The organism is Vibrio sp. SCP2, from assembly GCF_059295395.1.
Genome location: NZ_JCAFVV010000016.1, coordinates 1 through 55,809, shown reverse-complemented (window position 1 = coordinate 55,809; position 55,809 = coordinate 1). Strand labels below are relative to the sequence as shown.

At 45.2% G+C, this 55,809-nt stretch carries 56 protein-coding genes and 1 riboswitch; of the genes, 39 read left to right on the top strand and 17 right to left on the bottom strand.

The features are described 5' to 3' along the window. Positions 1-595: 595 nt before the first annotated feature. From AC5O63_RS21995 to hemC, 4 genes are read right to left on the bottom strand one after another with little or no spacing between them, the layout of a single operon-like run. Positions 596-1,783, bottom strand: a complete 1,188-nt coding sequence (locus AC5O63_RS21995; RefSeq protein WP_494506253.1) for a heme biosynthesis protein HemY — start codon at positions 1,781-1,783, stop codon at positions 596-598. Beyond that, complete coding sequence (locus AC5O63_RS21990; RefSeq protein WP_494506252.1) at positions 1,783-2,997, bottom strand: uroporphyrinogen-III C-methyltransferase; 1,215 nt, start codon at positions 2,995-2,997, stop codon at positions 1,783-1,785. The genes AC5O63_RS21995 and AC5O63_RS21990 overlap by 1 nt, the downstream gene beginning before the upstream one ends. A 3-nt stretch (positions 2,998-3,000) precedes the next feature. After that, on the bottom strand, positions 3,001-3,744 hold the full coding sequence (locus AC5O63_RS21985; RefSeq protein WP_494506251.1) for a uroporphyrinogen-III synthase: 744 nt from the start codon (positions 3,742-3,744) through the stop codon (positions 3,001-3,003). Positions 3,745-3,750: 6 nt separating this feature from the next. Beyond that, entirely contained in the window at positions 3,751-4,689 is a 939-nt protein-coding gene (gene hemC, locus AC5O63_RS21980) for a hydroxymethylbilane synthase (protein WP_494506250.1), read from the bottom strand. A 335-nt stretch (positions 4,690-5,024) separates the two neighbouring features. On the opposite strand from hemC, the gene AC5O63_RS21975 reads away from it, so the two are divergent. Next, positions 5,025-7,553, top strand: coding sequence for a class I adenylate cyclase (locus AC5O63_RS21975; protein ID WP_494506249.1), 2,529 nt, complete (start codon positions 5,025-5,027; stop codon positions 7,551-7,553). 54 nt (positions 7,554-7,607) lie between these two features. Here the strand turns inward: AC5O63_RS21975 and cyaY are convergent, their stop codons facing one another. Further along, positions 7,608-7,922, bottom strand: a complete 315-nt coding sequence (cyaY, locus tag AC5O63_RS21970) for an iron donor protein CyaY (protein WP_494506248.1) — start codon at positions 7,920-7,922, stop codon at positions 7,608-7,610. 75 nt (positions 7,923-7,997) lie between these two features. On the opposite strand from cyaY, the gene lptM reads away from it, so the two are divergent. The 7 genes from lptM (at position 7,998) to AC5O63_RS21935 (ending at position 15,189) form a co-directional block, all read left to right on the top strand. Then, the gene (gene lptM, locus AC5O63_RS21965) at positions 7,998-8,117 is read left to right on the top strand and encodes an LPS translocon maturation chaperone LptM (RefSeq protein WP_494506247.1); all 120 of its coding nucleotides are present in this window, start codon (positions 7,998-8,000) and stop codon (positions 8,115-8,117) included. Between the two features lie 30 nt (positions 8,118-8,147). Further along, positions 8,148-9,401, top strand: coding sequence for a diaminopimelate decarboxylase (gene lysA / locus AC5O63_RS21960; RefSeq protein WP_494506246.1), 1,254 nt, complete (start codon positions 8,148-8,150; stop codon positions 9,399-9,401). 10 nt (positions 9,402-9,411) lie between these two features. Beyond that, positions 9,412-10,242, top strand: a complete 831-nt coding sequence (gene dapF, locus AC5O63_RS21955; protein WP_494506245.1) for a diaminopimelate epimerase — start codon at positions 9,412-9,414, stop codon at positions 10,240-10,242. 48 nt (positions 10,243-10,290) lie between these two features. Continuing rightward, positions 10,291-10,995 carry a DUF484 family protein gene (locus AC5O63_RS21950; protein WP_494506244.1) on the top strand — a complete coding sequence of 235 codons (705 nt, stop codon included), beginning with the start codon at positions 10,291-10,293 and terminating at the stop codon, positions 10,993-10,995. After that, positions 10,967-11,896, top strand: a complete 930-nt coding sequence (gene xerC, locus AC5O63_RS21945; protein ID WP_494506243.1) for a tyrosine recombinase XerC — start codon at positions 10,967-10,969, stop codon at positions 11,894-11,896. The genes AC5O63_RS21950 and xerC overlap by 29 nt, the downstream gene beginning before the upstream one ends. After that, entirely contained in the window at positions 11,896-12,618 is a 723-nt protein-coding gene (gene yigB, locus AC5O63_RS21940) for a 5-amino-6-(5-phospho-D-ribitylamino)uracil phosphatase YigB (protein WP_494506255.1), read from the top strand. Before xerC ends, yigB begins: the two co-directional genes overlap by 1 nt. Before the next feature lie 96 nt (positions 12,619-12,714). Next, entirely contained in the window at positions 12,715-15,189 is a 2,475-nt protein-coding gene (locus AC5O63_RS21935) for a bifunctional diguanylate cyclase/phosphodiesterase (RefSeq protein WP_494506242.1), read from the top strand. Here AC5O63_RS21935 and AC5O63_RS21930 read toward each other — a convergent pair. Beyond that, positions 15,186-15,803: a tRNA-uridine aminocarboxypropyltransferase gene (locus tag AC5O63_RS21930; RefSeq protein ID WP_494506241.1), complete on the bottom strand. Its 618-nt coding sequence runs from the start codon at positions 15,801-15,803 to the stop codon at positions 15,186-15,188. The two genes, AC5O63_RS21935 and AC5O63_RS21930, sit on opposite strands and share 4 nt — an antisense overlap. Then, positions 15,800-17,332: a COG3650 family protein gene (locus AC5O63_RS21925; RefSeq protein WP_494506240.1), complete on the bottom strand. Its 1,533-nt coding sequence runs from the start codon at positions 17,330-17,332 to the stop codon at positions 15,800-15,802. The genes AC5O63_RS21930 and AC5O63_RS21925 overlap by 4 nt, the downstream gene beginning before the upstream one ends. Positions 17,333-17,370: 38 nt before the next feature. Between AC5O63_RS21925 and AC5O63_RS21920 the strand changes: the two genes are divergently transcribed. Beyond that, entirely contained in the window at positions 17,371-17,841 is a 471-nt protein-coding gene (locus AC5O63_RS21920) for an EVE domain-containing protein (RefSeq protein WP_494506239.1), read from the top strand. 62 nt (positions 17,842-17,903) lie between these two features. Here the strand turns inward: AC5O63_RS21920 and AC5O63_RS21915 are convergent, their stop codons facing one another. Together AC5O63_RS21915 and AC5O63_RS21910 are read right to left on the bottom strand one after the other, a co-directional pair. Continuing rightward, a complete protein-coding gene (locus AC5O63_RS21915) occupies positions 17,904-18,731 on the bottom strand; it encodes a Cof-type HAD-IIB family hydrolase (protein WP_494506238.1) in 828 nt (275 codons plus the stop codon). 108 nt (positions 18,732-18,839) lie between these two features. Beyond that, on the bottom strand, positions 18,840-19,826 hold the full coding sequence (locus AC5O63_RS21910; RefSeq protein WP_494506237.1) for an alpha/beta fold hydrolase: 987 nt from the start codon (positions 19,824-19,826) through the stop codon (positions 18,840-18,842). 86 nt (positions 19,827-19,912) lie between these two features. Between AC5O63_RS21910 and rhtB the strand changes: the two genes are divergently transcribed. The 7 genes from rhtB (at position 19,913) to AC5O63_RS21875 (ending at position 26,216) form a co-directional block, all read left to right on the top strand. Then, on the top strand, positions 19,913-20,530 hold the full coding sequence (gene rhtB, locus AC5O63_RS21905) for a homoserine/homoserine lactone efflux protein (RefSeq protein WP_494506236.1): 618 nt from the start codon (positions 19,913-19,915) through the stop codon (positions 20,528-20,530). A 21-nt stretch (positions 20,531-20,551) separates the two neighbouring features. Further along, positions 20,552-21,778, top strand: coding sequence for an EAL and HDOD domain-containing protein (locus AC5O63_RS21900; protein ID WP_494506254.1), 1,227 nt, complete (start codon positions 20,552-20,554; stop codon positions 21,776-21,778). A gap of 97 nt (positions 21,779-21,875) precedes the next feature. Beyond that, positions 21,876-22,217, top strand: a complete 342-nt coding sequence (locus AC5O63_RS21895; protein ID WP_004745032.1) for a metalloregulator ArsR/SmtB family transcription factor — start codon at positions 21,876-21,878, stop codon at positions 22,215-22,217. A 24-nt stretch (positions 22,218-22,241) separates the two neighbouring features. Next, positions 22,242-23,243 (top strand): ArsJ-associated glyceraldehyde-3-phosphate dehydrogenase, encoded by a 1,002-nt coding sequence (locus AC5O63_RS21890; protein WP_004745033.1) that lies wholly within the window; start codon positions 22,242-22,244, stop codon positions 23,241-23,243. Positions 23,244-23,312: 69 nt separating this feature from the next. Next, entirely contained in the window at positions 23,313-23,810 is a 498-nt protein-coding gene (locus AC5O63_RS21885) for a cyclin-dependent kinase inhibitor 3 family protein (protein WP_171325778.1), read from the top strand. Between the two features lie 71 nt (positions 23,811-23,881). Next, positions 23,882-25,102 carry an organoarsenical effux MFS transporter ArsJ gene (gene arsJ, locus AC5O63_RS21880; RefSeq protein WP_494506235.1) on the top strand — a complete coding sequence of 407 codons (1,221 nt, stop codon included), beginning with the start codon at positions 23,882-23,884 and terminating at the stop codon, positions 25,100-25,102. Between the two features lie 100 nt (positions 25,103-25,202). Continuing rightward, the gene (locus AC5O63_RS21875) at positions 25,203-26,216 is read left to right on the top strand and encodes an acyltransferase (RefSeq protein ID WP_494506234.1); all 1,014 of its coding nucleotides are present in this window, start codon (positions 25,203-25,205) and stop codon (positions 26,214-26,216) included. Here AC5O63_RS21875 and AC5O63_RS21870 read toward each other — a convergent pair. Then, entirely contained in the window at positions 26,213-26,545 is a 333-nt protein-coding gene (locus AC5O63_RS21870) for a DUF2500 domain-containing protein (protein WP_004745037.1), read from the bottom strand. The two genes, AC5O63_RS21875 and AC5O63_RS21870, sit on opposite strands and share 4 nt — an antisense overlap. A 267-nt stretch (positions 26,546-26,812) precedes the next feature. Between AC5O63_RS21870 and AC5O63_RS21865 the strand changes: the two genes are divergently transcribed. From AC5O63_RS21865 to AC5O63_RS21850, 4 genes are all read left to right on the top strand, one after another. Further along, positions 26,813-27,178, top strand: coding sequence for a hypothetical protein (locus AC5O63_RS21865; protein ID WP_004745038.1), 366 nt, complete (start codon positions 26,813-26,815; stop codon positions 27,176-27,178). A gap of 923 nt (positions 27,179-28,101) precedes the next feature. Next, the gene (locus AC5O63_RS21860; protein WP_494506233.1) at positions 28,102-28,725 is read left to right on the top strand and encodes a lysoplasmalogenase; all 624 of its coding nucleotides are present in this window, start codon (positions 28,102-28,104) and stop codon (positions 28,723-28,725) included. Positions 28,726-28,787: 62 nt separating this feature from the next. Further along, positions 28,788-29,024, top strand: coding sequence for a YecH family metal-binding protein (locus tag AC5O63_RS21855; RefSeq protein WP_004745040.1), 237 nt, complete (start codon positions 28,788-28,790; stop codon positions 29,022-29,024). 149 nt (positions 29,025-29,173) lie between these two features. Beyond that, positions 29,174-29,758, top strand: a complete 585-nt coding sequence (locus AC5O63_RS21850; RefSeq protein WP_004745041.1) for a YhgN family NAAT transporter — start codon at positions 29,174-29,176, stop codon at positions 29,756-29,758. Positions 29,759-29,808: 50 nt separating this feature from the next. On the opposite strand, the gene AC5O63_RS21845 is transcribed toward AC5O63_RS21850, so the two are convergent. Beyond that, on the bottom strand, positions 29,809-30,075 hold the full coding sequence (locus AC5O63_RS21845; protein WP_004745042.1) for a DUF1145 domain-containing protein: 267 nt from the start codon (positions 30,073-30,075) through the stop codon (positions 29,809-29,811). A 13-nt stretch (positions 30,076-30,088) separates the two neighbouring features. Next, the gene (gene rsmD / locus AC5O63_RS21840; protein WP_171383705.1) at positions 30,089-30,688 is read right to left on the bottom strand and encodes a 16S rRNA (guanine(966)-N(2))-methyltransferase RsmD; all 600 of its coding nucleotides are present in this window, start codon (positions 30,686-30,688) and stop codon (positions 30,089-30,091) included. A gap of 210 nt (positions 30,689-30,898) precedes the next feature. Here rsmD and ftsY point away from each other — a divergent pair, with 210 nt between their 5' ends. The 6 genes from ftsY (at position 30,899) to glpG (ending at position 36,561) form a co-directional block, all read left to right on the top strand. Continuing rightward, positions 30,899-32,149, top strand: a complete 1,251-nt coding sequence (gene ftsY, locus AC5O63_RS21835) for a signal recognition particle-docking protein FtsY (RefSeq protein ID WP_494506232.1) — start codon at positions 30,899-30,901, stop codon at positions 32,147-32,149. Between the two features lie 161 nt (positions 32,150-32,310). After that, on the top strand, positions 32,311-32,985 hold the full coding sequence (ftsE, locus tag AC5O63_RS21830; RefSeq protein WP_004745045.1) for a cell division ATP-binding protein FtsE: 675 nt from the start codon (positions 32,311-32,313) through the stop codon (positions 32,983-32,985). Further along, the gene (ftsX, locus tag AC5O63_RS21825; RefSeq protein ID WP_486787149.1) at positions 32,975-33,943 is read left to right on the top strand and encodes a permease-like cell division protein FtsX; all 969 of its coding nucleotides are present in this window, start codon (positions 32,975-32,977) and stop codon (positions 33,941-33,943) included. The genes ftsE and ftsX overlap by 11 nt, the downstream gene beginning before the upstream one ends. A 183-nt stretch (positions 33,944-34,126) precedes the next feature. Then, the gene (rpoH, locus tag AC5O63_RS21820) at positions 34,127-34,984 is read left to right on the top strand and encodes an RNA polymerase sigma factor RpoH (protein ID WP_004745047.1); all 858 of its coding nucleotides are present in this window, start codon (positions 34,127-34,129) and stop codon (positions 34,982-34,984) included. A gap of 415 nt (positions 34,985-35,399) precedes the next feature. Next, complete coding sequence (glpE, locus tag AC5O63_RS21815) at positions 35,400-35,726, top strand: thiosulfate sulfurtransferase GlpE (protein WP_004745048.1); 327 nt, start codon at positions 35,400-35,402, stop codon at positions 35,724-35,726. Positions 35,727-35,730: 4 nt separating this feature from the next. Then, positions 35,731-36,561, top strand: coding sequence for a rhomboid family intramembrane serine protease GlpG (gene glpG, locus AC5O63_RS21810; RefSeq protein ID WP_494506231.1), 831 nt, complete (start codon positions 35,731-35,733; stop codon positions 36,559-36,561). A gap of 45 nt (positions 36,562-36,606) precedes the next feature. Here the strand turns inward: glpG and AC5O63_RS21805 are convergent, their stop codons facing one another. Continuing rightward, positions 36,607-37,014 carry a flagellar basal body-associated protein FliL gene (locus AC5O63_RS21805; protein ID WP_494506230.1) on the bottom strand — a complete coding sequence of 136 codons (408 nt, stop codon included), beginning with the start codon at positions 37,012-37,014 and terminating at the stop codon, positions 36,607-36,609. Between the two features lie 165 nt (positions 37,015-37,179). Between AC5O63_RS21805 and AC5O63_RS21800 the strand changes: the two genes are divergently transcribed. Both AC5O63_RS21800 and ubiA read left to right on the top strand, forming a co-directional pair. Beyond that, a complete protein-coding gene (locus tag AC5O63_RS21800) occupies positions 37,180-37,719 on the top strand; it encodes a chorismate lyase (protein ID WP_171325755.1) in 540 nt (179 codons plus the stop codon). 1 nt (position 37,720) lies between these two features. Continuing rightward, complete coding sequence (gene ubiA / locus AC5O63_RS21795) at positions 37,721-38,575, top strand: 4-hydroxybenzoate octaprenyltransferase (protein ID WP_171383710.1); 855 nt, start codon at positions 37,721-37,723, stop codon at positions 38,573-38,575. Positions 38,576-38,621: 46 nt separating this feature from the next. Here the strand turns inward: ubiA and plsB are convergent, their stop codons facing one another. After that, a complete protein-coding gene (plsB, locus tag AC5O63_RS21790) occupies positions 38,622-41,057 on the bottom strand; it encodes a glycerol-3-phosphate 1-O-acyltransferase PlsB (protein WP_494506229.1) in 2,436 nt (811 codons plus the stop codon). Positions 41,058-41,261: 204 nt separating this feature from the next. On the opposite strand from plsB, the gene AC5O63_RS21785 reads away from it, so the two are divergent. The 6 genes from AC5O63_RS21785 (at position 41,262) to fghA (ending at position 46,910) form a co-directional block, all read left to right on the top strand. Further along, a complete protein-coding gene (locus tag AC5O63_RS21785) occupies positions 41,262-41,624 on the top strand; it encodes a diacylglycerol kinase (RefSeq protein ID WP_494506228.1) in 363 nt (120 codons plus the stop codon). 109 nt (positions 41,625-41,733) lie between these two features. Next, the gene (gene lexA / locus AC5O63_RS21780; protein WP_004745055.1) at positions 41,734-42,354 is read left to right on the top strand and encodes a transcriptional repressor LexA; all 621 of its coding nucleotides are present in this window, start codon (positions 41,734-41,736) and stop codon (positions 42,352-42,354) included. A gap of 89 nt (positions 42,355-42,443) precedes the next feature. Then, the gene (locus AC5O63_RS21775) at positions 42,444-43,256 is read left to right on the top strand and encodes a class I SAM-dependent methyltransferase (protein ID WP_494506227.1); all 813 of its coding nucleotides are present in this window, start codon (positions 42,444-42,446) and stop codon (positions 43,254-43,256) included. A 41-nt stretch (positions 43,257-43,297) separates the two neighbouring features. Continuing rightward, positions 43,298-44,635 carry an MATE family efflux transporter DinF gene (gene dinF / locus AC5O63_RS21770; RefSeq protein WP_494506226.1) on the top strand — a complete coding sequence of 446 codons (1,338 nt, stop codon included), beginning with the start codon at positions 43,298-43,300 and terminating at the stop codon, positions 44,633-44,635. Between the two features lie 211 nt (positions 44,636-44,846). Then, positions 44,847-45,995, top strand: a complete 1,149-nt coding sequence (locus tag AC5O63_RS21765) for an S-(hydroxymethyl)glutathione dehydrogenase/class III alcohol dehydrogenase (RefSeq protein WP_494506225.1) — start codon at positions 44,847-44,849, stop codon at positions 45,993-45,995. Between the two features lie 75 nt (positions 45,996-46,070). Beyond that, a complete protein-coding gene (fghA, locus tag AC5O63_RS21760; protein ID WP_004745059.1) occupies positions 46,071-46,910 on the top strand; it encodes an S-formylglutathione hydrolase in 840 nt (279 codons plus the stop codon). A 66-nt stretch (positions 46,911-46,976) separates the two neighbouring features. Here the strand turns inward: fghA and sthA are convergent, their stop codons facing one another. Next, entirely contained in the window at positions 46,977-48,407 is a 1,431-nt protein-coding gene (gene sthA, locus AC5O63_RS21755; protein WP_071881303.1) for a Si-specific NAD(P)(+) transhydrogenase, read from the bottom strand. Between the two features lie 258 nt (positions 48,408-48,665). Between sthA and fabR the strand changes: the two genes are divergently transcribed. Next, positions 48,666-49,307 carry an HTH-type transcriptional repressor FabR gene (gene fabR, locus AC5O63_RS21750; RefSeq protein WP_004745061.1) on the top strand — a complete coding sequence of 214 codons (642 nt, stop codon included), beginning with the start codon at positions 48,666-48,668 and terminating at the stop codon, positions 49,305-49,307. Then, on the top strand, positions 49,307-49,696 hold the full coding sequence (locus tag AC5O63_RS21745) for a YijD family membrane protein (RefSeq protein WP_004745062.1): 390 nt from the start codon (positions 49,307-49,309) through the stop codon (positions 49,694-49,696). Before fabR ends, AC5O63_RS21745 begins: the two co-directional genes overlap by 1 nt. 65 nt (positions 49,697-49,761) lie before the next feature. Here the strand turns inward: AC5O63_RS21745 and trmA are convergent, their stop codons facing one another. Next, on the bottom strand, positions 49,762-50,871 hold the full coding sequence (gene trmA, locus AC5O63_RS21740) for a tRNA (uridine(54)-C5)-methyltransferase TrmA (RefSeq protein WP_004745063.1): 1,110 nt from the start codon (positions 50,869-50,871) through the stop codon (positions 49,762-49,764). Between the two features lie 199 nt (positions 50,872-51,070). Beyond that, a riboswitch (cobalamin riboswitch) is annotated at positions 51,071-51,272 on the top strand. Between the two features lie 55 nt (positions 51,273-51,327). Here trmA and btuB point away from each other — a divergent pair. From btuB to murI, 3 genes are read left to right on the top strand one after another with little or no spacing between them, the layout of a single operon-like run. Beyond that, on the top strand, positions 51,328-53,163 hold the full coding sequence (btuB, locus tag AC5O63_RS21735) for a TonB-dependent vitamin B12 receptor (RefSeq protein ID WP_494506224.1): 1,836 nt from the start codon (positions 51,328-51,330) through the stop codon (positions 53,161-53,163). Positions 53,164-53,221: 58 nt separating this feature from the next. Further along, positions 53,222-53,893, top strand: a complete 672-nt coding sequence (locus AC5O63_RS21730) for a Dph6-related ATP pyrophosphatase (RefSeq protein ID WP_494506223.1) — start codon at positions 53,222-53,224, stop codon at positions 53,891-53,893. A gap of 46 nt (positions 53,894-53,939) precedes the next feature. Beyond that, positions 53,940-54,740, top strand: a complete 801-nt coding sequence (gene murI, locus AC5O63_RS21725; protein WP_494506222.1) for a glutamate racemase — start codon at positions 53,940-53,942, stop codon at positions 54,738-54,740. Here murI and AC5O63_RS21720 read toward each other — a convergent pair. Then, complete coding sequence (locus tag AC5O63_RS21720) at positions 54,706-55,155, bottom strand: RNA recognition motif domain-containing protein (RefSeq protein WP_004745067.1); 450 nt, start codon at positions 55,153-55,155, stop codon at positions 54,706-54,708. The genes murI and AC5O63_RS21720 overlap by 35 nt on opposite strands. Between the last annotated feature and the right edge of the window lie 654 nt (positions 55,156-55,809).

Genomic DNA, 55,809 nt, shown 5'->3' with positions numbered 1-55,809 from the left:
TTCAGTTGGTTAGAATACCGGCCTGTCACGCCGGGGGTCGCGGGTTCGAGTCCCGTCCGCTCCGCCACTTATTCCAGACCTCAGCAGAAATGCTGAGGTCTTTTTGTATCTGCGGGATTATTTTGGTCTGCGACCAACGAGTCCCGGTTGCCCGCAACCCCGGCCGTCAGCCACTTATTTAAAAACCCAGTCTTCGGACTGGGTTTTGTCGTTTTAGAAGCCCGTTACTGACGCAACGGGCTTCTTGCGTTTAAGGGGGAGATGGAACGGGCTACGCCCTATGGAACACTTCGCTTGAGATGCGAGAGCGGGCTTCGCCCTGCGAGAAGTGAGCGTTGAAATTAAGTTGATAGAGCCGAGGGTTTAGAAGGCTTTGACAGGACTCGTCCCCTAGAAGACACAATCCTCCAGTTCTCCAGTTCTCCAGTTCTCCAGTTCTCCAGTTCTCCAGTTCTCCAGTTCTCCAGTTCTCCAGTTCTCCAGTTTTCCGTAGGACGAAGTCCGTGTGGTCCTTAATGTTTTTCGCTTCGCGCCGTGTTGATTAGATATAAAAAAGCCACTCGAGTGAGTGGCTTGGTTATTGGTATTTGATTTATTAAGCGGCAGGTTCTTTGATAAGCGTGAGTGCCTTCTTCGACACTTCATGAGCTGCTTTAGTTAAGTTCTGCTTCTCTAGTGCGTCAGAAAGGTAACCGTAGTCCGACACATTAGAGCGTACAGACAGTGCCTTTTCTAAGTGTTGCTGAGCCTCACTCCATTCTTCATTGCGTAAATGGAACTGAGCGATGGCGCTGTGTGCTTCTGCATTATTTGCGTCTTTACGTAGAGCGCCTTCTAGGAAGGTCACTACTGGGTGATTATCGGCAAGCTTAAGCTCTGGCAATAGAGCGTAGAGGTCAGAGTTAGGGTGCTTTTTAAGTGTCTCTTTGATTAAAGTAAACGCTTCATTGTCTGCTTGGCGCGAGATCAGCTGCTTAGCAAAACACTCAACAAGGTGAGCATCTACTTTCGCCTTACGCGGTAGACTATTCCAATGGGCAATGAGGCCTTCACTGCCTTTCTGCTCTGCTACATCGCTAAGCAGTCCGCATTGGGCGCGTTGCATCAAAGGCTCTTGCTCTTCTTTAGAGACAATTTTGTTTTTGACTAATTTAGGCAGAAGATCTAACAGTGGCTGCCATAGCTTTAGCTCTATATAAACTTGTTTGAGTAGGTTTAAGACGATAGCGTTATTGGGATAGCTGCCCTTTATGTTCGAGAGCGTATCGAACGCATCGTTATAGTTGGCATCACGGATCTGCTGCTTAGCACGGGTAAGCTCTACTGCTAGCTGCGAATTTTCCTGCTGAGAGGCTAACTCTAGGTAACGGTCGCGCTGCTGGTTGTTACCCATACCCTGTGCCGCTTCTGAAGCGACCAGGTAGCAGAGCAGCGGCATATCATGATGATTTGCCCAGCGCGTGACTTTCTTCTCTGCCAGTTTGAAGTCGCCTTCTAACAACTTGATGATGCCTTCATTTGTATAGCGGCGTGAGCGGCGCATTTTACGTACGCTAAACCAGTTCCATGTTGCTGAACTCGCGCTAAGTGCTCGTTTAATCAAGAACTCTAGACCAAATAGAGCGGCGAGTGCGGCGATAACAAAGATAACCAGAGTAGTAACGCTCATCTCAATGGTTTTATTTGCTACGGAGATTAGCACGTAACCTTGCTGGCCTGCGTATTGAGTCCCGGCAAACAAACCTAAGCCAAGAACGACAAAGAGGAAAATAATTCGAAACATTAGTTTTCCTCCGTCACTAGGGTGGTGACTTCTCGGCGTAAGCGGTCACGAATCACATCCGAGAGCTGCTGCTGTGTTTCCAGTTTGACTGGGTACTCAACTTGCACCGTCTGTTTGCTTAACAGTTCAAGCGCCTTATTGAACTCTTTCACTTCATTAGAATCTTGGTTAAAGAAGGTCGTTGACCATTTATCCGCAGTCGTTAATGCTGTGCTGTAGATATCTTGCTGCTCGACGTAAACAGCTTTAATTGCGGTCTCTAGCTTAGCTTTAATGTTCTCTTTTAAATAAAAGTGTTGCTGTGGAGAAAGTAGTGGAATGACATTGCCATCACGAGTTCTAAACGTAATGAAGTTCTCTGAGAAATCTTTTAGAGACGTCATTAAGTTACTTTGCCAGTCGTTTACATCTTCAGAAACAACCTGTTTTTCAACTTGTTGTGCTTCTGGTAATAGTGCATTGGCTAATGGTAGGTTATCCACTTGTTGTTGTAGTGAAGTGATGCGCAGCACTAAGCCTTCTCTGTCGACCAGGGGAACCGTTTTTAGTTTGGTGATGTCGTTAGCCATAGATTTACGCAAAGGCACTAGGCTTGGGTCATTAAGCGCCGCAATTCTTTGGTCTGCACTTTCCATCAGTTTGGTCGCACTAACGGCATCGTGCTCTAAGAACAGTTTTCTACCCGCTAGTTTAACTAAGTAATCGGCTTCTGCGAGCAGCCAGTCATTTGGTCGGCGACCTTTCACGTCAGCTACCGCAACTTGTAGGCTTTCGATGCTTTTTTGCTGCTGCTCAAGAACGGTTTCAGCACGGTGGGTAATTTCTGTCGCTTTGGCAATAGCTTGTTGCTTGGTTGAATCGAGTTCTGACTGAACACTGGTTTGAGTTTGCTTTAGTTGAGCTTGAAGAGCATCTATCTGCGCTTGATATTGAGCGTTCTTTTGCTGCATTTGGAAAGTGAGACCACCGCCTATCAATAAAGAGATGACAATGGCGATAGTGCCAAGTTTTACGCCGCGCTTACCTTGCTTCTCTTCAAATTCAGGTTGTTTAGTTGCGGCAGACTTGGCTTCAGGCTGAGAGGCTTGTTCAACGGCCGGTTGTTCCGCTTTTGTTTCAGTAGTATCAGACGCGTTTGTTGCTTTGCTTATTTCCTCTGCCGATTTTTTTTCTTGGTCAGGGGTATTGTTATCGTTGTTATTTTTTTTGGTCATTACTTATTGTCCTGTTTCACTTGGCCGGAGAGCAGCCAGTAATACTTTATTAGAGGCACTGAAGGTGTTGGTAACAACTTTAAAACCGACTTCTCGTGCTTGTTGCGCTATTCGCTCACTGGGTACATACAGATGGAGCGTAAACAGCCAGGCCTTATGCTCATCAGTTAGTTGAGAAACAAAGTAACTAAGCTGACCTGAACTGGTGATGACTAATTGAGTTATTTTTTCATTTTGCCAGATAGGTACGAGCAAATCTGAGCGGAAAGCTAGGTTTTCTCGTTTATACACCTCGCGATATTCAACTTGAGCGCCACGGGCGACTAGAGTATCGAATATCAACTCTCGCCCTCCATTGCCTCGTAGAATCAGGATCTTTTTGTTGGCGATAGAGAGTAAGGCGTCTTGTAGTAGCAGATGTTCACTATCACTGACTTCTGGGTAGTGTACTGTTTGTCGGGTTGCTTTGCTTAAAACGTGTGCAGTTTTTTGACCAACGGCAAGGTAGGTCGTGCTATTGGGCCAACTTTGCTCAAGTTTTTGCAGGTATCTATCGGTAGATGTCACCGCATGCTGACTGACGGCGATGATAATATCGAAATGAGAAATGGATGTTTCCAGCCCTTCGAGTTGCTCTCCGGGCTGAATGTCTATCAAAGGTTGGTGATGGCTTTCAATACCAACCTCTGACAGCTTGTTACATAGCGAGCGGCCTTGTTGTCCCGGCCGAGTGACCAGTACTGCCATAAGGAGTTACTCGTGCTCAGCGTATAGCTTGGTTAAGATCTCTTTCGCACCTTGGTCGAGTAGCTGGTTGGCAAGCGTAATGCCAAGAGCTTCAGCATCAGTACGAGAGCCACGAATCTCACCACGAACGATCTTTGAACCATCAGGTTCGCCGACTAGGGCACGTAACCATATGTTGTCGCCATCAATTAGAGAGTAACTACCAATTGGTACTTGACAGCCGCCCTCTAGAGTGAGGTTCATCGCACGCTCACACAGTACGCGATCGGCGGTTTCTTTGTGGTTGAGTGGTTCTAGTAACTTAATTAGGCGTTCGTCATCAAGACGACATTCAATACCTACAGCGCCTTGTCCTACCGCCGGTAGAGATTGTTCTGGTTCGATAAAGCTCTTGATGCGCTCTTCTAGTTCAAGGCGTTTCAAGCCAGCGGCAGCAAGAATGATGGCATCGTATTCACCTGCGTCTAGTTTACCTAGGCGAGTGCCGACGTTGCCACGTAGCTCTTTGATTACTAAATCTGGGCGAGATTCTTTTATCTGACATTGACGACGTAAGCTGCAAGTACCTACTACGGCACCCTGAGGCAGCTCATCAATATTGTTATAGGTATTTGAAACGAAAGCGTCGCGAGGATCTTCACGTTCACAGATCGTCACCAGACCAAGACCTTCAGGGAAATCGACAGGGACATCTTTCATTGAATGAACGGCAAGGTCGGCGCGTCCTTCTAACATAGCCACTTCTAGCTCTTTAACGAACAAGCCTTTACCACCCACCTTCGCTAAAGGTGTATCTAGAATGATGTCGCCTTTGGTTACCATCGTCACTAGCTCAACTTCTAAACCAGGGTGAGCAGCCATTAAAGCGTCTTTAACATAGTGAGCTTGCCAAAGGGCAAGAGGGCTTTTGCGCGTCGCAATTCGAATTGGAGTTTGTTGAGTCATAGTGTTCTGCAGATAACAAAATAATGGCTTAATCCTACCATTGTCAGCTAGAAAAGTATTATTGCTTATTCGACCGCATGAGGCTTAGGTGTTTGCTAGCACAAAATGATTAAAAGAGTGTGACTAAGGTCTCGTTTGTAAAATAGGCTATTATTATTAATAGAAGTTACGTACCACACTAAGAGCGACAACTTCGGATGGGCAAAATTGTGTCGAATCGATCGTACATTTCTTTACCAACTCAAAGAAAAGTGATAGATTGATCACGTTTTGTTGGTGCTTTAGAACAATTAATAGTCAAAGTGCCATCTAGGATATGAACCAAGGAAACCCCCTTGCAGGCTTACACCAAGACGCTAATTAAAAGACTTGATAACCTAAACCAGCAACGTGTTGAGCGTGCGCTGGCTCTTATGGATTTGCCAAGTCAGCGTGTGTTCCATCTGATCCCAACACTGCTTCATTTCAATCATCCAGTTATCCCTGGTTATTTCGACGCGCAAGTACCATTCGGTGTTCGCGAGTTTGAATTGAATGACATCCAGCAACAATTTGTTGAAGATACTCAGCTAACGATTGGTCAGCCGCTTACTACCAGTGACAACCCAGCGATCTTGGGTCTGTACACTATGGGCAGTACTTCCTCGATTGGTCAAAGTACTTCCAGTGACCTAGATATCTGGGTGTGCGTTTCGCCAAGCATGAGTTGTGACGAACGTGAAAGTCTTACTAACAAATGTTTGCTGATCACTGATTGGGCTCAAACGCAGGGTGTGGAAGCCAACTTCTTCTTAATGGATGAAGAGCGATTCCGTTCAAATCACTCAGAAGAGATGACGGGTGACAATTGTGGTTCATCTCAACACTTACTGCTGCTTGATGAATTCTATCGCAGTGCAGTGCGTCTCGCCGGTCAACGTCTACTGTGGCAAATTGTTCCTCCTGAAATGGAAGAGTGCTACGACGAATACGTGAAAGACCTCTGTGGCAAAGGTTATATCGATTGTTCGAAATGGATCGATTTCGGTCAGCTTAATCGAATCCCTGCAGAGGAATATTTTGGCTCTAACTTATGGCAGTTATATAAGAGTATCGACTCGCCATATAAGTCAGTTTTAAAAGCCATATTGCTTGAAGCTTATTCGTGGGAGTACCCTAACACTCAACTCCTTAGCCTAGATACTAAGCGACGCTTCTTTGCGCATGAGCCCGACCTTTATGGTATGGATGCGTATTATCTGATGCTAGAAAAAGTCACCCGCTATTTAGAGCGTATTGGTGATACCACTCGTTTAGATCTTGTGCGTCGTTGTTTTTATCTTAAAACGCACGAAAAGCTCTCTCGTGAGCCAAGTGTCGGCTCTGTTGCTTGGCGACGTGAAGCACTCTCTGACATGGTGCAGAAGTGGGATTGGGATAGCTCAGTGATTGCTGAACTTGATGACCGCCGTAATTGGAAGGTGGAGCAAGTAAAAGTGGTACATCATGCGTTGCTTGATGCCTTGATGCAGAGCTACCGTAACTTGATTCAGTTTGCGCGTCGCAATGACATTACTTCGGCGATCAGTCCGCAAGACATCAGTATTCTTGCGCGTAAGTTATATGCGGCATTTGAAGTCCTGCCTGGCAAGGTGACGCTGCTCAACCCGCAGATTTCACCTGATTTGCACGAGTCAGACTTAACTTTTATTGAAGTGAGACCAGGGCGTACTAACCAGTCTGGCTGGTACTTGTATAAGCAACCTCTCACACCACACCGCATTCTTGGTCAGGCGCCATTAGAGCACAACGAATATCTCAGTAAGCTTGTTGCTTGGTCTTTCTTTAACGGTCTAATCACTGAATCGACTCGATTGCATTCTGTTATCCGCGATGCGCATCTTGATATCGACAAGTTCTATCAGATGGTGAGTGATTTGCGTAATACCTTCTCACTACGTAAGCGTCGTCCTACGATGCAGGCATTAGCTAGTCCTTGTGAGATTAGCCAATTAGCGATGTTTATCAACTTCGAGAATGACCCAACGTCTGAGCTAAGCGGCAAGTCACTTAAGCTTGATCCTAAAACGACCGATATTTTTAGTTTTGGTTCTGAACTGAAGTGTTTAGTTGGCAGTGTCGACTTGGTTTATCGTAACTCTTGGCATGAAGTACGTACTCTGCATTTTAAAGGCGAAACTGCCATGCTGGATGCCTTGAAAACGGTATTAGGTAAAATGCACCAAGATGCGATTCCGCCAGAGTCAGTTGATGTGTTCTGTTACAGCAAAAACCTGCGTGGTGTGATGCGTAATATGGTGTATCAGCTTCTTGCTGAGTGTATCGATTTACGCTTAAAACCTGTTGAGCAAGAAAAGCGCCGTCGCTTTAAAGCGTTGCGTATTGGTCAACAAACTTATGGTTTGTTCTTTGAGCGTCGCGGTGTTTCGGTACAAATGCTGGAAAACTCGGTCGACTTCTATCGCAGTATCTCAACCAACAAGTTGAAGGGTTCACCGCTGTTAATGCTTGATAAAGAGCAAGATTACCAGCTACCTGAAATTGTTGATGGGTTTGCCAGTGAGGGTCTGATCCAGTTCTTCTTCGAAGACAGTGAGCAAGGCTTTAATATCTATGTACTGGATGAAGCGAATCGCGTTGAAGTCTACCATCAGTTCAAAGGTGAGAAAGACGAGATGATCGCGAGCGTGAATAGTTTCTATACCTCGGTACAAGATGAAAATCCGTTGTCTTCTAAGCTGATCAATTTCAACCTACCGCAGTATTATCAGATTGTTCACCCTGAAGATGATGAGTCTTACATTGTTCCGTATCGTAATGATGGAGCAAGTTACTCAAGACCGAGCAAAATCGTTAACGCCTAGATACAAAAAAAAGAGCATCCACAGATGCTCTTTTTTATTGTTGTTGATGGGCGATTATTCCCACTCAATGTCTTCATCGCTGTGCTTTTCACACTCTTGCTTAACCATTGCAATTAGCTCAAGACCTGTTTTCGAGCAAGTCCACTGCTCTTCAACGAGCGCAAAATGGAAACCACCAGATTTAGAGGCTAGCCAGATCTCTTTCATTGGTTCTTGGCGGTTGATAATGATTTGACTACGGTCTTCAAACTCCAGTGTCATTACGTTTCCAGAAGTCTCGTAGTCGATGTCCGCACCTGAATCATCAATCATTTCCTCGATGATTTGCATTTGAACATCTACTAACTGATGAAATTCAGTATCGTTCATCTAATCTATCCTATTGCTTTTCTTGAGTGTGGTGCGATTATAGGGGGCATTGACAGAATAATCACGATAGAACCCATGAAAAAATTAATCTTAGCGCTATTTATCTTTTCAGTCCTTGGCTTAGCTGGCTGTGGTCAAACTGGACCTCTATACATGCCTGAAGACGCTCCACAAAAAGAGCAACCTTCACAATAAAACGATAATCAGAATATAAGGGAAAGTACTTTGGATTACTTCAACTATCAGGATGATGGCCAGCTATGGGCCGAAGACGTCTCATTAACTGAACTGGCGCAGCAGTTTGGTACACCACTTTACGTATACTCACGCGCGACTCTAGAGCGCCATTGGCATGCTTTCGATAAATCAGTCGGTGAACATCCGCACCTTGTCTGCTACGCAGTCAAAGCGAACTCTAACATTGGTGTATTAAACGCTTTAGCACGTTTGGGTTCTGGCTTTGACATCGTCTCAGGTGGCGAGTTAGAGCGTGTGATTGCTGCTGGTGGTGAGCCAAGCAAAGTGGTGTTCTCAGGTGTGGGTAAAACCGCAGCTGAAATGAAGCGCGCGCTAGAGCTAGGCATTAAGTGCTTTAATGTGGAGTCTGAGCCAGAGTTAGAGCGTCTGAATAAAGTAGCTGGCGAGCTTGGTGTGAAAGCGCCAATTTCACTGCGTATTAACCCAGACGTTGATGCGAATACTCACCCTTATATTTCGACAGGTTTACGTGATAACAAATTTGGTATCGCGTTTGACCGTGCGCCTGCGGTTTACAAGTTTGCGCAAAGTCTAGAAAACCTCAATGTTCAAGGTATTGATTGCCATATCGGTTCACAGCTAACCGACATCGAGCCTTTCATTGATGCGACCGATCGACTGCTTGCGCTAATTGATGATCTTAAAGCACAAGGCATTACCATTAAGCACCTTGATGTGGGTGGTGGCTTAGGCGTTGTCTATCGTGATGAACTGCCACCAGAGCCTTCAGATTATGCTAAAGCACTGCTTGGCCGTTTGGATAACCATCAAGACCTTGAACTGATTTTTGAGCCAGGTCGGGCCATCGCCGCAAATGCCGGACTGCTGCTGACTAAGGTTGAATTCCTTAAGCATACCGAGCATAAAAACTTCGCCATCATTGATGCTGCGATGAATGACTTGATGCGTCCTGCTTTGTACCAAGCTTGGCAAGATATTGTGCCAGTTGTGCCGCGTGAAGGCGAAGCCGTGACTTATGACCTAGTAGGACCTATCTGTGAGACGGGCGACTTCCTAGGTAAAGACCGCGCATTAGTGCTGCAAGAGAACGATCTCTTGGCAGTGCGCTCTGCTGGAGCCTATGGTTTTGTGATGTCATCGAACTACAACACGCGCTGCCGATCGGCAGAAGTGATGGTTGATGGTAAGCAAGCACACCTAGTTCGCCAGCGTGAAGAACTATCTAGCCTGTGGGCGCTCGAAAACGTACTTCCGGAGTAATTGGAGTCTTATGCATTTCCATTTTTCTAAAATGCACGGTCTGGGTAATGACTTCATGGTCGTTGATTGCATTACCCAGAACATTTTCTTTTCCCCTGATCTGATCCGCCGCTTAGCGGATCGTCATACTGGGGTGGGTTTTGACCAACTACTCGTGGTTGAAGCGCCATATGATCCAGAAACAGACTTCCACTATCGGATTTTTAATGCTGATGGCAGTGAAGTAGAACAATGTGGCAATGGCGCGCGCTGTTTTGCTCGTTTTGTGCGCATGAAAGGGCTGACTAATAAGTACAGCATCAGTGTCAGCACTAAGAAAGGCAAAATGGTTCTTAACATCGAGGAAGATGATCAGGTCACGGTTAATATGGGTGTGCCTGAATTCGAACCGAGTAAGATTCCATTTAAAGCTAAGCAAACGGAGAAGACCTACATCCTTCGTGCAGAAGATAAGACGCTTTTCTGCGGCGCAGTCAGCATGGGGAACCCCCATGTGGTGACTGTGGTTGATGATGTCGCGACGGCGGATGTTGATACGCTGGGACCTCTATTGGAATCTCATGAACGTTTCCCTGAACGCGTTAACGCTGGCTTTATGCAGGTTGTCAGCCGCAATGAAGTGAACTTACGAGTGTACGAGCGCGGCGCAGGAGAAACTCAGGCTTGTGGCAGTGGTGCATGTGGTGCGGTTGCCGTTGGCGTTGTTCAGGGATTACTGGATGAGAAAGTCACGGTTAATTTGCCGGGTGGCTCGCTTAAAATTGCGTGGCAGGGCGAGGGCAAACCTCTCTATATGACAGGGCCTGCTACCCATGTGTTTGATGGTCAACTAAGCTGCTAATAGCCCCAACTATTTTGGGTAGATAATAAGAAACAATAAGGAACAGACGTGTCTCAAATTGAAGCGGATGCGCTTACGGCAGAAGTGGTTGCCGAATACTTACGTGACAATCCGGACTTTTTTCATCATCGTCGAGATTTAGTCGATAGACTGGCGTTACCTCATCAAGAGCAAGGTGCTGTTTCATTAGTGCATGTGCAAATGAACCGCCAACGTCAGCGTATTGAAGAGTTGGAAGAAGAGATCACCGCTTTAATGTCATTAGCAAAGAGTAATGATCGTACGTTCCATGAGTTTATGCAGCTCCAGGAACAAATCCTTAAGTGCGATTCATTGCTTTCGGTGGTGAAAGCGATTGAAGAAATGGCTAAATCACTTGATCTGATTGCCTATGTTCGTCTGTTGGATAACGAATCAAGTTACTATTCATTAAGCAAAGAAAATTACCAACGCTTTGCGACCAACCATCTCAATGGCAAGGGCGCTTATCTAGGCCGTATGCGTAAAGTGGATCGCGAACTGTTGTTTGATGACAACCAACGTGCTCCGGAAATGGGTTCCTACGTGGTATTACCGCTACAGAAGAAATCTCTGCAAGGTGTGCTGGTCTTTTCGAGCAGCGATGGCGGACACTTCCAACCGCATATGGATACTTTATTCTTGCGCCATCTAGCCTTAGTTCTTTCCCACCTAGTCGACAGCCTACCTTGGCAAAGCGAAGACCATGAGCGAATCACTAGCACCTCTGCCTAATGGTCTCCAACGGCCCCTTGAACGTTTCTACGAATATATGCGTAGTGAAAAGGGGCTGAGCTTACATACTCAACGTAACTACAAACAACAACTTGAAACCATGGCGCAGCATCTGGCTCATTTGGGGCTTAAAGAGTGGCAACAGGTTGATGCGGGCTGGGTGCGTCAGTTAGCCAGTAAAGGTATGCGAGAAGGTATGAAAGCCAGCAGCTTGGCGACTCGCTTATCTTCGCTGCGTAGCTTCTTTGATTTCCTGATCTTGCGTGGAGAAATGACGGCAAATCCTGCTAAAGGTGTCTCGGCACCACGTAAGAAACGTCCACTGCCTAAAAATCTAGATGTGGATGAAGTGGGGCAACTACTTGAAGTGAACGAGGACGATCCATTAGCGGTACGCGATAGAGCCATGATGGAACTGATGTATGGGGCCGGTTTACGCTTGGCTGAATTGGTCAGTATCAATGTTAAAGATGTCAACTTCTCCGCTGGCGAACTTAGAGTTGTCGGTAAAGGTGACAAAGAGCGAAAAGTGCCTTTTTCTGGTATGGCGGCAGAGTGGGTTGCCAAATGGTTGAAGCTAAGAGTTAGCGTAGCCAATAGCGATGAGAATGGTTTATTTGTCTCTAAACTAGGCGTAAGAATCTCACATCGCAATGTGCAGAAACGAATGGCTGAGTGGGGACAAAAGCAGTCGGTAGCCAGTCATATCAGCCCCCATAAATTGCGTCACTCTTTTGCCACGCATATGCTGGAATCGAGTAACAATCTGCGTGCGGTGCAGGAATTGCTCGGGCATGAGAATATCTCGACCACGCAAATCTATACTCACCTAGATTTTCAGCATCTTGCCGAAGTGTACGACCAGGCTCACCCAAGAGCGAAGAAGAAGGATAGCGAGTGATGAAGTTTTTCCGCCATTTGCAACCGATCCAAGCGATGACCTTCGACCTTGACGATACCCTTTATGATAATCGCCCGGTGATTCGACAGGTTGAGGCAAAAATGGTGGCTTGGCTGCATAAGTATCACCCTATTTCTGCCACTAAGACATTGCGCTGGTGGTATGACTTAAAGCGCTCATTGGCGGAGGACGAGCCTTGGCTGCTCAATGACGTCACGCTGTGGCGCTTTAAGCAGATTGAGAAGGGTTTATATATTCTTGGTTATCAACCGCAGCAGGCAGAGCAGGCGGCGAACGAGGCTATTGATGAGGTGCTTCGCCTGCGTAGTGATTTTACTGTCCCGAAGGAGTCACATGAGGTCATGGCAGAACTCGCTAAGCGCTTACCATTAGTTGCGATAACCAATGGTAATGTTGATGTTGAGAAGATCGGTTTGTCTGACTATTTTTCATTAGTATTAAAGGCAGGGCCGGATGGCTACGCAAAACCTCACTCCCAGTTGTTCGACAAGGCTCAATCTTTCTTAGCAATGCCTACAGAGAATATTCTGCATGTCGGAGATCACTTAATTTCTGATGTGGTTGGTGCAAAGAAAAGTGGCTTTCAAGCTTGTTGGTATAATGATCAAGGTGTGAATATTTACCAGGTCAATAAAGCCCGCATGCTACCAGATGTTGAAGTGAATCGTTTACATGACTTATTGCTATTGAGTGAGATGTAAATAACATCTGACCAAAACAACACTTTTCATATTGGTTTAGTTGGATTACGGTATAGCAAAACATAAATCTAATTAAACAACGTCTCAGGCTTTTGAATGCGCACATATTCAGCGCTGGTTAACAACAATCAGCAATTACAAGCGCATCTAAGGGATATACCGACGGAGAAATACTCTTCGTTTCTTGTTCAGCTTCTGTCTACGGATCCGGAACAGGTCGCATGTGATTATGCGGACCAAATTCTAGAGCATATTCCTGGATGCCACATCATAGGTCATAGTACTCGCCATACTATTTTTGATGGTCAGATTGTCCATCGAGGTAGCTTGGTGTCAGTTTCCTGCTTTGAACACTCTTCCATTACTTCTACTTGTGTCCCCATTACCAATAATCCGCTCTCTGAAGCGAAAGAGATCGTTAATGGCTTAGCGTTAACCCACCAAACTAAGTCAATTATTAGCTTCTCACAGCATGTCAGTTCCCTCGATTTTAATCTCTACCAAGCGTTAGGCTCTCTCACCGATGTACCGATCAGTGGTGGCGTAGCAGCCAATGTTGATGACAGAGATGAGTGGGTTCTATGCGGCAACCAAACATTCCAGAAAATGACGGTGTCAGCTGCGCTGCATGGGGACAAGTTACAGGTTTGGCGTAGCGCTTTCTCTGAGTGGACGCCGATAGGTGGACCGCTTCGGGTAACGGATGCGCATGGGACTCAATTACGTTCGTTGGATTACCAACCTGCTTATGAACTCTATCAGACCCGTCTCTCTGAAGGTCGGACTCTGGCTTTAGAGCAGATGCTGAGTTTCCCTCTTAAAAGTAGCTCTGGCGTGGTCAGCTGCCCTAGAGAGCTCTATCCCGACGGCAGTATTGAAGTCGATAATGCGGTGACTATTGGTGATGAAGTGCGTATTTGCTATAACCACCCGTCGTTGACTTTAGAGCAAGTTAGGCATGATGTTATTGGTTTAGCCCAGCATAACCCAGAGTCTATATTCATCTATAACTGCGAGTCGCGTTTGGAGTTTATTGAAGGCGTCAGTGAAATCCAACTGTTCGATGAGTTCGAAAGCTGTTGTGGCTCTTTCTGTTTGGGCGAGTTTTTCCGAGGTGACTCTCAGCAATCACTTCATCACAGCATGACTTATGTTGCTTACAGTGAAGACTCTGCTCGTCCGGCGCTGACTTTTAACGAAAAAGCAGAGTTTCCGGTTTCTCCTTTGTTTCATTTAATTAGCTATACGATTGATAACCTGAATCAAACGCAAAAGAGTATGGAGCTAAAACTTGCTGAGCAAACCGAGAAGCTGATCAATAGTTACCGCCTGGACAAGCATACCGGGCTAAAAAATCGCGTTGCTTTGCAAGAAAGGCTCAAAGTCGTCAATACGGATGAGCATGTGGCGACATTGAAACTGTCTAATTTTCATCAGATTAATGAAAAGTATGGTTATCAAGTTGCGGATGAGCTTATCCGCGACTTAAGTGATTACTTTACGGATAACCTCTCCGATCTGCATTGGGCCCCATTTGTTCAGCAGCTCTACTATATTGGCACAGCAGAATGGGCTTTGGTGTTTTCATCGGATATCGCCACCAATGAGCTCCAACAAGAGCTATCTCAGTTTGCTGATAAGGTAGAACATATTAACTTTGAGCCTTATGGGTTACCTGAGGTCGATTATCTGTCGGTGTCTATTTCTGGTGGCATCGCCAGTAAGCGCGATTTCCCGACGATCTCTGGTGATGAACTTTTACTTAAGTCGATCGATGCACGTCGGATTGGTAAAGCGCGTAATACCCACTTTATTAACGCCAAAGATTATTCTATCAGTGAGTTAGAGCAAAGGGACAAGCTCGATTTGATGGGGGTAGTCAGCCGCGCCATCCTCAATAAGCGAATTATTACCTATAGCCAACCGATTTTTGCCGCACATACCCGTGAGCAGGTTTCCCAAGAGTGCTTAGTACGTATTGAAGATGATGGTGAGATTATCGCGCCAGGGCGTTTCTTACCTATCGTTGAGGGTACGCATCTCTATACTCGTTTAAGTCGTCATATGCTGACATCAACCATAGCGCATATGGCAGACAAGCAAGCCTCATTTTCAGTCAATTTATCTCCACAGGATATGCTCAGTGACAAGACGCTTTACCTCCTTGAGCAGTCGGTTGCGAAGATGAATGACCCATATCGCTTAGGCATTGAGGTCTTGGAGTCTGAACGGATTAAGGATTTTGGCCGTATGGCTGAGATTTGTGGTCACTTTAAGCAGCTTGGTGTTCGTTTGCTGGTGGATGATTTTGGCTCTGGTTACTCCAATATTGATGAAATTATTCGCCTAGAGCCGGATGTGATTAAACTCGATGGTAGTTTAATTAAGACTATCGATAAGGATCATAAACAGCGTCAGATTACCGGTCAGTTGGTCAAGTTATGCCAAGTGCTTAATGCAAAAACTGTCGCCGAGTTTGTTCACAATCAAGAGGTGTGCAACATCGCGGAAAGTATCGGCGTCGACTATCTGCAAGGGTTTTACCTCGCAGAGCCTAGTCGCTTGTTTTAGTCTTTAAAAACGTGACCGCTTTTGTCGGCCTTGAAAGCCAGCATATAGCGGTCAAAAAACTGCAACAGTTGCTCTGCTTGCTGTACTTGCTTAGCTTGTTTTAGCACTTCGCAGCCAACTTCTAACGTACATAAATGACCTTGCTCTTGGTTGCGACGTAATTGATAACGTGACGCTTGAGTCGGGTTAATATGCACTAAAGGTAGCTGCCTGAGCCACGGGCTCTTACGCAGCATCTTTTTCGCTTCCTGCCATGTACCGTCAAGGATGATAAACAAAGGTCGTTTCTCGTTCACTGCTGTCTCATCAATTGCCTGCGACACTGGAATACTTCCGTCATCAGGAAACAGCAAGTAGGCTTGATAATTTTCACTTTGTATTAAAGCCATTAACTTGTCACAAGGCTGAGTACGTTGCCAAACATGCACGCTCGTCGTAGACAGGCTTTTCTCTAACCACTGGCCAGTATTGGTCTCTCGGCCAATCTCATTCTCATGAGTTAACAGTGCAAGGTGGAAGCGAGTCTTGATGCTTGGTAGGTAGTGGCATACGCATTGATGCTGCAACTTGCACTGAGGGCAGTGATTGCCCTCAGTTGATTTAGCTTGGCTCACATTACTACGCCTTGCTGGTGAGGAGTTTGACCGTCAGAAAACAACTGGACAGGGCTAATCTGATCGTAGTTAGCGATGGGCGCAGAGCTTGGGTTAAGCGGATAGCTGTCCCCTTGATACTTTAAGACGTGTTGGTTCGGTGTCGCGCCACCACCGCTAACAAATAGGATTAAATCTTGCCACCCATTGGTTTGCTCTAGACCTAAGTTAATCGGCGTTCTTACTAGAGTAATGCGAGAGTTAAACTGCCATTGCTGTTGTTGATTCTCAAACAGCAGTAAGGTACAGCCGCCAGAGCCACACCAGTTCAGTTGAACTAAGAGTTCTTTATTGCCATCACCATTTAAGTCGTACTCCAACCAACGGTACTTAGTGTCGGTTGGGTCGATGTTGTCCGATTTAAAATACTCACGTATTGCATTGTCGACCTTAGGGTTGAACTCGGCGCTAGAAGGGATGGCTTGCGGATTTGAAGTCGCCTTCGAAGTAGCGCTTTGCGCGTCTTGCTGAGCTTTAAACAGAGTCAATCCACCATCGGCAATCGGATAGATAAGACTGCCTACCTTCTCTTGGCTAGCACTGAGTTGATAGCCATCACGAGTGAAGATTCGCTCTGACAATAATGCTTGCTGTTGATGACGAGTCATCACTACTTGAATCTGGTCTTTGTTAAGCTGCTGCCAGTAGCCACTCTCAACGGAATCCGCTTCTCCTGTCGTGTAGCTGTAGGTGGTTGTCGCTGAGTGATCCGGAAAGATTTTTAATGCGACGCTAAAGTTGCTCGATTTGGTTGAGGCCGCTTGATAAAGACCAGTCCAATCCTGAGTGGCGTCTTGATTCGACAGGGTGGCACATCCTTGGTAGCTGTTTCCTTCAAGCTCAAGGGTTGCACTCCAACCATAAAGTGAGTCGCTCATCCCATCAACACAGCTACGTTGGTTGAGCTCTAGTGACCCGCCTTCAAACTGGTAACGACGTCGATCAGATTCAATACGGCTACCTGAGAGCGCTAACTGGCGTTTATCTTCACCGATTTTCTGAAAAGTCAGCGCGTTGCTGGCGAAATCAATCGACCAGAAGGGCTCATTACCAAAAGCTCTCGTCGGTTTAAGCGCTTGATCGCAACGCTTTGGATTCTCTGCACTAAGCAGGTTAATCGAGTCGACAACAAAGCGTGCACTGTAGTCAGCAACAAAACCATCCGCGTGGCCAGTTTCAAGGTGACCGATAACTTCGCCATAAAGAGGAGCGTAAGGAGAGCGAACTAACTTTAGTGCTTGATGAAAGCGATCATCAGAGATATCGAGCCAATACTGTTGATTACTATCACAGGGGGTAATAGAGCGCACTTCATGGCCAAGCACGATATCACCGCGCATAACAAAATTTTGAGGCTTTATTGTGTCAGGCTTGTCTAAGCTCGCTTGCACGACAGGTTTAGATTCGCTGTCTTTGATGGTCGTTGACGTCGAACAGGCTTGCAATGCGAGTAAAATGATCACAGCCGCTGGGTTTCGGAGCGCCTTCATGCTATATCTTCCCTATTAAGAAACTGGCGGAGCCTATTATGGCATATTGGCTATTCAAAACTGAACCAGACACCTTTTCTATTGACACACTCCGAACACAAAATACCTCATGCTGGGAAGGAGTACGTAATTATCAGGCACGTAACATGATGCGTGATCAGGTCAAACTCGGTGACTTGGTGCTGATCTATCACTCATCTTGCAAGAAAGTGGGAGTGGCAGGGATTGCGAAAGTGGTTAAGGAGTCATACCCCGACCATTTCTCATTTGATCCTGAAAGTGATTACTACGACCCGAAATCAACGCCGGATAACCCACGCTGGTTTATGGTTGATATTGAATTTGTGCGTAAGACAGATCGTTTGATCCCATTGTCTGTGATGAAAGCGATGCCAGAACTAGAAAATATGCCGCTGGTGAAAAGAGGTAATAGGCTGTCTATCATGCCGGTCACAGAGCAAGAGTGGGCTGCGATTTTAGATAAAGAGAAGCTGCCTAGCCAAAGGTAACTGCGATAACAAAACAGGCTGCACAATGCAGCCTGTATTAAATTGATAGCGATAGCCGCTAGTTAAAAAAGATTGTCGTGCAGGTAGTGAGCCACAGCATCATCTTCATTGCTGCCAATCACCTCATTGTTTGGTAGCGCTTCTTTCACTTTATGGTGCGAGGTGCCCATCACCAAACCTTTTCCTGCCATTTCTAGCATCTCTGCATCATTCATCCCGTCACCAAAGGCGATACAGTTCTCTAGGTTCAGATCTAAAGATTTTGCGACGGCTTCAAGCGCGTGGCCTTTTGATACTTCAGCAGCCATGACTTCAAGGCACCAAGGTGTTGAGAAAGCAATGTTGAGTTGATCACCAAACTTTTCACGTAGTTTGTTTTCGAACGTCACAAGATGGTCGTGGTCTTGATCTGGGTGAGTGAAGAAGATTTTCGCAATGCCATCATTTGGCGCTGACGCTGCGTTAAAGCGTTTGTAGCTAAAGCCAGATTCACTGTGGAATTTAGCGAGTATTTCATCTTCTCGATCGAGTAACCAATCTTCGTTTTGATACATGTGGATAAAAATGCCTGGATCTTCGCTGATCACATCGATCACTGGCTGAACTAATTCTTCAGGGACATTCTTGCTGTACATCAGTTGATCATTTTGGTCATGAACACGCGCACCATTAGAGGTAATCATGTAAGCAGGAATACCGGCGATCTCACGGATACCAGCAACATCGACATGGTGACGACCCGTGGCAAAGACAAAGGTGAAGCCTTTTTCATGCAGCGCTTTCAGGGTTTGTTTTGAAAACTCGCTCAGCTGGTGGTTTGGTGCGAGTAAAGTGCCATCGAGATCGGAGGCTACAATGTGAAAAGGAGTATCTTTGCGTGCTTCGGTCATATCACCCTCATATGTACAACATGAATTACCTAATAAGGTAGAGGGCTCAGTTTACTTGAACATAAAGGGGAAAAAGAGGGTAAAGATCACCCTCTAGTATTTCCTATTTTAGTACTGCTCGAAAAAGGTCAGGGCGGTATCTAGGGCTTGGTTGCGATACTCATCTTTTTCAAACAACAGTTCATGTTTCGCGCCATGTACTATTTTAAATGCGCACTGAGTGTTGGTCCGAGCAAGTTTCTTGATAAATTGGATTTGCGCTTGATTAGACACGATTTGATCTTCGCCTGCCTGCATGACCAATAAAGGGACTTTTAAATGGCGAGTCATTAGATAACATTGCTTACAGGCCATTAGCCCTTGCCACACCCAACGTGTACTTGCGCCGCCAATTTTAAGCTCAGGTTGTTGCTCATAGAGATCGCGGAACCAATGATAGCGAACATCACTTTGGCTGAGAAAGTTCCCTTTAAACGGTTTAGGAAAATAAGCCACTTGGCCGGGAGCAAATGTTGGTTTGGGGTAAATAGCCGTTAATAGCTGGCCTAAAATTGTTGCAATCGGTTTTAGGTGCCAAGGGAGATCGACACCATACATAGGCGCACTGAGCGAAACCGCATCAAATGGGTATTCATAACTTTGAAGGTAGCGCGTGGCAATATTGCCGCCCATGGAGTGACCCAACAGATAACGCTTTTGGTATTGCTCCAAATTGAAATGGTGCAGCAGTTTGTCTAAATCTTTGACGTAGTCATCGAATTCTTCCACATAGCCCATCTGCTTGTCTTCAATCAGGCGGTCAGACAAACCTTGGCCGCGATGATCGTAAGAATAAATATCGTAACCTTGGCGGAACAGGTCGTAAAACAGCTCTTGATACTTTGCGCAGCACTCAATGCGTCCGTTGACCACAACAATTGCTTTGGTGTGTTCTGGAGCGCTGAGTTTAATCCAGTACAGAGCGGTTTTGTCGAACGATTTTATATAGCCTTCCTCTCTAGACTCCCATAATTTAGCAATATTGCTATTGATTGCTTGCTCAAAATTGGACTCTTGAGTATAAGAAGGAGTAATGTTGAAGCTTGAATCATTCATGGTTGTTAAGCGCCTGATTACGATTTCATTTTTGCGACAGATTTAGATTATGTGTCTCTAGCTGCATTTAGTCGAGGGGAAATACGATGGATATGCATGTTTGGCTTGCTTATGTAGTCACAGCGATTGTTTTTAGCTTAGCTCCGGGGTCTGGTACGGTGAACTCAATCAGTAATGGCTTGAGTTATGGTACGCGACGCTCGTTGGCGGCTATTGCCGGTCTACAGATAGGTCTGACTATCCATATTATGCTCGTTGGCGCGGGTATTGGCGCCTTGGTTGCTCAGTCTGCATTCGCCTTTAGTGTGATTAAGTGGGTGGGTGCCGCTTACTTAGTATGGTTGGGTATTCAGAAGTGGCGCGATCACTCTAGCTTAGCAGCCACGGAAGCGACTCAGCACCTATCGAGCATGAGTTTGATGCGTAAAGCGGTACTGATCAACCTGACTAACCCTAAATCGATAGTGTTTTTGGTGGCGCTGTTTCCTCAGTTTCTGGATCCGGCAAAAGACCAGTTAACTCAGCTTCTCGTGCTTGGAGTGACAACCGTGATCATTGATGCGTTTGTTATGTTGGGTTACACCAGTCTCGCAGCGCAGATGGGACGTTTTATTCGTTCAGATAAGATTATGTCGCGTATCAACAAAGTCTTTGGCTCTATGTTTATGGGTTGTGGTGCTTTATTGGCAACAGCGAAGGCGTAATTCACCATCATGCAAAAACGGATGAGAGACACCTATGTGGCTCGCCAACCTATACTTAATGCCAAGCGGCAAACCTTAGGGTATGAGTTGCTTTTTCGCGACGGTGAGAACAACGCATACCCTGCGCATGTTGAATCCAATCGGGCGACATACCGCCTGATTGTTGAGAACTTTCTTTCCATAGGCACCAATCCAGCCTTGGCCACCTCACGCTGTTTTATCAACTTTCCTCACTCTAGTTTAGTGCGCTTGTTGCCTCTCTCTTTGCCTAAAGAACAAATTGTCGTTGAAGTGTTGGAAACCTGCACACCAAATGACGAGTTGTTTTCAGCAATCAAGCAGATCCACGCTAATGGCTACCTAATTGCATTGGATGATTTTGTCTATAAGCCTGAGTGGGAACGATTTCTGCCTTATGTGCAAATAGTCAAAATCGATATTATGGCGACGGGGCTGGAAGAGTCTTGTGCTTTAGTTCAGGAACGCTTAGCCAAGGGAGTAAAGCGTAAGTTCCTCGCAGAGCGAGTCGAAACTGAGGAAGAGTTTATTGCCACGCGCTCAGCGGGTTTCAGCTTTTTTCAGGGCTACTTTTTCAGCAAACCACAAATCGTCCGCCAACGCTACGTCAGCCCTCAACACGCCATCGCGATGGAGCTGTTTAAAGAGGTGTGTCAGCCAGAAGTGGATTTTGAAAAGGTTGAGCGAATTGTCGCTCGTGATGTTGCGCTGTCGTACAAGCTACTGCGTTTCGTTAATACCATGTCGAATCGCATTGAAGTGCCTATCTCTTCTTTCCGTCAGGCCTTGGTATACCTTGGTCAAGATAAGCTTAAAATCTTCGTTTCTTTAGCGGTCGCCTCGTTCGTTTCGGCCAACAAGCCGAAAGAAATCTATACCTTATGTCTGCAGCGAGCTCAGTTTTTCTTGCTGATGGCGAACGACAATCCTTTCAACCAATTCCGCGAACAAGCCTTCCTGATTGGATTGCTGTCTCTGTTGGATTCGATGTTGGATATGTCCCTTAAAGACTTGGTGGATCAACTCCCTTTAGCGGCGGCAATCAAGGTTGCTTTGTTAGAGAGGCAAGGTCCTTTTGGCGACCTTCTAAGATTGGAAGAGTGCTACGAAAGCGCGGACTGGCAGGGGATGGAAGCCGCGTGTGATCAGTTGAATCTATCACTCAATGAAGTTATGCCGCGTATCTCTCAGGCTCAGCGTTGGAGCCAAGATCTCAACACCATCGTTTAGTCCCTTTATTAAGCTTTTATGACAATGTATATGTCAGGCTTGATCTCAGCTCGTTTTTAAATAAACATATGCGCATATCCATATATGAGTATGTTTTATGTTACCTCACCAATTCTTTAAGTTGTTATCTGATGAAACCCGAGTTCGCTGCTTGATGTTGATTATGCGCGAAGAGTGTTTGTGTGTAGGTGAATTGACCGAAGCGCTGCAAGAGAGCCAACCGAAAATTTCTCGTCATCTGGCTCAGCTACGCTCAAATGGCATTTTGGTTGATGTCCGTCAGGGGCAGTGGGTGTTCTACCGTTTAGCTGCTGATTTACCGGGATGGATGAAAAAATTGATAGATGATCTTGTTGCTTCTAACTGCCTTAAAACAGAGTACCAACAAGATATTGAACGACTTCATGCAATTCAGGCTCGACCTGTTTGCTGTCAGTAATTAAGTAACAAAAGAGATAGAGTTATGGCAATTAAAGTAGGTATTAACGGTTTCGGTCGCATCGGACGTTTAGCGCTTCGCGCGGCTTTTGATTGGCAAGAGCTAGAGTTTGTCCAGATTAATGACGTAGCGGGTGATGCTGCGACGCTCGCGCACCTGTTAGAGTTCGACTCAGTACAAGGCCGCTGGCACCATGAAGTGAAAGCCGAAGGCAACCAAATCTTAATCAATGGTCAGGTTATCAATACTACGCAAGAGAAAGATATCGATGCGATTGACTGGTCTGGCTGTGACGTAGTGATTGAAGCGACAGGTGTGCATCGTAAAACTTCATTCCTAAACAAATACCTAGCTCAAGGTGTTAAGCGCGTTGTCGTATCGGCACCCGTCAAAGAACAAGGCATCGCGAATATTGTCGTTGGCGTAAATGACGAGATATTCGACCCAGCGGTACACCAGATTGTAACTGCCGCCTCTTGTACCACTAACTGTATCGCTCCGGTAGTTAAAGTCATCAACGAGAAGCTAGGTATTGAGAACGCTTCGTTCACCACTATTCACGACTTGACCAACACACAAACCATTCTTGATGCGCCGCACAAAGATCTGCGTCGTGCGCGTGCTTGTGGTATGAGCTTAATTCCAACCACAACGGGCAGTGCGAAAGCGATTGTTGAGATTTTCCCTGAACTCGAAAATCGCATTAACGGTCATGCTGTACGTGTACCTTTGGCGAACGCTTCTCTTACCGACATTATCTTTGAAGTGAAGCAAGATACCACCGCAGAAGAAGTGAATGCGTTACTTAAAGAAGCTTCACAAGGTGAACTGAAAGGCATTCTGGGTTTTGAAGAGCGTCCACTGGTGTCGATTGACTACAAAGGTGACCAACGCTCTACGATTGTTGATGCGTTATCCACCATGTTGGTGGGTAAGCGTATGGTGAAAATCTACGCTTGGTACGACAACGAGATGGGTTATGCAACCCGTACGGCTGAGTTAGTCCGTACCGTTGGCTTGGCATAATACTCCTCATACTGAAGCGGCAACTCCAGTTATTTTGAATATTGGTTTTAAAAATTATTTAAGAGATTGATGACGATGACACATCCAACCTGGCAACTCGATGTTGAAAATGGTGCGTTAGTACTTACTCCGTGTCCTGGTACTAAAGGCGTTGAACTAGAGGCTTCTCTTGCGCAGTTAAAAGAGCAAGGCGTAGAAGCGATTGTGACCGCTTTAGACGATGCAGAGCTTGCAAGTAAAGATGTCTCTGAGCTTGGGGCTAAAGCACAGCAACTTGGTATGCAGTGGTTCCAAATTGAGATTGAAGATGATTGCGCTCCAGGTGCTGAGTTTGCCGCTAAGTGGCAAGCCGCTAGCCCGGAGCTACACAAAATCGTTGATAACGGCGGTAAAGTAGCCATGCACTGTATGGGCGGCTCAGGTCGTACGGGGCTTTTTGCGGCTCACCTATTGCTAGAGAAGCAGTGGAAATTGGAAGATATTGTGCGTGAAGTTCAAGCGCTGCGCCCAGGTGCCTTTACTAAACCAGTCCAAGTTGAGTACATCACCGCAGTAGCGGCCAAATAGTTGGGTCGAGAGCTTTTGGATCATAGGTGTCCAAAAGCTCTATCCGCTGTAACTAGTCGAGGGTTTCACCTATGTTCTCTAATCTCAGCAAAAGTGTCCGTCAGTACATGCTGGTGACGTTCAATTACTGGAACTTCACTATTACTGACGGTGCTCTGCGTATGCTGGTGGTGCTGTATTTCTATGACTTAGGTTATAGCTCGCTAGAGATCGCTTCACTGTTCCTTTTCTATGAATTTTTTGGTGTCGTGACCAATTTGATTGGTGGCTGGCTTGGTGCGAGGTTGGGTCTCAATAAGACCATGAACCTCGGTTTAGGAATGCAGATCGTGGCGTTGACTATGTTAGCAGTGCCACATGCTTGGCTGACTATACCTTGGGTCATGGCCGCTCAAGCCCTGTCTGGTATCGCTAAAGATCTCAACAAGATGAGCGCCAAGAGCTCAATCAAAACCTTAGTTCCGGATGAACAGCAGGGTGCGTTGTACAAATGGATAGCGATCTTAACGGGCTCTAAGAATGCTCTTAAAGGTGCGGGCTTCTTTGTCGGTGGTTTTCTGCTTTCCACCATTGGATTCAAATATGCAGTGTTGACTATGGCTGGGGTGCTGACGTTAGTGTTTATCGGTAGCGTGTTGAGCTTAGAAGCTGATTTAGGTAAAGCGAAAAGCAAACCTAAGTTTAAGCAGATATTCTCCAAATCGGAGTCGATCAATATCCTTTCCGCTGCACGAATGTTCCTATTTGGTGCTCGTGATGTGTGGTTTGTGATTGCTCTGCCCATCTACCTTGGCAGTGTATTTGGTTGGGATCACTCATGGGTAGGTGGTTTCCTTGCTATTTGGACGATTGCCTACGGTTTTGTCCAAGGTATCGCCCCTAAGATCACGGGTAAGGCTCAAGGTAAAGTGCCGGATGGCCATGCTGCTATGTTGTGGGCGGGTGGGCTTGCTATCGTCACGGCGGGTATCGCCTATGCTGTACAAGTCGGTTGGCAGCCACAATTGGTGATTGTTGGAGGCTTGATGGTTTTCGGTGCTATTTTTGCCGTCAATTCTTCACTGCACTCTTATCTGATCGTCAGCTATGCAAAAGGCGATGGTGTGTCACTCGATGTCGGTTTCTACTATATGGCTAATGCGATGGGGCGTTTGATTGGTACTATCCTTTCAGGGTTTGTGTTCCAGATGGCCGGTTTAGCTGCGTGCTTGTGGGTCTCTTTTGCTTTCCTTGCTTTGACGACCGTCATTTCGATTAAGCTACCTAAGATTAAACAAATCGCAACAGCGTAGAAATTTCCCACTGTTTCATGACTAAAAGCTGACCAAGGTAATACTTAGGTCAGCTTTTTTATTGCTATATTCAATAGGTTATGAGTACAAGGGGAGTGTCATGAGAGAAAGAGTTCTGTTTTTTGACTTACTGCGATGCGTAGCTGCGGTTGCGGTGATTGCGATTCACGTTCTTGCTCCGTACCGCCACGAACTTGGGCAGATCCCTTTTGGAGAGTGGGCCACTGCTGTCGGCGTGAATAGCGTCAGCCGTTGGGCGGTGCCAGTCTTTATCCTTATTACAGGCGCTTTGATGCTCAGTGATACACGCCCCTTCGATGGCAAATATTATGTCAAAAGGCGCTTGGGCAAAGTCCTTGTTCCATTCTTAGTTTGGTCATTGTTCTACGCTTATCTATCAGGTTGGAGCATCAACGGCTTTGATGCTTTAGTGGCTAAACAGGTACTCGCTGATAGCGCGACCCATGCGACTTATTATCACCTAGGGTTCTTCTATTATTTCATCCCACTCTATTTTGTGATTCCGTTTTTCCAATATGTGGTTAGGCAATATGGCGATAGCGCTCTATATGCCGTTGTCGCTATTTGGTTAGCGACGAGCTTACTGTTTTTACTAAGAGTTGATGGGCCTTGGAGTCATGAACTATGGCTATACAGTGGCTATCTTCCGCTTGGATACTTGTTGTATCAGCGAGTGCCACTCACTAAGTCTTATGTTGCTCTATTCACGTTACTTGGGGCAGCGGCACTATTTACTACCGGCTATATGGTGATCACTGACAGTATCGCGGCGCAGGAGTACACAGTCGGTCGATGGCTTTCGTACAAGACACTCAATGTTATTCTTGCAGCGAGTATGATTTTTATGCTTTGTCGTTACTTTGGCGAAGGGCTTTCACAAAAGTCTAATCAGGTGATTGGATTTATCAGCAAAAATAGCTTAGGTATCTATATTCTGCATCCGATTTTTCTTTGGCCAATGAAAGAGCTTGGTTGGCATCAAGGCCATCCGGCTTGGGTCATTCCGCTATGGATAGTGTTAAGCGGTGCGGGGGCATTGGCCTTAAGTTGGTTGCTTTCTCAATCTTCGCGTACGCGCTGGTTATTGCCTTAGCGCTTCATGGCGAAGTGAAGAAACTTGTCACCTTGGTAGGTTAGCGTACCTTGATCGCCTGGGTTTAGAGCGTGGAAATAGTGGATGCCTACCTGAAACTCACGCTTTGGCCCAATACGACCTTTCTGGACATAAATCCAATACTCTTGGTCATCTTGGCCTGGCTCGGCATCTTCGACCGCAATAGACTGCTTGTCGAGGACGGTAACTTCTGCGGTCTGTTCAGGTGCGTTTTCACCTTGAATGTGTTTACGATAGAAATGAACGAACGCCCAACCACTCGCCAAGGCGAAGATCACGATAAAAGCAAACAGTAATGGTAGTGACATGGTGGGGTCTCTCTTTCTCTCATCTCCTTTATAGTTTATCGACATTCTATAGATTGTGTTGGGCACGGCTCTTGCTATAAAAACAAAGTGATCAATAGCGTTAGAATCTTCGAGGCATATCACACACTAATAAGCGGCGTGACGACGCATTTCTGGTTAGCTATTGATTCTTTTACACAAATTTACTTGAAACTTGCACAAAAAGTGGGACAGTAGATAGAAGAAAGATCAAACACCCCCTAAACTTAATAGCGATGGAGGGAAACTATGTCTGATATTGAAAAAGTGGTCACTCGAACACGTAGACTCGAGAAGCTCCTCCGAACGCAATATCATGCTGACGGTAAGGGAATGCATCAGCTTATTACCAGTTGTGAAGAGCGTTTGCCTCATGATGTGATTGATAAGCTGAGATATATCGCGACCATTCGTAACAAGGTGGTGCACGAAGAAGATTTTAAGCTCGATAGCCGTAGAGACTTTCTTACTGTGTGCGATGAATGTGAAAAAGAGCTCACACCAAGAAGCAGTCGATTCATTTGGAGAGCAGCAATTACCTTGATGACGCTAATAACCTTGGCGGCATTACTCTTTTATTATGCGCATTGGGATATTTTATCGAAGCATTTATAGCTTAAGCTTTAAAAATGGCACTTTTTACAAGTGCCATTTGTTTAACCAATTGGCTAACTTTTGGTAGATAAATGAGTGCTAAATCACCAGAAAGTAAAAAGGGACGCAATCGCGTCCCTTTTTTATTTTGTCTATTTTTCTTAGTACATCATCGGCAGTGTCATTAGACCAACGACTACTGCGATCATTACAAGTCCTTGTTTTTGTGAAGAAGAAATCATAGCACTGCTCCTTAAATTTGATGTTTTACGATATGTTTTAAAGAATAGCAGCTTTTTTATGGTTAGATCAAGTAATTTAATGACTAGGCCTTAAAAAAATAACTTTTCTTACTTTGATTAGGGCATTTTGTCGTAACTATTTTGATTTTTAATGATGAGGTTTCTGTGTAAAAACTAGACTTTAGTCACTTTGTTGTGACTGTAAGGTGTTGTTTTTGTGTGTTTTTTCTTGTGTTTCAAAGTTGTTACTTTGCTAATTTTGTCGGTTTTGAATGCTTGGATCTTCTAGGCTTGGATGAGTGTCAATTTACAGTTTTATGACTTAATTCTGGCGTCATTTTAAATAAAGAGGTGTTGAAAAATGCCCTGAGTGTTCTTAGTTCAACTCATAAAATACAAACTGAAACTTTCCTCATCGCGCTTTTGATTGTAACTCATTGTTTATAATGGCTTATATTTCTTAATTGAGTGGCGATGCCTAGAATTGTGGGAATTTTGCCAGTTTGGTTAGCTAGGAATGAGCTAGGTTCTAAACAATAAATCATTATGAGCAGGTTGGTCCAAGTTGGTGCTTGGCTAGAATATCTTAGGGCTAGCTCTAGAGAGGTATTAGTATTATCGAGATCCAAGTTTTGCCTTTTGGCGGTAGACATCTATGACTCTCTGCCTACACTAGCAGCTCATTTTTATTGAGGTGTTCGAATGTGGAGCTGGCTATCTGTTGCCCTTTCTGGGTATATCAGTATTTCCGCTAATGAAAGTAATCACATAAGACAAGCAGCGATGTTTAAAACGATGTCGCTACTGATGCTACTCGTGATGCTCTGGAGCCAACAAGAGCTTGTAGGAGCGGCCGCTTGGTGGGTATCACTCGGTCTTATCATTTCAATGTTTGCTGATGGGCTCTACATCTTTAAAAAACACCTTAAGCTCTGCTTTGCTGGTTTTATTGCTGCGCAGCTTTGCTACAGCGCATCGTTTTGGTTCAAGCTTTCTGGCGAGATTGTTTGGTGGCTGCCAGCTATGTTGCTCGGTATAGGCGTGGTGAGTTTTTTCTTACTGCTGCCTAAAATAGACCGATTGATTTTTCCTGTAGTAATGATGGGCATTGTCTTGCTGCAACTAAACTGGGCGGCAGGGGAAGTGTGGTTAATTAATGGTGGTCTTGCTAGCCTTGCTGGGTTTATTGGTTCTATTACCTTAACGTTCTCAGCCGCTTTGTTAGCCATTCATGATTACCGACACTCTATAGTTAAAGGCCGTTATCTTATATCTGGTAGCTACCTACTCGCGCACTCTTTAATTACTGCGTCACTGATTATCTAAAATCAAAGAAACTTTTCTTATTGAAGGTATCCTCAATACAAACACATTATTGAGGATGGTTCATGTCAACTGAAATTCATGCCCATAACGTTCTAAACTTGCTAAGAGAACGTCCGATGTCTAAGCCAGAGCTAGAACAGGCGGTAAGTGAAGCATTTGGTGAGCAAGCGCGTTTTCGTACTTGTAAGTGCAATGGCTTCAACCTTGATAGCTTGCTTGAGTTCTTCATTGAGCGCGAAAAAGTGATCGTTAAGGATGGAATTTGGAGTGTGAATGCTGAGCGAGTGTGTAGCCACTAGGTTATAGGTTAGCCAACTCCTTGCTTGTGTCGATACTCATTTTATTGGCAAGATAAATTGCATTGATGCCTCCAAATCCTTGAACGAGATTGCTATACTTCGCCGACTTTTTATGCGCTTAGATTTATCCCGTTTTTTGGAGGCTTTTTATGGACATACTTTCCGCAGCGACCATGTTGTTCTTAATCATGGATCCGCTTGGCAATCTTCCTATTGTCCTATCTATCCTGAAACACTTAGATCCTAAACGTAGACGTAAAGTCCTGGTTCGTGAGTTATTCTTTGCGCTGGGCATCTTGCTGCTGTTCTTGTTCGCAGGTAAGAGCATTCTCAATTTCTTACATGTCCAGCCAGAAACGTTAAGTATCTCGGGTGGTATTATCCTGTTTATCATCGCCATTAAGATGATTTTCCCAAGCGGCGGTAGTATTACTGGCTTAGCAGCAGGTGAAGAGCCATTTATCGTTCCCATGGCGATCCCTATGATTGCTGGTCCGTCAGTGATTGCTGCGCTGCTGCTACTTTCTAGCCAACACCCAGATAACCTAGTCGAGTTATCAGCGGCGGTTCTTCTGGCTTGGGGCGTGACCTTCTTTATCTTAATGTTCTATAACTTCTTCCACCGTATATTGGGTGAGCGAGGTCTAAAAGCGGTAGAGCGCTTGATGGGATTACTACTGATTATGATCTCCACCCAGATGTTCCTAGATGGTGTGAAGGGTTATCTAGCCTAGGACTGACAGAGACAAAAATGCCGCTTTCAACAGCGGCATTTTTTATTTTCTTAAGTCATGTACTTACGACGGATATCGAGTAGGGCGAAAATACCGAAGATCAGAATTGACCACTTCTCCCATCGAGTCATCTTAATCTTGTCGCCAAAGGCACCAATGAAAATAGCCATTTGTATGCCGTGCATGATAAATAGGAATGCAGTCATGATGTAAAGTGCAATGGCTGCTTTACCTGGGAAAGGCATGAAAAAATTAAGAATAAGAATAAACCAAACAAAACCAATCGCGGCTTTGGCTAACATAATAAGTGCTTTCATTTAAGGTTCCTTATTAGCTTTGTTGTCTTTCAAACAGTCTGAAGCTGACCTGGCCTGCGTGCTTTTCTCTATGCAGATGCCAGTGGGCAGGGATTCCGTCAAGGCTCAGCTCTTTTTCTGTTTCAACATAGATCATCGCATCTTCGGCTAACCAGCCATTTTTCTCAAGTAGGGAAATTGTTTCGTTAAGTAACCCTTTACGAAAAGGGGGATCAATGAACACGACATGATGCGGCGTTCCAGCTTGCTTCAGATAACTAAGCGCATCGGTGTTGTGGGCCTGAAGGTTGGTTGCTTTCAATGCCGCGATGTTCTTTTTAATCTGATTGAACGCATTGGCATTGAGTTCAATTAAAGTCACCATTTCAGCTTGGCGAGAGGCGGCTTCAAAACCAAGCCCACCTGACCCCGCAAACAAATCTAAGCATTTAGCTCGAGGAATGTCCTGTGCTAGCCAGTTAAATAGTGTCTCTTTTACGCGATCGGTTGTCGGCCTTAATCCTTCAGCATCATGAACAGGGAGTTTACGTCCTCTCCATAAACCGCTAATAATACGAACAAAGCCAGTTGAAGGCTTTTTTTGTGATGTGTTTTGCTGGCGACGTCTTACCATAGATTTTTTGACCGCTAATAAAGTGATACTATAGCCAGTCGCTCTGCTGTGAGCGCTAACATACAGCCCAAATTTGTTGATGACAAAGTGTATACCATCCCATAGGTAGTTAAAAACTTTTCACTGTGTTGTCATTTTTCTTTTCTGTGCGTGGATAATCCGTGCGGAAAAGAGTCTGAGTTAAAATAAGACGATCTAGGATAGCCCCAGATGACGGAAAAAAAGAAGCGCGGATTACTTTCTTGGCTTGGTTTCGGCGATGAAGAGCAAACCAAGCAACCCGCTGAAGAACAACAAAATACCATTGAAGATGCTGTCGAAGAGACACCAGTTGTTGACGAGCAAGTTGAGCAACCTAAAACTGAACTAGCAGAAGCAGAAGCAGAAGCAGAAGCAGAAGCAGAAGCAGAAGCAGAAGCAGAAGCAGAAGCAGAAGCAGAAGCAGAAGCAGAAGCAGAAGCAGAAGCAGAAGCAGAAGAGGTTGTTGAAGTTGTCGAGCAGCCAGCTGAGCCACGTGTCGTTGAACAAGAAAAACCGACAGAAAGCTTCTTTGCTCGCTTAAAACGCAGCTTGGCTCGTACTAAAGCCAATATTGGCGCAGGCTTCTTCGGCTTGTTTAAAGACAAGCAAATAGACGATGAGCTATTTGAAGAGCTGGAAGAGCAGCTACTTATTGCCGATGTGGGTATGGATACTACGCTCAAGATCATCGATAACCTGACCGAGAAAGCGTCCCGCCAAGATCTTAAAGATGGTGAAGCCCTTTACGGCTTGCTCAAAGAAGAGATGGCAGAGATCCTATCTAATGTAGAGAAGCCACTGGAAGTCGACACCTCTAAAACCCCTTACGTGATTCTTATGGTCGGTGTGAACGGGGTTGGTAAAACGACAACCATTGGTAAGCTAGCGAAACAGTTCCAAGCTGAAGGCAAAAAAGTCATGCTTGCTGCGGGTGATACGTTCCGTGCCGCTGCGGTTGAACAGCTACAAGTTTGGGGTGAGCGAAACAATGTTCCTGTTGTCGCGCAGCATACCGGCGCAGATAGTGCTTCCGTTATCTACGACGCAATTGAATCAGCCAAAGCGAAAGGTGTTGATGTGGTTATCGCTGATACCGCGGGCCGCCTGCAGAACAAAGCGAACCTGATGGAAGAGCTGCGTAAGATCGTTCGTGTAATGCAGAAGGTCGATGGTTCTGCACCGCATGAAATTATGCTGACTTTGGATGCAGGTACCGGTCAAAACGCTATCAGCCAAGCAAAACTGTTTAGTGATGTCGCGCCGCTAACGGGTATTACCCTCACTAAGTTAGACGGTACTGCGAAAGGTGGCGTGATCTTCGCACTTGCCGATCAGTTCCAAATTCCAATTCGATACATTGGTGTGGGTGAAGGGATTGATGATCTGCGCCCATTTGAAACTCAAGAGTTTATTGATGCGCTGTTTAGCCGCGAAGACTAATCCCCGTCATATTTGAAGCTGCAGCGTTGTTGACGGCATCAATTCCGCCCTAATCAAATAGAGCACCTATGCTCATAGGGCTGAATGGATTTGTCGCCTAGCTGCAACTCCAACTATTTAGGGGATAAATACAATAGAGAAGTTCATAAGAGGGATTTCGGGTGATAAAATTTCAGCAAGTGAGTAAGGCTTATCGTGGTGGACGACAAGCCTTACAGAAGGTCGATTTTCATCTTCGTCGTGGTGAAATGGCTTTTCTTGGCGGACATTCAGGTGCCGGGAAAAGTACCCTGCTAAAGTTAATCTGTGCCATTGAGCGACCTACGGATGGCAAAATCAGCTTTAATGATCACGATATCACTCGAATTCCTAATAAGGATATTCCCTTTCTACGTCGTAATATTGGCATTGTGTTTCAGGATCATCGTTTGTTGATGGACCGAAGCGTGTTTGATAACGTCGCTTTGCCAATGCGAATAGAGTCAATCTCTGAGAACGAAATTAAGCGTCGAGTATCCGCGGCTCTGGATAAAACTGGGCTGTTAGACAAGGCGAAATGCTTGCCAAGCCAATTGTCTGGTGGTGAGCAGCAGCGTGTTGGTATCGCGCGTGCTGTGGTGAATCGACCAACCTTACTATTAGCGGATGAACCTACCGGTAACTTAGACCCTGAACTCTCTAGCCGAGTACTGAAGCTATTTGAAGAGTTTAACCGTGCTGGTGTCACTATCCTTTTAGCAACGCACGATATTGGGTTAGTGAACACTCGCCCACAATATCGCCATCTAGAGCTAAACCAAGGTTTTTTAAGTGAGGTGGAAGATTATGGGCACTAATAAGCGCAATAAAAACGCCAACGCCTCACGCGCTAAGAATCGAGTAAAGAAAGACAGCTTTTTTACCGTTCACTTTAAGCAAGCTAGACTTTCTCTGGCCGAATTTTGGCAGCGACCGCTGGGTAATATCCTTACTTTAGCGGTTATCTCGATGGCATTAGCCATGCCTTCTGCTTTGTACCTATTGGGTAAGAATATTTCTGCGGCTTCAACCAATGTCACTAGTCCGTCGCAAGTAAGTGCTTACATAGAAGAGCGCACACCTGAAGCACGGATCATGGTCCTCAAAGATGAACTAGAAACATCGCTTGATGTGGCTAAGGTTGAATACATCTCCCCGCAGCAAGGGCTAGACGACCTCAGCCAATACTCCGGTTTTGAACAGGCACTGAGCTTGTTAGACGACTACGCATTACCTGGCGTATTAGTGATTACACCGAGTAAAGATGATAAACAAGCGATTAAACGTCTCGCTGAGCGCGTCGCTAATGAAGAAGGTATTACCGATGTTCGCTTGGATGAAGATTGGTTAACACGACTCGACGCGATCAAAAATCTCGTCAGTGGCATCGTGATTACCTTATCAGTATTGATGCTTGGCTCTGTGTTCTTAATTGTTGGCAACACATTACGCTTTAACGTGTTAGCCAATAAAGAAGAGATTCAAACCATGAAGCTGATAGGGGCGACTAATAGCTATATTCTTCGCCCATATTTGTACTCTGGTATGTGGTTTGGTCTGTTAGGTGCGATTACAGCGTGGGTTTTAACAGCGGTAATCACAGTTCTACTTAATAGCAGCGTAGAAAAGTTGGCGCTTCTGTATGATAGCCACTTCAGATTAGTCGGTTTAAGTTGGGATGAGTCTTTACTGCTGGTGATGCTAGGAACCTTCCTCGGTTGTTTGGCGGCAAAGGTTTCAGCGCAGCGTCATCTCAAAGAAATTGAACCTGTTTAATTGAACCGGATTATTTTGTTGTTGTCATACTATTGAAAAAAGTAGACGCTACCGTATACTTTTTCTCTTGTATAGATGAATTGTTTATGCATAATAACCTTCCCCAGCTTGAAACCTGTTCATTTTAGGTTCAAGATTGTTGGGCTAAAACATACTCCAGATCAGAGACTGATGAGGACTTGAATGACTAACCAAGCATACCCAATGGCTGTAGTGACACAAGATAGCTTAGACAGCTATATTCGTTCAGTGAACAGCTATCCAATGCTAACTCCTGAAGAGGAGCGTGGACTTGCAGAGCGCCTGCATTACGACGGTGAAATCGAGGCTGCAAAAGGCTTAATCCTTTCGCACCTGCGCTTCGTTGTACACGTGGCTCGTGGTTATTCAGGTTACGGTCTACCAATGGCTGACCTTGTCCAAGAAGGTAACATTGGCCTGATGAAAGCAGTAAAACGCTTTAACCCTGAAGTCGGTGTTCGCTTGGTTTCATTCGCGGTGCACTGGATCAAAGCTGAGATTCACGAGTACGTTTTGCGTAACTGGCGTATTGTGAAAATTGCGACTACTAAAGCGCAACGTAAATTGTTCTTCAATCTGCGTAAGTCGAAAAAGCGCCTAGGTTGGTTTAACAATGGTGAAGTTGAAACTGTAGCGCGTGAGTTAGGTGTAGAGCCTTCAGAAGTTCGTGAAATGGAATCTCGCTTGGCTGCGCAAGATGCGACATTTGAAATGCCAACCGATGATGATGACTCAAATGCTTCTTACACTGCACCTATGGTGTATTTAGAAGACAAGTCTTCTGATGTTGCCGACAATGTTGAAGCAGCAAACTGGGAAGCGCACACTAACAATCGCTTGAGCTTAGCACTAAAGAGCTTAGATGAGCGTAGCCAACATATTGTACGTTCACGTTGGTTAGATGATAACAAGTCGACGCTGCAAGAATTGGCAGAAACGTATAGTGTATCTGCAGAGCGAATTCGTCAGCTAGAAAAGAACGCGATGAAGAAATTGAAAGCGGCGGTTGGTGAATTCTAACCTCTGACTTTTCAAAAAGAATTTAGAAAGCCGAGATCATATGATCTCGGCTTTTTTTATTGCTGATCATTTATTGAGTTATTTGGATGATTATAGATCGAGTTTGTCTCATCTTGCCTGTGGGTAACTCTGTGATAAATTTCTTTGCTATCTGTCAGAAAGCGGGGTAGATAAAGGCATCTCGACCCATTATCTCGTGGGGATAGTTTTACTTTTACACACAATAAAATAATGATCATCACTACATATAGTGGATCAAAAATCATCGAGATACTTTATCAACGCAATCCACAGATTTATCCACAGTTGATGAATTTATGATCGCTGGTGGATAACCTTACTGCCCTCGTGTACTTGTTGACCACTGGATAGGTTACAATGGCGTTAGATAATTACGATATAAAAGAGAAAGTTCATGGATCAGTTTAAGCATATTGATGTGGGTAGTGCGCAAAGTCTTCTTGAGCAAGGAGAAGCACGTATGGTGGATATTCGTGACCCTCAATCTTTTGCCGTGTCTCACGCCAAAGATGCCTTCCATTTAACCAACGATACGATTGTGACCTTTATGGACGATGTAGAGTTCGAGCAACCTGTGTTGGTGATGTGTTATCACGGCATCAGCAGCCAGGGTGCGGCTCAGTATTTGGTTAACCAAGGCTTTGAGCAGGTGTATAGTGTTGATGGCGGCTTTGAAGCATGGCAAAGAGCCGAACTTCCGACAGAATCCAACTTAGGATAGCTTTATGTATCGACTCATCTCCCTCAATAATCCACGTATGGCACAAGCATTTATCGACTATATGGCCTCGCGCCAGATAGATATTCAGATGATGCCGGAGGGGGAAGGGCAGTTTGCATTGTGGTTGACCGATAGCCAGCACCAAATAGAGGCGGAGTCAGAGCTGAAGCAGTTTTTATCCGATCCCAATGCTAACAAATATCAAGCGGCGTCATGGGATATGGCCGAAAGCCGCAAGAATCACTTTAGCTATCAATCGCCAAGTATGTTAGCCATGATTAAGGCCAAAGCCGGGCCGATAACATTGTCTGTTATGGTGATCTGTTTAGTTATTTTTACCATGCAGCAACTTGGCTCTGGTGAAGGGGTGTTTGCCGCTTTGCACTTCCCAGCATTTGCAGGACAAGAATGGCAACTTTGGCGCTGGGTAAGCCATGCCGTTCTTCACTTTTCTGTTATGCATATCGCCTTTAACTTACTCTGGTGGTGGCAGCTTGGTGGTGATATTGAGCAAAGGTTAGGTTCGGGCAAACTACTGCAGTTGTTTGTAGTTTCTGCTGCGCTCTCTGGAGCGGGGCAATACTGGGTTGAAGGCGCTAACTTTGGCGGCTTATCTGGTGTGGTTTATGCTTTGGTTGGCTACTTATGGATGTTGGGCTACAAAGCGCCACAACTTGGACTCAGTATGCCTAAACCTATGATAGGTTTTATGTTGGTGTGGTTGGTGCTTGGTTTTGTTCAGCCGTATATGGCGATTGCCAATACCGCCCACTTAGTTGGCCTGTTATCTGGTGTGGCTCTAGGCTTGTTTGATGCGAGTCGAGCGAAAAAATAGCAATAAAAAACGGCGCTCTATGCGCCGTTTGATTAGCTAGTTGGACTACTGATACAGGTATTTGGTAAACAGTAAGTCAGCGATGATGGTTTTGCCCGTTTCGGGTAACAGCGTCGCGTTAAGCTGCTCAACTAAGGTCTTACGTAAATCTTCACGCCCCGCCAGAGAGGTAATGGTATCTTCTGACTGTTTACCCAGCAGTTCAATTACAGCGTCGCGAATTAATGGTTGGTGAAGTTCGATTACGCCGAGGTCTGCTTCGTTGGCAACCATAATATCGATTCGAACTTGGATATAGCCAAGTTTTTTGCCTTTGGTATAGAAGTTGGTGGTGAGATCTGGCTCTAACGTAAAGTAAGCAAGTTTCGGAGCACCTTCTTCTTGGGCTAAAACAGGTAGGCTGATAAGTAAACCCAAAGCGATAAATATTTGGGCTATGTAACGTTTAATCATATTTATAACTTTTCTTTCTTCCAATCACGATACTCGAATCGCCTGAGTCTTGTTACAATAGAGCATCTATTTGTAATAAAAATGCGTTAAGCACTCATTGTAGTGGTTAACTTTTGAGATTGAAGCTTTATTGTACGTTGATAAGGCTACTTATTGAATACTAGTATGAATCAACCAACTGCGCTTTATTTATCTGCTCTTCGCCAAGTTGAATGGCAACAACCAGAGCATTTTAGCTTTCCTACGCAAAGTGCAAAAAAATGGCTGCTAGAACAGGGCTCGTTGTCACGTTTATTAGAGTCTTATTGCCAAACGTTAAGTGTCGACCTTCTGCATAATAAAGTGATTCGAGCTGAAAAGCTAAATACGCAGGAAATAGAACTGCTAGCACTAGAAGAATGCTTGCTGAGAAAGGTTGTGCTAAAAGGAGATGAAGAGCCGTGGGTATTGGGTCGAACCTTAATTCCGCACTCTTCGATGCAAGGTCAAGAGTATGATTTAGCTCGCCAAGGTGAAATCCCGTTAGGCTTGACGGTGTTTAGTGCCAATGATGTTAAGCGTGATGCTTTGCAAGTTGGTCTGGTTGAGTTGGATGGCAAACAGCTGCTTGCTCGCCGTTCGCGATTATGGATGAATCATAAACCTATGTTAGTGGCAGAGCTGTTTCTGCCGACCGCGCCCATTTATGCAAAGGAGAGCGTTTAGAATGACGGCAGATAAAGCAGTCGCTTACTGGCAGTTAATGCGTATGGATAAGCCGATTGGCACCTTGTTATTGCTTTGGCCGACATTATGGGCGTTGATCATTGCCGCAGAGGGTGTGCCGAGTCTAAAGGTTCTATTTGTCTTTGTTCTTGGTGTGATCTTTATGCGAGCGGCTGGATGCGTAATTAATGATTTTGCTGACCGCAAAGTTGATGGCCATGTAAAACGCACCAAGCAACGCCCGTTACCCTCAGGTCGAGTGACCTCTAAAGAAGCAATCGGGTTGTTTTTGGTCTTAGCGATCAGCTCGTTTCTACTTGTGCTGAGTATGAATGCGTTAACCATTCAGCTCTCATTTGTTGGCATCTTCCTCGCTTTCATTTACCCATTTATGAAGCGCTATACCCATCTGCCACAGCTGTTTCTTGGTCTCGCTTTTAGTTGGTCAATTCCTATGGCGTGGGCCGCTGAGGCGAACGAAGTCACCATGATGACATGGTTTATCTTTACTATTAATGCCCTATGGACTATCGCCTACGACACTCAATATGCCATGGTAGATAGGGATGATGACCTGAAAATTGGTATTAAGTCGACGGCTATTTTGTTTGGTCGATTAGATAAAATGGTGATTGGTGTATTGCAGCTCATCACTCTTGCTATGCTGATGTATGTCGGGATTTGGTTTGAGCTTGGTGCAAGTTACTACTGGAGCTTGCTGATTGCTGGCGCTTTATTTGTGTTTCAGCAGCACCTGATCCGTCATCGAGAGCGAGACTTGTGCTTCAGGGCATTTCTCAATAACAACTATGTCGGCATGATAGTCACCATAGGTTTGTTTATCGCTTTCTGGTAAACAAAAAGGGCATCCACTGGATGCCCTTTTTCGTACTTAGCCGTTGTTATTTAGTCCCTGTCGCCTGACAGATACTTTCTTTGATGGTTAGGCGAACTTCTGGGTAGAGCATAGAGTAAAGCAGGTTGGCTAATTCTGTGCTCTTATCACTATCGCAGTTACCGTCATTGTCGAGGTAAGCTTGTTGTTTCAATGTCGTAAACAGTGCAGAGAAAACGCCCTTATCAAAAAACTCTGGGGCATTAATGCCATGTAAACGACCTAAGCGTTGTGCGATATCTTGGCTCTTAAGCTCTAAATCGGCCTTACCCAGCTCTGGGTTTGCCACTAGCAGGTTAAGGGCAATCGCATAGCGTTGCAGTGTTTCGGTAATGGTGCGACCAAGCAGAACCAAGACTTGGTTGTTGGCTTGGTTAATCGCCACATTGTGCTCGCTATCGATGGTCACTAAGCCTTGGTGAGCGATCTCTTCGATGTAAGCCTCAGTCAGTTCACCAAGCTTCTCTTCCTCAATACTTAAGAACAGCTCTTGTTTTAAGAATGGGTAAACCAGTGCTACATTCTGCTTGATTTGCTCTAGTGACAACTGCTGATGGCGAACCAACATTTGAGCGATTAAAGACGGCAACGCCAATAAATGGATGATGTTGTTGCGGTAGTAAGTCATCAGAATCGACTGATTGCGATCCAGCGATACGATTTCACCCATGCTGTCTGTCTCGATAAGGAACTTATCCAGTGTCTCGGCATGTTTAACTAACGCTTGGGCATCATCTTCAGGCACCGTGTAGGTTGAAGAGTAAGGCACATTCTTAAGGATCGACAAGTAACAATCGATCTGATTGACTAAGCTATCACGAGACAATGCGCGTTGACGTGAAGCGAGCAGGGCGGTCGCACATAATGTGAGTGCGTTAGTCGCAGCCGCATCGTTAATGTGTGTCATCATCTTGGTGGCTAAGCCATTCACTACTGGGTTGAGCCACTGTGGTTTAGTTGCACCCATAGGGTCGATATCTTTAGTCCACTCCGGCGCATGCTCGTTCAGATATTGGTTAAGCGGAATCGGCTCACCGAAGTTAACGTACCCTTGGCCGAAGTTGCGTAGCTTACGAATCGTGCGCAGCACTAGGCCGGCATTTTCTTTCTCTTTGCGCTTACCACGTAGCTCTTTAGCGTAAGTCCCCACCTCCATAACATGCTCATAGCCGATGTAAACCGGAACCAGTGTCACTGGGCGATTTAGACCACGCAGCATAGCTTGGACTGTCATGGCCAGCATACCGGTTTTCGCTTGTAGCAATCGGCCAGTGCGCGAACGTCCGCCTTCACTGAAGTACTCTACTGAGTATCCTTTAGCAAACAGCTCCGCTAAGTACTCACGGAAGATAGTCGAGTACAGTTTATTGCCTTTAAAGCTACGGCGAATAAAGAACGCGCCACCACGGCGGAAGATAGGTCCCGCAGGGAAGAAGTTTAGGTTAATGCCTGCCGCAATGTGTGGAGGAACCATGCCTTCTCGGTAAAGCACGTAAGAAAGCAGTAAGTAGTCCATATGGCTTCGGTGACAAGGTACATAGACGATCTCGTGGCCATCTTGCGCCAGTTTACGTACCGTAGCGGCATTGGTAATGTTCAAGCCTTGGTAAATACGATTCCACAACCAGCCGAGTAGGCGTTCGCCATTTTTTATCAAGGAATATGAGAAGTTTGCGGCAATCTCATCCATGATGGCGTGTGCTTCTTTGCGCACTTTTTCAATTGGCACACCTTTCGACTTTGCTTCGTCTTCGATAACCTTTTCAATCGCTTTTGATTTCATCAGACGATTAAATAGTGCTTGTCGACTTGGCAAGTTAGGTCCTGAAGCGGCTAGCTTCTGACGAGAGAAGTGGATACGTGCCACGCGTGCCAACTTATGAGCAATCGAAGCATCTGTGCCATGTGAATCCGCCATGTAACGCAGAGAAACCACAGGGCTAATACGCACTAAACAGTCACGACCAGATAGCAAAACAGCTTTGGCTTTTTGTGGACCGTTTAAAGACTGTAGATAAGGTTTTTGCTGCGATTCTTTACCAGGCTTACGTCCCCAAAGGACCGTTGCAGGGATCATTTGCACATCGAGTTCTGAATCAAACTTGTGCAGTTCAAGCAGATCAGAGAAAAGCGTCACTGATGTGCTAGGTACATCTTGATCGCTGTCCATTACGGTTTGGCGAGCAGAAGTAAAGACGTAGCGGTTAAATGCTTTGCCGTTGATTTCCACTGGCTCTAGCGGGTCGGGTAAACCAAGTGAAATGACTTGTTTCTGCAGCGCGAGGAGATCAACAGCTGAGCGATATGGCAGAGCGTAAATAATGGGCTTGTTTATATCAATGCTATGATCTTCAATAGGATTTGAAGGAATTGTGGTCCCTTTAACTAACACTGACATAGGCAGTTTTAGTAAGGTGCGCGATAACATTCGTCCAGAAGACATAAGGTTCTTAGCCTCAAAAATAGATGGTTTGCATAAGCACATTTCCATTTCTCTAACTATAGAACTGGGAATGCGCCCAAGCGTGTATTTTTATAGCGGGCAAGGATAACAGAAACTGGTCGAACCTTTTACTTATTATTGATTAGGAAAACGTCAATTTTTAAGTCATCAAGCTATCGAGATAATTAATAAAGAGAAATTAACTTGCCAGACAAAACACTCCATGGATTTAAACGGATTAAAAACGCAACGCAGTACTCCTGCCAAGGTCTCAAGGCTGCATTTAAACATGAACCGGCCTTTCAAGAAGAAGTCGTGTTAGCCGCGATCATGATTCCGGCGGCTTTATTTATTGGTGACAGTCAGTGGGAGAGAATATTGCTGATCGCGACAGTGGTGTTGGTATTGATCGCTGAGCTGTTTAATAGTGCGATTGAAGCAGTTGTTGACCGAGTTGGAACGGAACACCACGAGCTTGCCGGACGGGCGAAAGATATTGGCTCGGCTGCTGTAATGGTGACTATGCTATTAACCGGTTATGTCTGGCTAGAGATCCTGCTTTTTTAAAGTGAGCGGCGGGTAAATTGCTAACTCGCTAAAAAACAAGCAATTGGCTTTTCATTTGAACAATTACTGGATATACTCACAGTTAACTGTATAAAAAGACAGGTGACTTATGAAGCCGTTAACGCCCCGCCAACAACAAGTTTTTGATTTGATCAAAAGCAAAATCGAAGATACTGGTATGCCACCAACACGTGCTGAAATTGCACGCGAACTTGGCTTCCGTTCAGCAAATGCTGCTGAAGAACACCTTAAAGCCCTTGCACGTAAGCAAGCGATTGAAATTATTCCTGGTGCCTCTCGTGGAATTCGTATTCTACTTGAAGATGCCGCCAACGATGACGAAGGACTGCCTCTTATCGGCCAAGTAGCGGCGGGTGAGCCAATCCTTGCTCAGGAGCATGTCGAGACTCATTACCAAGTTGACCCGGGTATGTTCAAGCCTCAAGCTGACTTCTTACTGCGTGTAAATGGCGAAAGTATGAAAGACATCGGTATTATGGATGGCGACTTGCTTGCAGTGCATAAAACCCAAGATGTACGTGATGGTCAGGTTGTCGTTGCACGTGTTGACGATGACGTAACGGTTAAACGTCTAGAGCGTAAAGGTTCGACAGTACTGCTTCATGCTGAGAACGAAGAGTTTGAGCCAATTAAAGTGGATCTGACTAGTCAGCACCTAGCGATTGAAGGTCTAGCGGTAGGCATTATTCGCAACACAGATTGGATGTAACCGACTCTGTTTGAGATTCATTCTCACTTGTTGATTTTGTAACTGATATTCATTATCATCTTTACTCTGGCTACGGAAGGAAGATGATAATGGCCGTCGATCACACATCAGCTAAACATCGCTATCAAATCCCTGCTAATTTATTGCAACCATTATGGCTTCGTAGCCGAGAAAGTTTAGTTGATAATGGATTAGTCTACGACCCGATTGCAGCGCGTGCCTGTCAGCGCTGCCATTTAGCACCAGAATGTCTTTCTGGTGATATTGACCAAAAACAACTCCTTCACGTTACGCTTACTCAGCTGTGCGATCAGCAGGTTTCTGCTTTTATCAAACGTAATCCAGATGGTTGGATCGTCAATGTTGGTGCAGGGTTGGATACGCGTTTTTATCGTGTTGATAACGGCCGATGCAACTGGTTAGAACTCGATGTGACAGAAAATTTGCTCTGGCGTCAGAAACTGTTTCACAGTAGTGAGCGTTATCACCATGTTTGCGGTAGCGTTGATGATGTCAGTTGGTTAGAGCAGTTACCTATTCCAGAAAAAACGCCTGTGATGATAGTGTGTGAGCACGCTTTGCTTGATTGTAGTCAGCAGCAAGTGGCCAAATTCATTCAAGCGCTAGGTTGCCACTTTGACTCAGCACGAGCTTGCGTTGTATTAGCAGGCGATCTCAGCCATTCCAAGCTAGGGCGGAAAATGGGCGCGGGGCAATATGCTCACGGGTACAGCGCACCGGGCGATGCTATGTTAGGCTATTTGCCTTGGGCACGCTGGGCGAAAACCTATTCTCCGCTTGATCGCGATTGTGGTCGCTGGAAACTATGGCAACGCTGGCTGACTAAGATGAACTTTTTAAAGCAAAGATTAACGCCGGTATTGGTTCAGCTTCGCTGGTAATCTCGTTACACTTGTCACTCAATTCTAGTCAGAGTGACAACGTGCAAATTCTTCAAACCCTTTCTAACCGCACCGTGCATAAGCAAGTCTTGTTGCTTGCTATTCCTATGGTGCTTTCCAACATCACAGTGCCATTACTTGGACTGGTGGATGCAGCAGTCATCGGTCACCTCGAACATGCGTGGTATCTCGGCGGTGTTGCGTTGGGCAGTACTATGATCAGCGTGACATTTTGGCTGCTAGGCTTTTTGCGTATGTCGACCACTGGGCTTGCTGCCCAATCTTATGGCGCAGAGAGCAAACATCAACTTGGGTTGGTCTTCACCCAAGGCATGACAATGGCGCTTGGTTTTGCTGCCGTTTTTCTTCTCTTCCATCAATCTATTGCGCAGTTGGTATTTAGCTTTAGTGACGCCAGTGAACAGGTAAAGCATTATGGCGCGCAGTATTTCGCTATCCGAGCTTGGAGTGCGCCTGCGGCCTTGGCTAATTTCGTCTTGCTTGGTTGGTTGCTAGGTACGCAAAACGCAAAAGCACCGATGTGGATGGTGATCATCGCTAACGTGACTAACATTGTTCTCGACGTATTATTTGTGATCGGATTAGGTTGGAAAGTCGAGGGCGCGGCGTTGGCCTCTGTCATTGCAGATTACACCGGAATGAGCTTTGGTCTGATTTGCGTATGGCGTAAATGGACCCGGGACAGCCTACCACCAGTGTTGAACTTGATTAAAGACACCACCAATGGATTGAGTCGCTTTGTTAAGCTCAATCGAGATATCTTTTTACGTTCACTCTGCTTGCAAGCCACGTTTACCTTTATGACCTTTCAAGGGGCGAGTTTCGGCGACGAAATCGTTGCTGCCAATGCCGTGTTGATGAGTTTTCTGATGATGATTTCTTACGGTATGGATGGATTCGCTTACGCGATGGAAGCTATGGTGGGTAAAGCTATTGGCGCGAAAGACCGAGAACAGCTCAATCAATCGCTCATAGGCACCTTCTTCTGGAGCTTGGTCATTTGTGGATTACTGACCTTAGCATTTGGTCTGATGGGATCGAATCTGATCGGATTGATCACTGATATTTCAGCCGTTCATGCATTGGCGATGGAGTATTTGCCTTGGTTGATTGCCATGCCGCTAGTGTCGATGTGGTGCTTTCTATTCGATGGCATCTTCGTTGGCGCAACAAAAGGTAAAGAGATGCGCAACAGCATGTTCTTATCAACCTGTGCCTTTTTTACGATTTTCTATTTATCGATGGATTTAGGTAATCACGCTCTGTGGCTAGCTATGTTGAGTTTTATGGCTATGCGCGGTTTAACCTTAGCGATAATCTTTACCCTCCAGTGGCGGAGAAACACTTTTCTCGCCTAAGTAAAAGATACCAGCCGAGTCAACGCACTCGGCTTTTTTATATCTTCATTTACATTATTACGCATGTGTAAAAATTATTTTCAAAAAGGTGGGATTATCAAATTTCTATTAGCGCCTAAAATACTCAGCAACAAAACGACGCAGCGCAGTGTGAGTTCCTCAACTACGCTTATGACGTCCCTATATACATAAAATATAAAGGAAGCATCCAATGGCGCTTGAAATCAATCCTGGTCAAACTCACATTAAATCAAAAGCAATGGTGGCGTGGGCTGCTGGTGAACCACTTAAAATGGAAGAAGTTGATGTACAACTTCCTAAAGCTGGAGAAGTGCTAGTACGCATCGTAGCAACGGGTGTTTGTCACACTGACGCATTCACCCTATCTGGTGATGATCCAGAAGGTATTTTCCCTTCAATTCTGGGTCATGAAGGTGGCGGTATTGTCGAAATGGTTGGCGAAGGTGTCACTAGCGTTGAAGTTGGCGATCATGTGATCCCACTTTATACGGCAGAATGTGGCGAATGTAAGTTCTGTAAGTCGGGTAAAACTAACCTATGTCAGGCCGTTCGCGAAACCCAAGGTAAAGGTCTAATGCCAGACGGCACAAGCCGCTTCTCTATTAACGGTGAGACTATCTTCCACTACATGGGCTGTTCTACTTTCTCTGAGTACACGGTTCTTCCAGAGATCTCACTAGCTAAAGTAAATAAAGAAGCTCCGCTTGAAGAAGTTTGTCTTCTAGGTTGTGGTGTGACAACAGGCATGGGCGCAGTGCTTAACACGGCAAAAGTAGAACAAGGCGACACCGTTGCGGTATTTGGTCTAGGTGGAATCGGCCTATCTGCCATCATTGGTGCGCGTATGGCGGGTGCAAGCCGTATCATCGGCATTGATATCAACGAGAGTAAATTTGACCTAGCCAAACAACTAGGCGCTACAGATGTCATCAACCCACAGAAATTCGATAAGCCAATCCAAGAGGTTATCGTAGAGATGACAGACGGCGGCGTAGATTACTCATTTGAGTGTATCGGTAACGTTAATGTGATGCGTCAAGCACTTGAGTGTTGTCACAAAGGTTGGGGTGAATCAGTGATCATTGGTGTTGCCGGTGCTGGCCAAGAGATCTCAACCCGTCCATTCCAACTCGTAACTGGTCGTGTATGGCGTGGTAGCGCTTTCGGTGGTGTTAAAGGTCGTTCTGAGCTTCCAGAAATCGTAAACCGCTACATGGCAGGTGAATTCGGTCTACAAGAGTTCATTACTCATACCATGGGTCTGCAAGACGTAAATGAAGCGTTTGAGTTGATGCACAAAGGTGAATCAATCCGTACTGTTCTTCATATGGATAAGTAACTGAGCTAAATAGATAAACACAACGCCCTGATACAAGGGCGTTGTTGTCTTTTGAATTTTTAATCTGGGGTGGTTATGACCATTGAAAACGTAAGCCAAGCCAAAGTATTTGGTGGATGGCACAAACAGTACACGCATGATTCTAACGTTCTAAACTGCAACATGCGTTTCGCAATCTTTTTGCCACCTAACGCAACCAAAGCCAAACCCGTTCCTGTGCTTTACTGGTTATCTGGCCTAACGTGCACCGACGAAAACTTTATGCAAAAGGCAGGGGCGTTTCGCCGGGCTGCTGAATTAGGTATTGCCATCGTTGCGCCAGATACTAGCCCTAGAGGTGAAGAGGTCGCAGATGATGAAGGTTACGATCTAGGACAGGGTGCCGGTTTTTATCTTAATGCAACTCAAGAGCCTTGGTCTCGTCACTATCATATGTATGACTATGTCACCCAAGAGCTGCCATCTTTGATTGAAGCTAACTTCCCAGTTTCGTCGATTAAGTCCATTGCTGGGCATAGTATGGGTGGACACGGCGCGTTGACTATAGGGCTGAAAAATTCGCAGCAGTATCGTTCGATTTCTGCCTTTAGTCCGATCACTAATCCTATGCAGTGTCCTTGGGGGCAAAAAGCGTTTAATGCCTACCTAGGTAATGACTTTGAGGCTTGGCGAGAGTATGACGCCAGTGAGTTATTAAAGCAGGCGCAAGCAAAGCTGCCGATTTTAGTCGACCAAGGAGATGCGGATAACTTTCTGGTTGAGCAACTAAAGCCACAAGCATTGATTGCCGCAGCGCAAACCCATGATTCTGACGTTGAAGTGAGAATGCAGTCAGGTTATGACCACAGCTACTATTTCATTTCGAGCTTTATTGATCAGCATCTTGAGTTTCATGCCACTTACCTGAATCAATAATTGATGAAACTAAAAAGCCGCAACTTAATTGAGTTGCGGCTTTTCTATATTTAGCTGGTGGCTTATTTAAAACAAACGGTTAAGACCATTAAGTGCTGCTACGCGATAAGCCTCGGCCATAGTTGGGTAGTTGAAAGTGGTGTTGACGAAATATTCGATGGTATTCGCTTCCCCTTTCTGCTCCATAATGGCTTGGCCGATGTGGATGATTTCCGCTGCACGCTCACCAAAACAATGAATACCGAGGATCTCTTTCGTTTCGCGGTGGAAGAGAATCTTCAAACTACCAATATCTTTCCCCGCGATCTGAGCGCGAGCTAAGTGTTTGAAAGAAGAGCGCCCAACTTCATACGGCACTTTTGCGGCGGTTAGCTCTTGCTCTGTTTTACCCACAGAACTGATCTCTGGAATGGTGTAGATGCCAGTTGGAATATCTTCAATAAGATTGCCGTCCGCTTTGCCTTTGGTGATCGCCTGAGCAACAAAGCGTCCTTGGTCATAAGCGGCACTTGCTAGGCTTGGGTAGCCAATCACGTCACCGACAGCATAAACATGTTCAACTTCGGTTTGATAGTTACCATCGACCTTTAGCTGTCCGCGAGAGTCAGCTTCTAACCCAACTGCAGTGAGGTTAAGCTTGTCTGTGTTACCTGTACGGCCATTGGCGTAAAGGATACAGTCGGCACGCATTTTCTTACCGGATTCAAGATGAACAATGACACCATCTTCAGTGCCTTCAATCTTCTCAAATGTTTCATCGTTGCGAATCACAACGCCACTGTTCCAGAAGTGGTAAGACAAAGCGTCTGACACTTCATTATCTAAGAAGGCAAGTAGGCGATCTCTGGTATTGATTAGGTCTGTTTTGACACCTAAACCACGGAAAATCGATGCATACTCACAGCCGATAACACCTGCACCGTAAATGATGATATGACGAGGGTCGTGCTTGAGGCTCAGTATAGAGTCACTGTCATAAATACGCTCGTGCATAAAGTCGACATTGTCTGGTTGATATGGGCGAGATCCCGTCGCGATAACAAAGCGGTCGGCGCTGTAGGTTTCTTCTGTGCCATCACTTTGCATCACGGCAATGGTGTATTTATCGATAAAGCGAGCCGTACCAAAAATCAACGAACATTGGTTGCGATCATAGAAGCCTTGGCGAAGTCGTGTCTGCTTATCAATCACCGATTTTGCATGACCGAGAATGTTGGAAAAGGTTGAATGTAGGCTAGTGTTGTTGTGACAAAACAGAGGGTTGTTATTGAACTCAATGATTCGGCTTACTGCGTGACGCAAAGCCTTTGAAGGGATCGTGCCCCAGTGAGTACAGCCGCCACCGACACTGCTTTCCTTTTCTACAATGGCAACATTTAAGCCCGCTTTGGTTAATCCCATCGCTGCCCCTTCGCCTCCGGGACCACTACCAATAACGATTACATCAAAGTGGTTGCTCTGGGCCATAGTTTCTTCCTTGTTATAGATTCTTAACATTGCTTTAGCGAGATTTTAACTGATTCCGTTCGGGCGTACACCTAAAGCATACTAGACAGTCGGCGAGATCACGGAGAATCAAGCAAATAGATTAAAGGGTATGTCGTATGTCTCTTATTAGGGTGGAAAAGATTGAATTCTCAACTCAACTCGGTTTAATTGCCACTCGGTCAGCAAAGCACAAGATTATGGCTTATCTCCTTAAGGCAATCGTTGTATATTAATGGCTATCGAAGTTAGAAAAATAGAAAAATAACTATGAAATCCATGGGAATCCGTGCTCAGCAGAAAGAGAAAACGCGTCGCTCTTTGATTGACGCTGCATTCAGTCAGTTAAGTGCTGACCGAAGCTTTTCCAACCTGAGCTTGCGTGAAGTCGCACGAGAGGCGGGTATCGCTCCAACTTCATTCTATCGTCACTTTAAAGATATGGATGAGCTAGGTTTGACCATGGTTGATGAGGGGGGCTTGTTGCTGCGTCAGCTAATGCGTCAAGCTCGCCAACGCATCGTCAAAGAGGGCAGTGTGATTCGCACTTCGGTAGAGACTTTTATGGAGTTTATCGAAAGTAGCCCCAACGTTTTCCGACTATTATTACGTGAACGTTCGGGAACCTCGTTTGAATTTCGTACTGCCGTTGCTCGTGAGATGCAACACTTTGTCGCCGAGATGACAGAATACTTGATCAGTACTGGTATGGCCCGAGATGAAGCTTTCACTCAAGCAGAGGCATCGGTCACATTGGTATTCAGCTCTGGCGCGGAAGCTTTAGATTTAAATCGACGTGAACGCGATGAACTTGCCGAACGTCTAATTATGCAATTGCGAATGATAGCCAAAGGGGCTTTCTGGTATCGCAAAGAACGTGAACGTAACCGATTAAAAGGTGGGATAGATTAATGTCGAATGAAACAAACCAAGTTAATCATGGTTCTGAGAAGAAAACACTGGTACTGGCTCTAATTGCGGGTATGTGTGGTGATGCTATGTTGTCATGGCTAACCATGAGTGATGTGCCTTTCTCAATTTTTCCACTGATTGCGCTTGTGCTGTCAGTGCAAGCACTTTACCGAGAGTACCTAAGTAACCCTGTGTCTGAAGATATCCCGCTAGTCGGTCTAGCGTGTTTCTTCGTCGGCGCATTTGGTCACTCAGCATTTGTTAAAGCTCAGTACCCAGATTCTGGCTCTAACATGCTAGCAATCTTTATTACGCTTGGTTTGCTGCTTTGGGTAGCGAAGAAGCTTGGCTTCCTAACAGCGCCAGCGAAGCCAAAAACTGAGTCGTAATGTCAGCTTAGTTAATGGATACAAAAAACGAGCCTATTGGCTCGTTTTTTATTTGGTAGCTGCGGTTAAGCTTTGCGTTCCAGTAGCACACCGGCTTCCATGTGGTGGGTGTATGGGAACTGATCGAATAGAGCAAAGCGCGTCACTTTGTGAGTCTCACACAGCACATCTAAGTTTTCTTTCAGTGTCTCTGGGTTACACGAAATGTACATAATGCGCTCGTAGCCTTGCACCATCTTACAGGTATCGATATCCATACCTGCACGTGGTGGGTCAACGAAAATGGTATTGCAGTTGTAGCTCTTAAGGTCGACACCCGCATCCTGCAGACGACGGAACTCGCGCTTGCCTTCAATAGCTTCAGTAAACTCCTCTGCTGAAAGGCGTAGGATCTGCACGTTATCAATCTTGTTGGCTGCAATATTGTATTGCGCTGATACAACAGAAGGTTTCGCCAGCTCTGTTGCGAGTACGCGATCAAAGTTTTGTGCCAGAGCAAGCGAGAAGTTTCCGTTACCACAATAAAGCTCAAGTAGGTCACCCGTGCTGTCTTGAGTACAGTCTACTGCCCACTCCAGCATCTTCTCGGCAACCTTACCATTTGGTTGGGTAAAGCTGTTTTCTACTTGCTGGTAAATGTATGGCTTACCGTTAACATCGAGCTTTTCAATCACGTAGTCACGATCGAGAACAATCTTCATCTTGCGTGCACGACCAATGATGTTGAGGTTAAAGCCTTCATCATTCAAACGTTGCTTTAACGCTTTCGCATTGTCGGTCCATTCCTCATCAAGCTGACGGTGATAAAGCAGTGACACTAAGATTTCTCCGCTTAGCGTCGAAAGAAAATCAACTTGGAACAGCTTACGGCGCAACGAGTCATTGTCTTTCATTGCATCCACAAGCAATGGCATTAAGTCATTAATTAATCGGCTTGCCGCTGGGAACTGATCGACACGGTACTTCTCGCGAGTCTCTTGGTTGAACATGATGTAATAAAGGTCTTCACCTTCATGCCAAACGCGAAACTCTGCACGCATACGGTAGTGTTGCTCTGGAGATTCAAATACTTCCAACTCAGGCACTTGGTAAGGCGCGAACATCTCATTGAGACGGTCGATCTTCTCAGCCAGTTGTTCTTGGTAGCGTTGCGGGTTTACATCAAGAGTCGCCATGATTATTGCCTTAGGTTGGTACCTGTCGAGGTTGTATTTAATTTAAGAGCGCAGATTTTATTCAATCTCAGCGCTATGTCCAGTCTTGTCCCACCAATGCCTTAAAGATAGTGTGTAAATCGCACTTTGGTGGTGCAACTCGCTATATCATATAGATATAAATCCCAAATCTGCTCTGGACAAATAATCCATAGCTTAATAACATCTGCGCCTAGCTGGTGCTTTCTAGATGTATAGATGGCTGAAAAGGGAATCTGGTGTAAATCCAGAACTGACGCGCAGCGGTAAAAGAGAACGAAAACTCAAATGACACTGCATAGAGGACTATGTGGGAAGTCGAGTGAGTAGGTGGCCATGCCGAGCTCTTAAGTCCGAAGACCTGCCAGCAGCTGAGCAGTGGTACTGGAAGCAAGCGCTCCATGCTCGGTAGGACTTACGCGATTTAGGATTATAAAAATGAACCGATCTATTCTAGCGATTGCTGTGGCATCGCTACTTCCGCACGCCTCCCTTTCTTACGCCCAAGAAGCATCTTCTGATGAAACTATGGTGGTTACTGCAAACCGCTTTGAGCAGTCAGTTAGTACTGTTTTAGCACCTGTAAATATAGTTACACGAGAAGAAATTGAACAAACTCAAGCCAAAAGTTTACCTGAGATATTGAGAAAACTACCGGGGGTTGAGATAGCTCAAAACGGCGGGCGCGGGCAATATGCCAGTATTTTTGTACGTGGCACAGGCTCTGACCAAGTACTTGTTCTTGTTGATGGTGTGCGAATGGCAAAATCGTCAACAGGCGCGGTAGATTTCAACCAAATTCCAGTAATGCAAATAGAAAGAGTTGAATACATCCGTGGAGCTCGTGCGGCAATGTACGGCTCAGAAGCTATTGGTGGCGTGATCAATATCATCACCTATGCGAAAACAGGTCAAGAAGGTTCCTCTTCACTTAGTTTAGGCGTAGGCAGTAAAAGCCAAGATGCTAATGTCATGGCTACCGTTAAAACATCAGAGTCAGGTAAGCTAAAACTAACAGCAGGTTATGAAAAAGACGAAGGTTATAATGTATACCCTGTAGCAGGTATTAACGATGGTGAGGAGCATGGATTCTCTTCTGTAAATGGGTCTCTAGGTTACGATCATAGTTTTGGTGAAAAAGTTACTGCTTCTATTTTTGCTCGAACCTATCGCAACAACTACCAGTACAATGATAGTACAACTAAAAGAGCGACCGCTGAGTCTGAAATCGACAGCAAAGTTTTAGGTGGCTCGGTTCAATACAAGCAAGGAGGTTTTAATTCAGTATTGAACTACTCCCATGAGAACACTTCTTCTCGGACGTTTGACCCATACAACTCTAGTGCAGCTGATAAATATCAAAATGAGTACAAGCAGGATAATGTGAGTTGGGTTAACGGGTACTCTCTTAGTGAGAGTACTCAGTTGTCTGGTGGAGTTGATTGGCGTAGAGACTCACATGAAAAACCGGATACCGCGAACTCACTCCTTACGCGTAAGAACGTTGGTGTTTTTGGTGTTATCTCGACTAAATACAATATAGTGACCGCTGAATTGTCTGGACGCTCAGATGATAATGAAGATTATGGTCGCAACAGTACATATAACGCAGGCTTAGGCGTTGATATAACAGAAAATTTCCAACTGTTTGGTTCATATGGCACAGCCTTTAAAGCGCCAACGCTATCACAACAAAATGGCTCAACTTGGGCTGATGCGAATCCTAACTTACGCCCTGAGAGTTCAAAGAATGCAGAATTAGGAGCTCGTGGTGAGTTTAGCTCCGTGACTTGGACTGTTACTGGCTACGATATTAAGATTGATGATCTTATTACGTATACTAGTCGTACTGCACCACAAAAAGCTATCTATGAGAATGTCGAAGGGGTATCTCGTATCAAAGGTGTGGAACTAGAACTTGGCTTTGATACAGGTATTATTTCTCATACGTTATCTGCAGATTTCAAAGATCCAAAGGATAGCAAAGGAAAGCAGTTAGCTCGTCGCTCGAAGCAGAATGTTAAATGGCATGCTTACGCGACATTTGGAGATGTAGATGTCTCTACTAGCTATCTATATTTCGGTGAGCGCCCTGATGGCACAAATACTTTAGATGCCTATGATCTAGTTGATGTTGCAGCCACTTATTGGGTTCAATCTGATTTAGCTATTCGAGCTAGAGTTGATAATTTATTCGATGAGGATTATGAGACTGCTAAGGGTTATCCAGCGCCAGAGCGCTCTTTCTACTTGAATATGACTTATCAATTCTGATTAGAAGCATTTTCCAAACCGCCCTCGGGCGGTTTTTATTTATCTATATAAGCAAACTATGAAAAAGAACGTCATTATTAGCTGGTCGAGCGGTAAAGATTCGACTTTGACCCTAGAAAGGTTGATTGAAAGCGAAGAGTATCAAGTGGTGGGTCTATATACGACCTATGTCAAAGATGAAGTCCCTTTTCAAGCTACCCCTGTTCCTGTGCTTGATATGCAGGCGGAGCTACTTGGGTTACCGTTAATTAAGATCGAAATGCCGCAAGCTTTTCCACCCAATGAAGTTTATCAATCGACGATTATTAAGGCGTTAAAAGAGAGCGGCCTTGCGATTGATGGCGTCGCGTTTGGCGATATGTTCTGTAATGGGATTGAAGCCTATCGTCGTAGCTTTATCGAGCCTGCAGGGTGGGAGTGTGTGTTTCCTCTACTAGGGCAGCGAAGTGAAGACTTAGCGCAAGAGATCTTACAACGAGGAATTAAAACCTTGGTTGTGACAACAGATGGTAATGCATTAACGTCTGACTACTGTGGCAAGTGGTATAGCCAATCCTTTCTCAATAGCTTACCAAATGGTGTTGATCTTTGTGGAGAAGATGGAGAGTTCCATACACTGGTAACAGAGACTCGCAGCTATAAAGGTAAGATTGAGCTAAAGCTAACTCATCAGGAGCGAGGAGAGCGCTTTACTCATCAACGTTATCAAGCTCAATGTTTGCCAAAATAGCCATAGCGAGTATCATTGCCAAGTCGTAAAGTAATGAGCAAATCAAGTGTCCCAGCAACAAGCAAAAATCTTAATCTTTGATTCTGGTGTCGGTGGTCTGTCTGTGTATAAAGAGATACAGGCAAAATTACCCCAGCTTGATTACCTCTATATCTTTGACAATGCTGCTTATCCTTATGGTGAGCTAGAACATGAGACGCTTATTGCTCGTGTTAATACGTTGGTTTCCTCTTTAGTTGAGCAACATCAAATCGATTTGGTTGTGATTGCCTGCAATACTGCCAGTACCATTGTTCTACCTACGCTGCGTGCCAAGCTATCCGTTCCCGTTGTTGGAGTGGTACCTGCTATTAAGCCAGCGTCGAGCCTTGCTAACAAAGCCGTTGGGCTGATTGCCACTCCGGCGACAATAACTCGTCGTTATACCCATGACTTGATCCGAGATTTCTCGCAAAGCAAACCTGTAGAGCTACTAGGTTCTACTCGTTTGGTGGATATGGCTGAAGAAAAGCTGCGTGGTAAACCGATCGATCTAGCGGAATTAAAGCAAATTCTTATTCCAATCGACAACAAGGTTGATGTCGCTGTATTAGGCTGTACCCACTTCCCCTTGATTAAACAAGAAATACAGCAAGTGCTTTCTGGCAATGTGGCGCTGGTGGATTCTGGAGAGGCGATTGCCCGTCGAGTGATGGACTTGCTGAAAGATAAAGTGAGTACAGGGTTAGATGGGAACGGCACAAGAGAGATTTTCTCAAGTGCTCCCCCTTGGGAAGAGGGAGCGCTGAATATCGCATTACATGAACTTGGTTTTAGCCCTGTTCAATATTATCCGATTGAGATTTAGGATCGTTAGCGATACGAACTTTCAATGTGCGCTGCATATAATCCTTTTCATTAAGTGCCTCTATAGCAGGTTGCGCATCCGCAGCGGCCATCACAACAAAACCAAAGCCTCTTCTTTTACCTGTTCGTTTATCTTTCATTAAGCGAACAGCAAAAACTTCACCGTGTTTGGCAAACAGCTCTTTCACGTGAGATTCATTGGCCTTATAAGGCAAGTTACCTACATAAAGTGTTTTAGTTGATGGATCGTTTGATTGGTCTTGCTCAATATTGGTGTTGGAAAGTTTAAGAATAAAAGCGGAAGCAAAAACACCCAGAACAAAACTTAAAGCAGGAGAGATTGCTACCTGCGAAAAGATGATTCCGCCCAAAACAGCTAAGGCGACAATCATTAAGGTCGATTTGTTTGAACTCATATTGGAATACAACTTTTAGGTTTAAGAAAAAATAGGTCTACCGTTAACAAAATAGACACATGGATCTTACGTATATGGTTGTAGTTTTTCCAACGTATTGGTGTGACATGACTCAAATGTTGAAATTTTATTCTATTTTCAGGGTTTTGATTTGTTTTTAACCAAACAGAAGTTAATTTCAAAAAAACACTTGTCTTCCTCTCAGACCTCCCTATAATGCCGCCTCACCGACACGGAGTGAGACGAACATCACACACCGAGTTGGAAAGAGAGAAAAGAAAGTTTGAAAAAACGCTTGACTCTCAAAACGGGAAGCGTAAGATACGCACCCCTAACGACGCGGCGCTGAGCGCAACGGAAGTTAGAAAAAGCTCTTTAAAAATATAGACCTATCAATCTGTGTGGGCACTCGTTGATGATAATCCAAATAGTTTCTTCGGAAACAATTTAGGTTTCAATGATACGAAGTGACCATTGAATCTTCGGATTCAGCACAGTCAATTCAAACATTACTTTATGTAATGTTCAGTATTCATTGAGCCGACAAAATCTTAAATTGAAGAGTTTGATCATGGCTCAGATTGAACGCTGGCGGCAGGCCTAACACATGCAAGTCGAGCGGAAACGAGTTAACTGAACCTTCGGGGAACGTTA

Bases quoted from the DNA above. Each gene is read 5' to 3' on its own strand.
- AC5O63_RS21865 (WP_004745038.1), top strand. From the start codon at position 26,813: ATGTCTGATATTGAAAAAGTGGTCACTCGAACACGTAGACTCGAGAAG.
- trmA (WP_004745063.1), bottom strand. From the start codon at position 50,871: ATGGCGACTCTTGATGTAAACCCGCAACGCTACCAAGAACAACTGGCT.
- AC5O63_RS21855 (WP_004745040.1), top strand. From the start codon at position 28,788: ATGTCAACTGAAATTCATGCCCATAACGTTCTAAACTTGCTAAGAGAA.
- glpG (WP_494506231.1), top strand. From the start codon at position 35,731: ATGTATCGACTCATCTCCCTCAATAATCCACGTATGGCACAAGCATTT.
- AC5O63_RS21915 (WP_494506238.1), bottom strand. From the start codon at position 18,731: ATGACCGAAGCACGCAAAGATACTCCTTTTCACATTGTAGCCTCCGAT.
- AC5O63_RS21800 (WP_171325755.1), top strand. From the start codon at position 37,180: ATGAATCAACCAACTGCGCTTTATTTATCTGCTCTTCGCCAAGTTGAA.
- AC5O63_RS21730 (WP_494506223.1), top strand. From the start codon at position 53,222: ATGAAAAAGAACGTCATTATTAGCTGGTCGAGCGGTAAAGATTCGACT.
- AC5O63_RS21775 (WP_494506227.1), top strand. From the start codon at position 42,444: ATGGCCGTCGATCACACATCAGCTAAACATCGCTATCAAATCCCTGCT.
- AC5O63_RS21875 (WP_494506234.1), top strand. From the start codon at position 25,203: ATGAGAGAAAGAGTTCTGTTTTTTGACTTACTGCGATGCGTAGCTGCG.
- AC5O63_RS21765 (WP_494506225.1), top strand. From the start codon at position 44,847: ATGGCGCTTGAAATCAATCCTGGTCAAACTCACATTAAATCAAAAGCA.
- AC5O63_RS21910 (WP_494506237.1), bottom strand. From the start codon at position 19,826: ATGAATGATTCAAGCTTCAACATTACTCCTTCTTATACTCAAGAGTCC.
- AC5O63_RS21990 (WP_494506252.1), bottom strand. From the start codon at position 2,997: ATGACCAAAAAAAATAACAACGATAACAATACCCCTGACCAAGAAAAA.
- yigB (WP_494506255.1), top strand. From the start codon at position 11,896: ATGAAGTTTTTCCGCCATTTGCAACCGATCCAAGCGATGACCTTCGAC.
- AC5O63_RS21895 (WP_004745032.1), top strand. From the start codon at position 21,876: ATGTTACCTCACCAATTCTTTAAGTTGTTATCTGATGAAACCCGAGTT.
- AC5O63_RS21935 (WP_494506242.1), top strand. From the start codon at position 12,715: ATGCGCACATATTCAGCGCTGGTTAACAACAATCAGCAATTACAAGCG.
- AC5O63_RS21720 (WP_004745067.1), bottom strand. From the start codon at position 55,155: ATGAGTTCAAACAAATCGACCTTAATGATTGTCGCCTTAGCTGTTTTG.
- AC5O63_RS21890 (WP_004745033.1), top strand. From the start codon at position 22,242: ATGGCAATTAAAGTAGGTATTAACGGTTTCGGTCGCATCGGACGTTTA.
- lptM (WP_494506247.1), top strand. From the start codon at position 7,998: ATGAAAAAATTAATCTTAGCGCTATTTATCTTTTCAGTCCTTGGCTTA.
- fghA (WP_004745059.1), top strand. From the start codon at position 46,071: ATGACCATTGAAAACGTAAGCCAAGCCAAAGTATTTGGTGGATGGCAC.
- sthA (WP_071881303.1), bottom strand. From the start codon at position 48,407: ATGTTAAGAATCTATAACAAGGAAGAAACTATGGCCCAGAGCAACCAC.
- AC5O63_RS21860 (WP_494506233.1), top strand. From the start codon at position 28,102: ATGTGGAGCTGGCTATCTGTTGCCCTTTCTGGGTATATCAGTATTTCC.
- AC5O63_RS21850 (WP_004745041.1), top strand. From the start codon at position 29,174: ATGGACATACTTTCCGCAGCGACCATGTTGTTCTTAATCATGGATCCG.
- arsJ (WP_494506235.1), top strand. From the start codon at position 23,882: ATGTTCTCTAATCTCAGCAAAAGTGTCCGTCAGTACATGCTGGTGACG.
- cyaY (WP_494506248.1), bottom strand. From the start codon at position 7,922: ATGAACGATACTGAATTTCATCAGTTAGTAGATGTTCAAATGCAAATC.
- AC5O63_RS21805 (WP_494506230.1), bottom strand. From the start codon at position 37,014: ATGATTAAACGTTACATAGCCCAAATATTTATCGCTTTGGGTTTACTT.
- rpoH (WP_004745047.1), top strand. From the start codon at position 34,127: ATGACTAACCAAGCATACCCAATGGCTGTAGTGACACAAGATAGCTTA.
- hemC (WP_494506250.1), bottom strand. From the start codon at position 4,689: ATGACTCAACAAACTCCAATTCGAATTGCGACGCGCAAAAGCCCTCTT.
- ftsY (WP_494506232.1), top strand. From the start codon at position 30,899: ATGACGGAAAAAAAGAAGCGCGGATTACTTTCTTGGCTTGGTTTCGGC.
- AC5O63_RS21920 (WP_494506239.1), top strand. From the start codon at position 17,371: ATGGCATATTGGCTATTCAAAACTGAACCAGACACCTTTTCTATTGAC.
- rhtB (WP_494506236.1), top strand. From the start codon at position 19,913: ATGGATATGCATGTTTGGCTTGCTTATGTAGTCACAGCGATTGTTTTT.
- AC5O63_RS21900 (WP_494506254.1), top strand. From the start codon at position 20,552: ATGAGAGACACCTATGTGGCTCGCCAACCTATACTTAATGCCAAGCGG.
- AC5O63_RS21845 (WP_004745042.1), bottom strand. From the start codon at position 30,075: ATGAAAGCACTTATTATGTTAGCCAAAGCCGCGATTGGTTTTGTTTGG.
- xerC (WP_494506243.1), top strand. From the start codon at position 10,967: ATGAGCGAATCACTAGCACCTCTGCCTAATGGTCTCCAACGGCCCCTT.
- AC5O63_RS21885 (WP_171325778.1), top strand. From the start codon at position 23,313: ATGACGATGACACATCCAACCTGGCAACTCGATGTTGAAAATGGTGCG.
- AC5O63_RS21925 (WP_494506240.1), bottom strand. From the start codon at position 17,332: ATGAAGGCGCTCCGAAACCCAGCGGCTGTGATCATTTTACTCGCATTG.
- lexA (WP_004745055.1), top strand. From the start codon at position 41,734: ATGAAGCCGTTAACGCCCCGCCAACAACAAGTTTTTGATTTGATCAAA.
- rsmD (WP_171383705.1), bottom strand. From the start codon at position 30,688: ATGGTAAGACGTCGCCAGCAAAACACATCACAAAAAAAGCCTTCAACT.
- ftsX (WP_486787149.1), top strand. From the start codon at position 32,975: ATGGGCACTAATAAGCGCAATAAAAACGCCAACGCCTCACGCGCTAAG.
- AC5O63_RS21995 (WP_494506253.1), bottom strand. From the start codon at position 1,783: ATGTTTCGAATTATTTTCCTCTTTGTCGTTCTTGGCTTAGGTTTGTTT.
- fabR (WP_004745061.1), top strand. From the start codon at position 48,666: ATGAAATCCATGGGAATCCGTGCTCAGCAGAAAGAGAAAACGCGTCGC.
- glpE (WP_004745048.1), top strand. From the start codon at position 35,400: ATGGATCAGTTTAAGCATATTGATGTGGGTAGTGCGCAAAGTCTTCTT.
- AC5O63_RS21745 (WP_004745062.1), top strand. From the start codon at position 49,307: ATGTCGAATGAAACAAACCAAGTTAATCATGGTTCTGAGAAGAAAACA.
- plsB (WP_494506229.1), bottom strand. From the start codon at position 41,057: ATGTCTTCTGGACGAATGTTATCGCGCACCTTACTAAAACTGCCTATG.
- AC5O63_RS21870 (WP_004745037.1), bottom strand. From the start codon at position 26,545: ATGTCACTACCATTACTGTTTGCTTTTATCGTGATCTTCGCCTTGGCG.
- btuB (WP_494506224.1), top strand. From the start codon at position 51,328: ATGAACCGATCTATTCTAGCGATTGCTGTGGCATCGCTACTTCCGCAC.
- dapF (WP_494506245.1), top strand. From the start codon at position 9,412: ATGCATTTCCATTTTTCTAAAATGCACGGTCTGGGTAATGACTTCATG.
- ubiA (WP_171383710.1), top strand. From the start codon at position 37,721: ATGACGGCAGATAAAGCAGTCGCTTACTGGCAGTTAATGCGTATGGAT.
- AC5O63_RS21985 (WP_494506251.1), bottom strand. From the start codon at position 3,744: ATGGCAGTACTGGTCACTCGGCCGGGACAACAAGGCCGCTCGCTATGT.